Source organism: Niastella populi (assembly GCF_002078015.1).
In the GTDB taxonomy this organism is placed as follows: Bacteria; Bacteroidota; Bacteroidia; order Chitinophagales; family Chitinophagaceae; genus Niastella; species Niastella populi.
The window spans coordinates 1-57,671 of sequence record NZ_LWBP01000213.1; the positions used below are offsets into that span (position 1 = coordinate 1).

At 48.4% G+C, this 57,671-nt stretch carries 40 protein-coding genes and 1 tRNA gene (1 of these 41 running past the window's edge); 15 read left to right on the forward strand and 26 right to left on the reverse strand.

Annotated elements, in window-relative coordinates; genetic code table 11:
• The 3 genes from A4R26_RS27250 to A4R26_RS27260 form a co-directional block, all read right to left on the reverse strand.
• Nucleotides 1–824, reverse strand: an 824-nt coding sequence (locus A4R26_RS27250; RefSeq protein WP_081169703.1) for a PDDEXK nuclease domain-containing protein, incomplete at its 3' end; no start/stop codon positions are given.
• A gap of 156 nt (nt 825–980) precedes the next feature.
• Nucleotides 981–2,201: a site-specific integrase gene (locus A4R26_RS27255; RefSeq protein ID WP_081169704.1), complete on the reverse strand. Its 1,221-nt coding sequence runs from the start codon at nt 2,199–2,201 to the stop codon at nt 981–983.
• Between the two features lie 262 nt (nt 2,202–2,463).
• Nucleotides 2,464–2,548: transfer RNA gene (locus A4R26_RS27260), tRNA-Ser, on the reverse strand.
• A gap of 223 nt (nt 2,549–2,771) precedes the next feature.
• Here A4R26_RS27260 and A4R26_RS27265 point away from each other — a divergent pair.
• The 3 genes from A4R26_RS27265 (at nt 2,772) to A4R26_RS27275 (ending at nt 4,327) form a co-directional block, all read left to right on the forward strand.
• Entirely contained in the window at nt 2,772–3,149 is a 378-nt protein-coding gene (locus A4R26_RS27265; protein WP_081169705.1) for a hypothetical protein, read from the forward strand.
• 110 nt (nt 3,150–3,259) lie between these two features.
• On the forward strand, nt 3,260–3,781 hold the full coding sequence (locus tag A4R26_RS27270) for an AAA family ATPase (protein ID WP_081169706.1): 522 nt from the start codon (nt 3,260–3,262) through the stop codon (nt 3,779–3,781).
• A gap of 48 nt (nt 3,782–3,829) precedes the next feature.
• On the forward strand, nt 3,830–4,327 hold the full coding sequence (locus tag A4R26_RS27275; RefSeq protein ID WP_207625831.1) for an SRPBCC family protein: 498 nt from the start codon (nt 3,830–3,832) through the stop codon (nt 4,325–4,327).
• Nucleotides 4,328–4,372: 45 nt separating this feature from the next.
• On the opposite strand, the gene A4R26_RS27280 is transcribed toward A4R26_RS27275, so the two are convergent.
• Genes A4R26_RS27280 through A4R26_RS27300 form a run of 7 tightly spaced genes read right to left on the reverse strand, consistent with a single transcriptional unit; the run spans nt 4,373 to nt 9,998 of the window.
• Nucleotides 4,373–5,323 (reverse strand): nitrilase family protein, encoded by a 951-nt coding sequence (locus A4R26_RS27280; protein WP_081169707.1) that lies wholly within the window; start codon nt 5,321–5,323, stop codon nt 4,373–4,375.
• A 52-nt stretch (nt 5,324–5,375) separates the two neighbouring features.
• Nucleotides 5,376–6,173, reverse strand: coding sequence for a helix-turn-helix transcriptional regulator (locus A4R26_RS27285; protein ID WP_081169708.1), 798 nt, complete (start codon nt 6,171–6,173; stop codon nt 5,376–5,378).
• A 47-nt stretch (nt 6,174–6,220) separates the two neighbouring features.
• The gene (locus A4R26_RS27290; RefSeq protein ID WP_207625832.1) at nt 6,221–6,526 is read right to left on the reverse strand and encodes a glycoside hydrolase family protein; all 306 of its coding nucleotides are present in this window, start codon (nt 6,524–6,526) and stop codon (nt 6,221–6,223) included.
• Nucleotides 6,511–6,684: a hypothetical protein gene (locus A4R26_RS35185; RefSeq protein ID WP_165760428.1), complete on the reverse strand. Its 174-nt coding sequence runs from the start codon at nt 6,682–6,684 to the stop codon at nt 6,511–6,513. The genes A4R26_RS27290 and A4R26_RS35185 overlap by 16 nt, the downstream gene beginning before the upstream one ends.
• Complete coding sequence (locus A4R26_RS35190) at nt 6,675–6,836, reverse strand: hypothetical protein (protein WP_165760429.1); 162 nt, start codon at nt 6,834–6,836, stop codon at nt 6,675–6,677. Before A4R26_RS35190 ends, A4R26_RS35185 begins: the two co-directional genes overlap by 10 nt.
• A 23-nt stretch (nt 6,837–6,859) precedes the next feature.
• On the reverse strand, nt 6,860–9,784 hold the full coding sequence (locus A4R26_RS27295; protein WP_081169709.1) for a glycosyl hydrolase 115 family protein: 2,925 nt from the start codon (nt 9,782–9,784) through the stop codon (nt 6,860–6,862).
• A gap of 7 nt (nt 9,785–9,791) precedes the next feature.
• Entirely contained in the window at nt 9,792–9,998 is a 207-nt protein-coding gene (locus A4R26_RS27300) for a hypothetical protein (RefSeq protein ID WP_081169710.1), read from the reverse strand.
• Between A4R26_RS27300 and A4R26_RS27305 the strand changes: the two genes are divergently transcribed.
• Together A4R26_RS27305 and A4R26_RS27310 are read left to right on the forward strand one after the other, a co-directional pair.
• Nucleotides 9,997–10,467, forward strand: a complete 471-nt coding sequence (locus A4R26_RS27305) for a hypothetical protein (RefSeq protein ID WP_081169711.1) — start codon at nt 9,997–9,999, stop codon at nt 10,465–10,467. The genes A4R26_RS27300 and A4R26_RS27305 overlap by 2 nt on opposite strands.
• A gap of 92 nt (nt 10,468–10,559) precedes the next feature.
• On the forward strand, nt 10,560–11,039 hold the full coding sequence (locus A4R26_RS27310; protein WP_081169712.1) for a GNAT family N-acetyltransferase: 480 nt from the start codon (nt 10,560–10,562) through the stop codon (nt 11,037–11,039).
• A gap of 95 nt (nt 11,040–11,134) precedes the next feature.
• On the opposite strand, the gene A4R26_RS27315 is transcribed toward A4R26_RS27310, so the two are convergent.
• The 5 genes from A4R26_RS27315 to A4R26_RS27335 all read right to left on the reverse strand — a co-directional run bounded on the left by A4R26_RS27315 (nt 11,135) and on the right by A4R26_RS27335 (nt 20,662).
• A complete protein-coding gene (locus A4R26_RS27315) occupies nt 11,135–12,337 on the reverse strand; it encodes a DUF4998 domain-containing protein (RefSeq protein ID WP_165760430.1) in 1,203 nt (400 codons plus the stop codon).
• A gap of 22 nt (nt 12,338–12,359) precedes the next feature.
• Nucleotides 12,360–13,559, reverse strand: a complete 1,200-nt coding sequence (locus tag A4R26_RS27320) for a DUF5000 domain-containing lipoprotein (RefSeq protein ID WP_081169714.1) — start codon at nt 13,557–13,559, stop codon at nt 12,360–12,362.
• A 65-nt stretch (nt 13,560–13,624) separates the two neighbouring features.
• Nucleotides 13,625–15,568, reverse strand: coding sequence for a RagB/SusD family nutrient uptake outer membrane protein (locus tag A4R26_RS27325; RefSeq protein ID WP_081169715.1), 1,944 nt, complete (start codon nt 15,566–15,568; stop codon nt 13,625–13,627).
• 29 nt (nt 15,569–15,597) lie between these two features.
• Nucleotides 15,598–18,774: a SusC/RagA family TonB-linked outer membrane protein gene (locus A4R26_RS27330; RefSeq protein WP_081169716.1), complete on the reverse strand. Its 3,177-nt coding sequence runs from the start codon at nt 18,772–18,774 to the stop codon at nt 15,598–15,600.
• A 58-nt stretch (nt 18,775–18,832) separates the two neighbouring features.
• Nucleotides 18,833–20,662 (reverse strand): glycoside hydrolase family 35 protein, encoded by a 1,830-nt coding sequence (locus tag A4R26_RS27335; protein WP_081169740.1) that lies wholly within the window; start codon nt 20,660–20,662, stop codon nt 18,833–18,835.
• A 728-nt stretch (nt 20,663–21,390) separates the two neighbouring features.
• Between A4R26_RS27335 and A4R26_RS27340 the strand changes: the two genes are divergently transcribed.
• The 6 genes from A4R26_RS27340 to A4R26_RS27365 all read left to right on the forward strand — a co-directional run bounded on the left by A4R26_RS27340 (nt 21,391) and on the right by A4R26_RS27365 (nt 27,306).
• On the forward strand, nt 21,391–23,403 hold the full coding sequence (locus A4R26_RS27340; protein WP_107685916.1) for a S8 family peptidase: 2,013 nt from the start codon (nt 21,391–21,393) through the stop codon (nt 23,401–23,403).
• Nucleotides 23,404–23,466: 63 nt separating this feature from the next.
• Entirely contained in the window at nt 23,467–23,718 is a 252-nt protein-coding gene (locus tag A4R26_RS27345; RefSeq protein WP_081169717.1) for a hypothetical protein, read from the forward strand.
• 181 nt (nt 23,719–23,899) lie between these two features.
• Nucleotides 23,900–24,376, forward strand: a complete 477-nt coding sequence (locus A4R26_RS27350) for a carboxymuconolactone decarboxylase family protein (RefSeq protein ID WP_081169718.1) — start codon at nt 23,900–23,902, stop codon at nt 24,374–24,376.
• 210 nt (nt 24,377–24,586) lie between these two features.
• Nucleotides 24,587–24,925 carry a YciI family protein gene (locus A4R26_RS27355; protein WP_081169719.1) on the forward strand — a complete coding sequence of 113 codons (339 nt, stop codon included), beginning with the start codon at nt 24,587–24,589 and terminating at the stop codon, nt 24,923–24,925.
• 53 nt (nt 24,926–24,978) lie between these two features.
• Nucleotides 24,979–26,226, forward strand: coding sequence for an RNA polymerase sigma factor (locus tag A4R26_RS27360; RefSeq protein WP_081169720.1), 1,248 nt, complete (start codon nt 24,979–24,981; stop codon nt 26,224–26,226).
• Between the two features lie 174 nt (nt 26,227–26,400).
• Nucleotides 26,401–27,306 carry a hypothetical protein gene (locus A4R26_RS27365; RefSeq protein ID WP_081169721.1) on the forward strand — a complete coding sequence of 302 codons (906 nt, stop codon included), beginning with the start codon at nt 26,401–26,403 and terminating at the stop codon, nt 27,304–27,306.
• 143 nt (nt 27,307–27,449) lie between these two features.
• Here A4R26_RS27365 and A4R26_RS27370 read toward each other — a convergent pair whose 3' ends face one another.
• Nucleotides 27,450–28,454, reverse strand: coding sequence for a helix-turn-helix transcriptional regulator (locus A4R26_RS27370; protein WP_081169722.1), 1,005 nt, complete (start codon nt 28,452–28,454; stop codon nt 27,450–27,452).
• 109 nt (nt 28,455–28,563) lie between these two features.
• Here A4R26_RS27370 and A4R26_RS27375 point away from each other — a divergent pair, with 109 nt between their 5' ends.
• The 3 genes from A4R26_RS27375 to A4R26_RS27385 all read left to right on the forward strand — a co-directional run bounded on the left by A4R26_RS27375 (nt 28,564) and on the right by A4R26_RS27385 (nt 30,301).
• Nucleotides 28,564–29,040: a hypothetical protein gene (locus tag A4R26_RS27375; RefSeq protein WP_081169723.1), complete on the forward strand. Its 477-nt coding sequence runs from the start codon at nt 28,564–28,566 to the stop codon at nt 29,038–29,040.
• 238 nt (nt 29,041–29,278) lie between these two features.
• Complete coding sequence (locus A4R26_RS27380) at nt 29,279–29,575, forward strand: T9SS type A sorting domain-containing protein (protein ID WP_081169724.1); 297 nt, start codon at nt 29,279–29,281, stop codon at nt 29,573–29,575.
• A 282-nt stretch (nt 29,576–29,857) separates the two neighbouring features.
• Nucleotides 29,858–30,301, forward strand: coding sequence for a response regulator (locus A4R26_RS27385; protein WP_081169725.1), 444 nt, complete (start codon nt 29,858–29,860; stop codon nt 30,299–30,301).
• Between the two features lie 298 nt (nt 30,302–30,599).
• Here the strand turns inward: A4R26_RS27385 and A4R26_RS27390 are convergent, their stop codons facing one another.
• The 3 genes from A4R26_RS27390 to A4R26_RS27400 all read right to left on the reverse strand — a co-directional run bounded on the left by A4R26_RS27390 (nt 30,600) and on the right by A4R26_RS27400 (nt 33,990).
• Nucleotides 30,600–32,378, reverse strand: a complete 1,779-nt coding sequence (locus A4R26_RS27390) for a phage tail-like protein (RefSeq protein WP_081169726.1) — start codon at nt 32,376–32,378, stop codon at nt 30,600–30,602.
• Nucleotides 32,379–32,731: 353 nt separating this feature from the next.
• On the reverse strand, nt 32,732–33,412 hold the full coding sequence (locus A4R26_RS27395) for a hypothetical protein (RefSeq protein ID WP_081169727.1): 681 nt from the start codon (nt 33,410–33,412) through the stop codon (nt 32,732–32,734).
• Nucleotides 33,409–33,990: a hypothetical protein gene (locus A4R26_RS27400; RefSeq protein ID WP_242675033.1), complete on the reverse strand. Its 582-nt coding sequence runs from the start codon at nt 33,988–33,990 to the stop codon at nt 33,409–33,411. The genes A4R26_RS27395 and A4R26_RS27400 overlap by 4 nt, the downstream gene beginning before the upstream one ends.
• Before the next feature lie 203 nt (nt 33,991–34,193).
• On the opposite strand from A4R26_RS27400, the gene A4R26_RS35195 reads away from it, so the two are divergent.
• Entirely contained in the window at nt 34,194–34,331 is a 138-nt protein-coding gene (locus A4R26_RS35195) for a hypothetical protein (RefSeq protein ID WP_165760431.1), read from the forward strand.
• A 134-nt stretch (nt 34,332–34,465) separates the two neighbouring features.
• On the opposite strand, the gene A4R26_RS35500 is transcribed toward A4R26_RS35195, so the two are convergent.
• From A4R26_RS35500 to A4R26_RS27445, 7 genes are all read right to left on the reverse strand, one after another.
• Entirely contained in the window at nt 34,466–35,035 is a 570-nt protein-coding gene (locus A4R26_RS35500; RefSeq protein ID WP_081169730.1) for a collagen-like triple helix repeat-containing protein, read from the reverse strand.
• A 37-nt stretch (nt 35,036–35,072) separates the two neighbouring features.
• Nucleotides 35,073–36,881, reverse strand: a complete 1,809-nt coding sequence (locus tag A4R26_RS27415; protein WP_081169731.1) for a PKD domain-containing protein — start codon at nt 36,879–36,881, stop codon at nt 35,073–35,075.
• 33 nt (nt 36,882–36,914) lie between these two features.
• Nucleotides 36,915–37,934: a PorP/SprF family type IX secretion system membrane protein gene (locus A4R26_RS27420; protein ID WP_081169732.1), complete on the reverse strand. Its 1,020-nt coding sequence runs from the start codon at nt 37,932–37,934 to the stop codon at nt 36,915–36,917.
• 176 nt (nt 37,935–38,110) lie between these two features.
• Nucleotides 38,111–40,114, reverse strand: a complete 2,004-nt coding sequence (locus A4R26_RS27430; RefSeq protein WP_081169734.1) for an OmpA family protein — start codon at nt 40,112–40,114, stop codon at nt 38,111–38,113.
• A gap of 157 nt (nt 40,115–40,271) precedes the next feature.
• Entirely contained in the window at nt 40,272–41,270 is a 999-nt protein-coding gene (locus A4R26_RS27435; protein WP_081169735.1) for a PorP/SprF family type IX secretion system membrane protein, read from the reverse strand.
• A 300-nt stretch (nt 41,271–41,570) separates the two neighbouring features.
• Nucleotides 41,571–45,833 carry a PKD domain-containing protein gene (locus A4R26_RS27440; protein ID WP_242675034.1) on the reverse strand — a complete coding sequence of 1,421 codons (4,263 nt, stop codon included), beginning with the start codon at nt 45,831–45,833 and terminating at the stop codon, nt 41,571–41,573.
• Nucleotides 45,834–45,913: 80 nt separating this feature from the next.
• On the reverse strand, nt 45,914–57,671 hold the 3' portion of the coding sequence (locus A4R26_RS27445) for a DUF8696 domain-containing protein (RefSeq protein ID WP_165760432.1). Its footprint extends 506 nt past the window's final position; only the last 11,758 of its 12,264 coding nucleotides appear in the window; the start codon falls outside the window, past its right edge — the gene reads right to left on this strand; the stop codon is at nt 45,914–45,916.

Below are 57,671 nucleotides of genomic sequence, written 5' to 3' on the forward strand. Positions count from 1 at the left end.
TCAATTGAAAATTCATGACCGTCAACATCCAGGCGAAACTGATTACCAATAAAAGTAAAGCCTTTTCCCATCTTCAGAATAAACTCGGTTATATTGGAGACGATGCGATGCTCAATTTCACCTTCGTTATGATCATCACTTAACTGGAGGAAGTCCAATAGATACTTATCTTTAAAAAGTTCGGCAGCGGCAGTACTGCCTATCGTTTCAATTGTTGCATCAAAATTATGGTTCAGCTTGCCGATTTGCAGAAACAAGTTCTCTCTTATATGATGTTCGAGTACAGAAACTGACCAATACTCTTCAGCAGCCCTTTGTATATAAAACATTCGCTCTTCCAGGGCTTTACATTTATTAAGCAGAATTAAGTGGTGTGTAAAAGTAATAGAGAAAAAATTTGATAAAAGAGAATCCTCAATTTGTGTGGTCGCAGTATTCCAACTGTCAGCCTTAACACCTTGTAATTGGACCGTCAGCAACGGTCCAATTATATCACTTTGTTTATCAGCACTTTGCAATTGGACCGTCAGCAACGGTCCAATTGGATGGCTTTCATATGCCGTGTAGAATTGCCGCATTTTTTTGAGACTACTAGCAGAAAACCCTCGTAAATCGGGCATCTGATTTTTTAAATCACCAGCTATTTGTTCTAACACTTTATCACCCCAATTTTGCTCAGTGATTTTATCATAAAGTAGTTTGCCAATGTTAAAATATAACAACAGCTGCTCCCGATTAACAAGCCGAGCAGCAATGAATCGGCTTTGCGAAATGCGAACTTTAAGATCTTGTAATAACTGCGTATAATGTTGATTCGTTTGCATAGATTTTTGATTAATGGTTTTGTCTAATTAAAACAATTTTACCATCGGTTTGTACTAACCCCATTCCAATGCTTTTTCCACAGCTCCCAGTAAACGAAGTATTCAATTTTACAGGAGAATTTAATAGAGCGCTAAAGTGCAGCTAGTTTACCAGCATTAAATGAACTTACTTTTCAACCCCCTCATATCCTCCCCTATCTTCTTATCCAGGATCTTCGCATAGTGCTGCGTTGTGCGCAGGTTCCGGTGCCCAAGCATTTTTGATACCGTTTCAATTGGTACCCCGTTAGTGAGCGTTACGGTGGTTGCGAACGTATGCCGGGCAATGTGATAAGTAAGCGTTTTCTGCATTCTGCAGGCGTCGGCTATTTCTTTCAGGTAGGCATTCATTTTTTGATTGCTGAGTATCGGCAGCACCTGGTCTTTGTCCTGGCATTGTGGATGGTCTTTGTACTTACTTATAATTGTAAGGGCGGCGGGTAATAATGGAATGCGGGCGGAGATATCCGTTTTCTGCCGGCGGCTTACCAGCCATTGTTCACCATCAACGCCAATGATGATCTCGGAGCGTTTGAGCTTTTTTACATCGGCGTAGGCCAGACCGGTATAACAACTGAACAGGAAGATATCACGCACCACTCGCAGGCGGTCGGTAGGAAATTGTTGGGCCGCCAGAGCTTGCAGTTCTGTTTCAGTAAGGGCTATTCGTTCCACTTCGCGTAAGGTCATTTTAAAATTGGCAAACGGATCTTTTGCCAGCCAGCCATGCCGCACACACCGGTTGATCACCTTCCGGAAATTGGTCAGGTACTTTATGGTGGAGTTGTGGTTGCACTTCCGTACGCTCTTTATCCAGAATTCATACTCGCTTATAAACTCATAGTCCAGCTTACTGATATCAATATCGTCTACTTTGTACTTCCATTGCAAAAACGTCAGTGTATGCCGGTAAGCCGTTTGAAACCGTTCCAAAGTACCGGGTGCGTATTCCAGACCTACCAACTCCGCCATTTGATCATTGTGCTTTTTAAACACTTCCATCAGCATATACTTATGGGTCTTGATCTCCTGCCCATAGAAAACGGTTTTGACATTGTCGGCAGTTACCGGGTGGCCATGATGCAGCAATTGCTGCCGGGCCTCATACACCTTTCGTTGCAGCAGGTCGAGGTAAGAATTCAGCGACCGTACGTTCTCCGTTTTGCCGTCTGCCCTACCTGAATCCGAATTCCATTTGGCCGGATCCCACTTTCGCTTGGTGCTAATTTCACGGCTAACCTTGTCAACCGTAACACACAGGTAAATTGGCAATTCGCCTACACCCTTGTAATTCTTTGTCGTTTTGAGATGAAAGAACAAACCGAAACTCTTTTCCATAATGACGCTGCATTTAATGGTTTAAAATTACCCCAACGGGGCAGTTAAAAATTGAGTTCAGTTCTTATAAAGTGTTAATAAACAGCGCCTTGAGTAAAGATTCTGGAGTCTTTGTAAACTTAGGTATGACTCCACGGATGACGCCGGAAAACGTAGCCATAAAGTGCAGTAAAAACAGGTATGCCTAAAAAGCAAAAAACCTGCAAATCATTGATTTTGCAGGTTTTATTACTTTAAGTTTATCTCATTTAACTGAGCCGAGCGGAGAGAGAGGGATTCGAACCCCCGGACCTGTGACAGTCAACGGTTTTCAAGACCGCCGCATTCGACCGCTCTGCCATCTCTCCGGGGCAAAAATAGGTCGCGGAATTAAACTGACAAAAAAATATGAAAAATTAAGTTGGAATATTTTTTCAGCGTAACGATTACTATTTCAATATTTTGTAGTAATATCCGCGCGAAGATTTTCGCCATTTGACGGTTGTATCAAATCTAAAGACCCACGGAAATATCACCCGGTTTCTGGAATTTTAGCCTAAATATTAACCTGTTCCTATAACTACAACTCTTATGAGACAAAATCCCCATGTGTTTATCTGCTTGCTGGCCATCGGCCTGCTCCTGTTTTCGGCATGTAAAACAACCAAAACGTCACAAACCCTGGCAGCCAGCCAACCAGCTTCTTCCGGCAAGTGCGACCAGACGATCAAATACTATTCAGAAAAAGTCAAATCCACCACCGGACAGGAAAGCAGCTTCAATACCGAGATCACCATCAACCCGCAAAACCGCCTCATCAACATAGTGAGCGAACCGCCTAACCAGGAAAAAGTGGCCTTTACGGTAATAATAGAAAGAATTGATTGCGATTTTAACGCCGATCATTTGGTTGGACAAGCCCTCTACCCGGCTATATCAATCAGAAAGACGGCACAACGACCAAAATGATCCTTAAACTGGAAGCCAATGACGGCATCCTCACCTTCTCCCAGGCCAACCCCGAAAAAGAAGGGGAATTTATTGTGATCGTTTCCAGATGGGAAACCGTAAATGAGTAAATGAATTTGAACAATACCAATAACCTGTTTATTATTTCCGGCGGACCAGGCTCCGGAAAATCCCCGCTGATAAAAGCCCTCACCGACCGTGGACTTACCGCTATGCCGGAAGCCGGACGGGCCATTATCCAACATCAACTGTCCATCGGCGGTACCGCCCTGCCCTGGGCCGATCGCGCTCTTTTTGCAGAACTGATGCTTGGCTGGGATCTCCGTTCGTATCAGGAAGCGCTGCTGTTGCAAAAGCCGGTGCTGTTCGACCGGGGCATTCCCGACGTAATGGGTTACCTGCGGCTTTGCCATTTGCCCGTTCCGCCGCATATTGAAAATGCAGCCAATACCTATCGTTACAACCCGCGCATTTTTATAGCCCCACCCTGGCCGGAGATCTTTACCCAGGATAAAGAACGCAAACAATCTTTCGAAGAAGCCGTAGCAACTTATAAATTGGGTTACGAACTGCTGATCCTTCCAATGGGTCCTGTTAAGGACCGGGTGCAGTTTGTGCTGGATAATATGTGATCTTGCAAAACCCAACCTTATTCTTAATTGTAGTCACTTATTTATTTTATGCAAACGATCCTCGGCGCAAATGGTCAAATTGCCAATGTACTGGCGCGGGAAACACAAAACCCTTATAACCCTGGGGCTTATATGAAAGGCATAAAATTCTCCAAAAGCATTATCATCAATTGCAGTCAGGCCGAAGCATTCGATTATACACAGGATTATGCAAACCGGTTAAACTGGGATACCTTTCTTAAAAAAGCAGCATTAATTGAAGGCGCAACCGAAGCCTGCAAAGGAATAAAAGCATACTGCGTGGCAAAAGACGGCCTCGGTATGGTAACTGAATATGTTTCTTTCAACCGGCCCAAAGCAACCGCTATTAACCTGACCAAAGGCCCTTTTCTTTTTAAATCGTGGACGTTTAAAGAAAGTGGCGATTCAAAAACAGAGGGTCATTGTTTTGTATTCTTTCAACCTGCGTTTTCCCTTCAGCCTCGCTACTCCTTTTATCAAAAACTACCTCGAAGCAAATGTGCAGCAACGGTTGATCGATCTTAAAACCAACCTGGAAAGAAGAAACACTCAAAGCAGGCCATAACTCCCCTACTCTCCCTTCATCCATGCTACCTGCTGTACCGCGGTATGCGGCGCCGAGATGATAGCTCCATACAATTCCGGGCGCCGCGCATTTTTATACCTGAAAGCACCGGCCATATTTAGTTTCTCAGGAACGATCGTAGCAATCGCAATGTCATCGCCCAGGCGCCGGCATTCCGTTATCACATCTCCAAACGGGTCAATGATCATCGAGCATCCGTTCTTCAACTGATCGTCATCCATGCCGATGGGGTTGGAGAAAACGACATAAACGCCATTATCGTACGCACGTGCCGGCAGCCATTTCATCAGCCAGCTACGCCCTTTCAACCCATCAAACTCTGCGCGTAGTGTTGTAGGATCTTCTTCGCGTTTGTCCCACAGCGCCGGATCTACAAAACCCGCTCCCGGCCGGGGCGACGGCGTGCACATGGTGACATGTGGCATAAAAATAATATCCGCCCCCAGTAACGTAGTAGCCCTTACATTTTCAATGATGTTGTTATCGTAACAGATAAGGATCCCGCATTTCCAACCTAAAATCTCGAATACCACATAAGCATCACCCGGTGTAAGATGCGGGTTAATGAATGGATGCAGCTTGCGGTATTTGGCTACAAGCCCGTTCTTATCTACACATACATACGCTTTATACAGCGTTCCGTCGGCAGTTTTTTCGAACAGGCCGGCTAAAATAATTATATCCAGCTCCCGCGCAATCGCAATCAACTCCTGCACGCTTTCCCCTTCAGAGATCTGTTCCGCAACTGCTGTCAGTTCCTCCTTATTCAAATGCCGGGCAAAAGAATAACCGGTAACGGAACACTCATGAAATGCGATCACCTGCGCGCCCTGCATCTTTGCGGCTGCAGCAAGCTTTCGGATAATCCCGAGGTTGTACGCTTTGTCATTACTACGGTTCTCAAATTGCGCCGTAGCGATCTTTATTGGTTTCATAATGCAAAAGTAAAAACCGGCTGAAGCGGGGAATTGTAAAAAACCGACAAACTTATATCCGGAAGAAATTCAGTGCGAGCGGATGTACCTGTTCATGATACTGCTGCGGTGTTACCCCGGTGGTCTTTTTGAATTCTTTTGTAAAATGCGCCTGATCGAAGTAACCACTATCATAAGCAATGCCTGTCAACCGGCGCTTTTCTTTCATTTGTTGCAATCTTTTGGCGCTTATATTCAGTCGCACAATATCGATGAACCGTTTTGGAGAAATACCAATAGCCTGCCTGAATTTTCTTTCCAGCGTTCTTTCACTTACAAAAAGGGTTTGTAATAATAATTCCACAGAAACCAGGCCCTGGTATTGCACAATATAATTTACAGCCTGCACAATGATAGGATCAGGTGTTTTACATTTATTCATCTCCCGCAGCAGGAAATTATCGAGCCTTTGTACCCGTTCACTTAATTGCGCTGTCTTTATCAACGCCTGGCAAACATCCTGTACCCGGCTCCGCAGCACTTCTGCCGCCGGAAAAAAACAGTTCACCCATTCCGTTGCCGGAACACCCCATAAATGTGATGCGCCATAAGGCTGAAACACAACGACGATCCAGTTAATATTACCGGTGAGGGAAATATCATGAAATGTTTTTACCTGTCCGTATAACCAGCAGGAGTTTACGGCAAGGCCATTACCAACTGTGCTTAGAGCTGCATTACCGAGGTTGAAAACCATTCCGGTATTACCGTCTGCAAACAAACGATGTACTCCGCCAACCGGTTGCAACCCGTCCAGTACCAGGTAATGCCGAACGAGGTGCGCCAATGCCGGATGTGGTTTGATTTGCATAAAAGGGAGAATAATTGCAAATTAAACAACTTTATCCAATCAGGCTGTTATTCCACACCCCCCAAATGCTCATGAATATGCTTTTTCTCCAGTACACTACCGGTAGTGACATTCTTTAGCGAAACATGCGCTACCGGTGAATCTTTTTGCCCCAGTACCCGGGACACGAATTTTACCTCTCCGGCCGATACATTTTCGAGGAATACATTTTTTATCGGGGTTACTTTCTTTTCATAAGTAGGTACCAATGTGCGCCATTGGTACAACACATCGGTTTCAATGCCCAGCACGCCAAGGTCAATTTTGCCTGACTTAATATTGCTGACATAAATACCGTTCACGTAACCGCCCATGCGCTCAAATGAATTTTCCCGGTAAGCCATTCTCCTTCGGGAATAACCACTACCCCGCCACCGGCTTTATTTGCCCTGTCTATTGCGTTTGCAATTGCCTGGCCTGTTCTTACCTTGTCACCCTGTACCGCGCCGAGCTCAGCAATATTTATCCGCACACACACCTGCTGAAATTGGGCACTTTGATTTTCACCGTTCCATACGGCGCTTTTACTTTTATTTCACTTACAGTTATACAGGGTTTCTTTTCTTCAAATGAAAAAGACAAAACCGCAGCAGTAAATAACAGGGCTATTCCAACGTTCTTCATTATGGCAATTTTTCTATTAACGATTACTTTTTATTCGCTTTTGTTTCGGGCAAGGTGCTATACGCCTGTTTCAATCCACCCAAATCGATGCGGATCTCATCGAGCATTACCCCCGGATCAACGCAATAGATCCTTAATTTATGAAACCCTTTATCGAGATATGGCAATTGAACATTCTTTGCGGCACGGTTGCTTAGCACGTTCCGTTTCCATTCTTCGCTCCGGCCTTCGGTTTTAAGATCTACCAGGGTTAACGCACCGTCATCTGCCGACACCGCATACCGGTTACGGTATTTATTGTTTACCGGATGTGCAGGCACGGCAAATACGGTCATCCGGGGCGTTGCCGGCGTGAACGTATAAAAATCATAGTCCACATAATGAGCCGCTTTTTTAATTCTTTCGAGGTCAGTGCCCATTGGCTTTTCACCGCCAAGCGGCAGGGAGGCGCGTAATACGGAGCCGGTATATCCGAGATCATCATACCTGCTCCACTTAAATGGCCCTGGCCTGCTGCTGATCGCATTATAAGCTGCAGCCTTTATACAGATATAACCATTGTTTTCAATGGCTGTACCGGCGGGCATTGGCGGTTTGTTTAAACGGCAGGCCTGTACCATCAACTCCGCCTGTTTGCCATTGCCCTTAAAAATAATTTTACCCGACAGCTGTTTATCATCAGGCGCTTTGTTCCAGTCGATATAAACTTTTATCCGCTGCTGGTTCTTTCCCGGTTCCGCCAGTAACGATCCCGATGAGTGGGAAAGTCTTATCCAATCGGGGGCTGCGGCCGTCCAACTAACCGTTTTTTTATCACATAAAAAAATATCTACAAAATACTGTTGCCGGTAAATATTATCAAAAAGGGGTAATTGCAGTTTGACTGCATCACCCAATAAAGAAGAATCTTTTGTTACAAAACCTTCCGGTGCAATACCCCACCCGTCAGCTGCATCGATTGAAATTTCCGGCATAACCGGTTCTTTGAAAACCGGCAGATCGCGCGGCCGCATCGACATAATGTTTTTCCATTTACCACCTGCCAGGGAGTTATTGTAATATTCCGTTTCCTTAATAATGCTGTCATATGCCGCCTTTGACATAGCAGCGTAATCCATGGCACTTAACCGGTTTTGTTTCGCATAGTACATAGCTTTATCCCGGTACAGGAATTTCTTATTCATGTAAGAGGCGCATACTACAGGGTAATACACCAGCTGATAAAATGCCGCTTCGGCCGGCATGCCTGCCAGTTTACTCCGCCGCAATTTCACCGCTTTCTCCAATGCATCGTAGCTATCTATCCGCGCCTGCGCTTCATCGCCATAATAAAAATGATTGTATTGCGTAGGGGCTGTTTGCGTCGTTGGTTCCGTCCGGCTCCAGCCCATAAACTCGGGCTTTCGTTCATACATCAGTAGGTAGAACCTAAGCAGTATGTTTTCAATAGCTGCCGCCTCTTCCCGTTCTTTGCTGATGGTGCGTTTTACCCAATCACCGAGATGATGCCGATAATTACTGCCTGCTATTTTATTTGGGTCATACGCCAGGCGGAAAAAATAATCGGTGATGAACTCCAGCGGTTTTATATCACCCACATTCAGCACCCATAACCGGTTAGCCCCGGCTTGCAGGGCCTTCATCAGCTCTTCCTTCATTAAAGTGGGCGGCGTGGTGCCAAACCAGAGATAATCATGCGGGCGGCCCCAGTAGGAAGCATGATAATACACACCGGAACCACCGGCGCGCTTTTTTTCATTGTCGTTATTCAACCGGTGTATATACCCATAATTATCATCGGGCCATACCAGCGTAATATCGTCCGGCACCTTTAAGCCATTATCATAAATATCCAGCACCTCTTTGTAAGCTGTGAAAACCTGCGGAATGGAATCGGCCGGTTTGCCGCGGTATTTTGACAGCAGGTCGCGCTGGTCTTTAAAGATCTGTTCAAGCAGCGGAACAGCTTCGCTTTTATTCTTCACTCCTTCCATCCCACTGTCGTGCACGCCCCGCATACCCATACTATACAGTACGTCATTGGCTGTAGTTTCCTGCACGCGGCTTTCCCAGTAATCAAACACTTTTTCCTTATTGGTAACATAATTGAAATGCCCCATGGTCTTTTCATTCCATTCCCCTACGTTATTACGCAGCATGGGCTCAGCATGGGAAGAACCGATCACTATGCTATAATCTTCCGCCACCTTTTTATTGTCCGGGTAATAGAAGAACGCCTTTGTGCAGGGATGCATGGCGGGCCAGATGAGATTGGCTTTCAGCCGCAGTAGCAATTCAAACACTTTTGCATAGGTATTTGGACCAATATCGCCGGTTTCGGGTTCAAATGTTTTTGCCGCCCAGGGCTGCAATCCCCAATCTTCATCATTGATAAATATGCCGCGGAATTTTATGCGCGGTGTGGTAGAAATAAAAAGCGGTTGTTGAATGGTCAATGACCGTTGTTGCTTTACCGGCACATCGGCCCACCAGTACCAGGGCGATACCCCCAGTTTTTCCGATAAAGAGAACACACCATAGGCTGTACCGCGGGCATCGCTGCCGGCGACCACCAATGCTTTTGAGATCCTGCTACCCGGTGTATCGATCACCTGCAATGCAAAACATTCCCATTTGTTTTTTAACGCTGTAATCAGTGATGACTGCTTTCCGGTAAACTGCTGTATAAGCGGCGCGGAAATATTTCCGATAACGATAACATTCCCCTTTGCCTGTGCCCTGTCTGTGATCACCGCCGGCCGGCTGCCCGTTAACAGTTGCAGATCATTGGCGAGCAAATGCGCTGCAATAGAATCCAGCTTCGGCCCCGCCGTACTATATAAGATCTGTACCCCTTTCTCTTTATCGGTGAATGAGAAATCCTGTGCAACGGAAGCAACCGGTAATAAAAAAACCAACCCCCAAAAACAGCGAAACAACTGGTTCATACGGCAATTATTGACAAAATAACCTGTCAAATATAACCCGGCGGTTCAATTGGCCAGCCTGTACCATCCCGGACGGAATTCTCCCGGGAACCGCCTTTACTTCTCCTGAATGCGCCCAAAAAAACGTTAAATGCCGCCATTCATCCACACCGGTGTTTTGTACGGCTTGATTTTTAATGCTATTTTTAATGACTAAACCTGCAACGATATTCATGCGCTATCTATTTTTCATCCTGGCATTTGCGGTAACAGGCTGTTCGTCATCCGAAATAACGAACCGGAATTACCTTACCCACAGCAACGGCAACGGTAGCAGCACCAACCAGGTACAGAAAATTGAAATGCGCCTGAGCGCCTTTGGAGTTGAAGCGGACAAATACCCTTACATAGATGTGTTTATTGATTTCGATTCCGATTCAAGCTACTGCCGAAAACGGTACGACAATCCAAAATATAAAGACTCGGTTTACCGGCTCACAAAAGCCGAAATGCTCATCATTGCATCACTCATCGAAAAATCGGACCTGCACAAACTCAAAAAAGAATACACCGTCTCCAAAACAGATCAGCCTTCATCAAAAACCACCATCTATTTAAACAATAACACTTTTCAGTTTAAAGATTACGGCCTGGTGGCTGAATATCCTTTATCGGAATTGTATAAGATCGTTTATAAATACTAGCTGATCGTATGCTGATCTACTTCCTTTCCATTGATCTGCACCAGTTACCCAATTGTAATTCGTGGTATCTTTGCCGGTGAGTAAAGATGATCATGACTACAAGGCCAACGATAACATTCAAAAAAGCCACAACACCGGCAGATTTCGAAAACGGTAAACAACTGTTCCGGCAATATATTCAGTCGCTCGATTTTGAACTCAACTTTCAGGATGTGGACCGCGAACTGGCGGAAATTGCCATTGAATACAACGCACCAACCGGCGCCCTGCTGCTTGCCTGTGATGAGGATAAAACCATCGCCTGCGCCGGCGTTCGCAAGATCGATGGCACTACCGCCGAATTAAAAAGAATGTTTGTTGACCCCGCCTACCGGGGCCTCCAGCTCGGCCAACAATTGTTACAGCAGGCCCTCGGGGAAGCAAAGCGATCGGGTTATCGTTTTATCAGGCTCGATACCGTTCCCCGCATGAAAGCTGCCATCAAATTATATAAGAATGCCGGCTTTTATGAAATTGACGCGTACCGGTTCAACCCCATCACCGGCGCTATTTATATGGAAAAAGAATTATAAAAAAGACCGCCCCGAAAAAAATCCGGGGCGATCGTATCTGGATATAGGCTTCGGTGTTTGAGGGTATACCTGCTATTACGCGATACCCCCGAGGTTTAAGGCAATTTCATCAGCCGTACTTTAAACGCTTTCATATAGTTGTTCGTGCCCGTCATGTCGGCCTGCAGGCCTACCGATACCTGGGTACTGGCCCCGGTAACGGTAAATTCGAGCGTATTATCGGTGTTTTTTGCTATTGTACGGTATGCTATAGCCGAGGTGGGCACATCGCCGATATCGGGCAAACTGGCGCCGGGGGCAACCGTAATGTACTTGATGCCTCCGCTGGAGCAATCGCCTGCCGTTACGGTCAATATATACTTTCCGGCCGGCAGCGCGAATGTCTGGTAGATCTTGCCATTGGGAACAGGCGGCATTCCACTCCATGCTTCAATAGATAGCGCTTTTGACGGCAACCAGCTGCCATTGTCGAGCCCGCCTATATCATTGCCGCCATTTCGTACATCCGGGGTCGTGATCCAGTCGGCAGGCGTTTGCCACCGGCCCGTTCCGCCGTCTGAATTGGCAAAACCCGGTCCGGCATTTTTCAAATAAACACCCGTTACATCGGCTTTCACCGTCACATGCTGGTACTGGCTGTAAAAAGTATCTATGGCCAGGGTATCGGGCAGGTACAGGGTACGGTATTGAAATGTCGTTCCGAATTTATAATTCTTCAATACCGTTTTACTGTCTGTTCTGTTTACAAACGCCGTTTGCACGTTGTCGGAATTGTCGGTATACTTCAGCTCACTACCCAATGCGCCTGTACTGGCGTCGAGGATATTCCAGTCGAGGCTTACCGAGTCGCCAGCAAACAGTCCGTCTTTGAGGGTGCGGTTCAGCAGTAAGCTCTTATACACTTCGCCGAATATCCGCCCGGTGATGGTTACATTAACCGACCGGTTGCCGTATTTATCGATGGTAACGAGGGTGAACGTTTTCACGCCTTCTTCCATATTCTTCAGGATGGCCCTTACCGTATCCACGCCGGCTGTGCGGTTAACGGGCAGCACGAACGAATCGGTTCTGTTGTTCCAGTAAATGCGCATTTCCGTTATTTTAGGATCGGCTATGAGCAAACCGGAAAGCATGATACGGCCGTCGCCGGGATGCGCTTTTACCGAATCTATTTTCCCGGTGTAGGTTATGCTTCCGCCCGAAAGGTATTTGTCCTTGTAATCATCCATCTTTCTGCATGCGACCAGAACGACCGCAATGCTCAACAGTATGGTTACGTATGATTGGGTTGTTTTCATTTTTCTCAAATTAAGGTTGGTGTTATAATGGCTTGCCATAGATGGATATTTCACATCCGGTAAGCGTTTGCCGCAAACCGCTCCAGTTATACCTGTGCCTTACCCTGATATATCGCACAGGCGGCGCCGTAATGGGAATTTCCCAGCCGCTGCCTGCTTTTCCGGCTGCCACGTCATCTGAATTCTCGGTACCATAAGGCAAACCGGAGGGTTTTGTTTCGCGGCATTCCGCCAGTTTCGTCCAACCGGCCCAACCGCCACCGGGCGATGGGTTGTTGGTACCCCACAGTTCGTATACTTTCATACTGGCGTTCTCAAAATACCGCGGGTCGGGGTAATGCCACCAGGTGAACCGGCTCAACTGTGCGGTAACGCCCATATCGAACGTAAACCATACGCCATTGGTCGTATCAGTAATGGTTTCATAAGAACAAATGGCAGAGCCCCAGCCGCTGTACACGCCATCCCACAGGTGACGCATCTGGCGGCCATAGGCATTTACGGGCAGGTCGCCGGGCAGCAGGTATTCGGAAAAACCCGATTTCGGGATCAGCGTTTCGAACAGCGGCGCCAGTTCCGCAAAAAGCGTATCGCTCTGGTTCTGGAACTGGTCGCGGATATAAAAAGCGAAACTCTTTTTTGTGGTGTCCATACCCCGCAAACTTTGGTTGATCGCTTTCAGTGAACTGTATACCGCCCCATACTGCGCCCATTGCCCGAACTGGTCTTTCAACAGCACGATGATCGAAAGCGGTTTGGCGTCGGGGTTGACTGTCTGAATGTTGATGCCCCCGAAAGTAGCCGCCACTTTTAAACTGTCGAATGACGACAGGTAGGCCGGCATCAGCGGCTTAACAGTGACTTTATAAGGATCGGAAGCGACCTCGCTTCTGTTCACGGCATACAGCGATACCACTGTTTCACTGGTATCCTTAAAACCGTCGACCAGCAGGTTATTGGTATAGAACGAGGCTTTTGCTTCCCTTTTCACGCCCGGTCTTATTTCATAAACGGCTTTTACATACAGCAGGTCTTCATCACCGGGCAACGTATAGGTGATGCGGGCCTCCCCTTTCAGGTTTTCGACCTTTCCATTGCTAACCGGTGCAGGCGGTGTGGAGTTATTCTCCAATGGACCAATATCATCCATTTTTTTGCAGGCCCCAATGCCTGCCGCCAGCCCCAGGACCCATAACAGCGGTTTATATATTCCAGGTTTCATGTTTTATTCGTTTTGCAATTGTTAATTGGTTTTCATGCTCAGCGCTTATTATTTTCAATGACGGTTTACCAGCCTGTATTTTGTACCAGCATGGGGTTAACCGAAATTTCGTATTCCCTGATGGGCCAGAAATAATCGCGCGGCGCTATGAACTTTTGCGGATAAATATTTACCACACGGTAATAGCCCGCTGCTGCAGCCTGTGTGCGGTCCCAACCGGTGATCGGTTTGTTGAGCTCAATGGCCGCTTCCTTCCAACGGCGCAGGTCCCACAACCTGCTTCCTTCAAAGGCCATTTCTATCAGCCGCTCGCGGCGAATGATCTCCCGCAGGCCTTCTTTGGTCAACGGTTTGCCGGGACTGTTTGAATACTGGCTCCAGGAAGCCACCACGCCTTTCAACCCCGCTCTTTCGCGTACCCTGTCCAGATAAGTATATACATCTTCAGAAGGGCCTGCGGCCTCATTCTGGGCTTCTGCGTACAACAGGTACAGGTCGGCCAGCCGGAACATGGGCCAGGGATAGTTTTCAGAGGTAGCACTGTTAACGGTACCCGAAAATGCAAACTTCCAGTTCACCAGCTTTTTTATCCAGTAGCCTGTCATGTTTATATAATCGGTATTCACTTCGTTCATCCGCTGCCCCTGTTTGGCTTCTACTGTATAGGTGGCGCTGTCGCTGCCCGTTATACTGTTCTGCATATACCAAACGCTGCCATCGAAACCGAGGTCGGCATAGAACCTTGGTTCGCGGTCGAAGTTGAGCCGCGCCGTCTGGTAACCCGTTGCCAGGTTAAACCGTTCTGCCGGGGTAGCCGTTCTCAACTCTGTAAAGTTTGAAAAATTGTAGGTCTTGTCTTCATTGATGGGCACTCCATGATCGGTGTAGAACTGCTGCGCTATTTTCAATGGAGCGCATAACTGGTTATAGGCGGCCAGGTTGATAGGCGCCCGCGGGTCTATCTGGCCCATACAAATACTTTGAATGTAATCGGGCGACTGACTTGTGAGCGATACATTGCGGGTAGAACCCCAGATCAGTTCACTGTTCCATCGTTCGCATATGGCATTACGAATGCTCATTTGCACCCTGGTGGTATCGCTCAATTTATTCAGCCCCGTGAATTTGTATAATTCCAGCCCCGCCTGGTGCGCCACGTCAATGGCTTCTTTGGCAGCCGTGGCAGCCCGTTGCCATTTGGCGGCATCATAAGCAGCGGAAAAAAGCGACTCTCCGTCCTGGTTCTTCAATGCACTGAAATCGTTGTTGCCATTGAACAGCGGGCTGGCGGCCATTACAAGCACCCGGGCTTTTACGGCCAGCGCAATCGGTTTGGTGATGCGGCCGGCTTCGTTGGCAACATCTGTTATTTTCATTGGCAGTTTTTCTGCGGCATCATCGAGCAGGCTAACGATATAATTCACCACTGAATCAACCGGCGCTCGCTTCACCCGCACCTGGTCGGGCGTTGAAGAGATGGGCAGCGCTTTTTCTGCTATGGGTATGGGCCCATAATTCCTGAGCAGGTAAAAATGGTAGTAGGCTTTCAGGAATTCCACTTCGCCCAGCCACTGGCTGCGCAGGTCCGGCTCGAGGTCGTATACCTTGTTGGCATCGCTTATATTATCGAGAAAGATATTACAATGGCGTAAACCGGCGTACAGGCCGTTGGTGCCATCCCAATAGTTGGCAAAGGGATTTACCTTGTTCTGGTTGCCCTTGGCAATATCCCAAATGGTGTTATTGAAAAATACGCCCGATCTCGGCAGCCAGCACTCATCACCGGCCATAAAACCAATGGAGGTGATGGGTTGGTTTTCCGTTGGCAGAAATGAATAGCAGGTGAAGAGGTATTTTTCCGCTTCCCGCTTTAAGGTGAACGCATTGTCTATGGTTACCACGTTATCGGGCACCACATCGAGGTATTTGTTACACCCGAAAAGGGCAGCAACCGTAACCACTGCCGTGGTGAGTGCCGTATATTTATTTGCAAACAATCTCTTTTTCATATACTCTTTTTGCTGTGATCAAAAAATGGTTAAAGTGACAGGCGAAGTCCCAGGTTAAATGTTTTCTGAACCGGGTAACCTAACCCGTTACCGGCCATCTCGGGATCCCACATTTTAAAACGGCTTAAAACAAACAGGTTGGTGCCGTTGATATAAATACGCCCATTTCTTAAATGACCCATACGCAACAATTTTTTTGAAAAGTTGTAACCTACCTCTACATTCTTACAGCGCACAAATGTTCCATCGCGCATCCACCAGGTAGAGGTTTGGTTATTGTTATTGATAAACGTTTCGCTTAACCGGGGCCACAGTGCATACAGGTTGCGGTTGTCTTCGCTCCAGTGGTCGTCCGCGATCACTTTCAACAAACCGTTCTGGGCGCCGCCATTGAGTACAAATGGCGAAATATTTTCGGCATTGATGAAGAAGGAAGAGCGGGCCGAACCCTGGAAGAAAGCGCTTACATCGAATCCTTTGTATCCAAAGCTGAACCCGGCTCCATAAATGATCTCGGGCGAGGTGGGCAACCCGATGGGAACCCGGTCGTTGTTGGTAATTTGTCCATCGCGGTTCACATCGCGGTACCTGATATCGCCGCCCATATACGTGCCATAGTTCTGGTAAGGCGCATTGGCCACTTCTATATCATCAACGAACAACCGCTCGGCTACCAACCCCCATACCTGTGTTAACGGGTGGCCTATTCTTGAAAGATGCTGTTCGTGCGCGCCATAGGCAGGTTCTTCATATTTTGAAAACTTAGAGGTGGCATAGGTCATATTTCCCCGCAACTGCAACCACATATCGTTGCCGAAGCTCCTGTTATAGTCGAGCGAGAAATCTACGCCCTGCGCGGTGGCTTCGCCCACATTCGCTTTGATGGCCGACTGCAGGCCCATGGTTGAAGGAATATAAACGCGGTCCATCAATATATTGGCCTGCTTCCGCTTCCAGTATTCGGTTATTACATTGAACCCGTTGAAGAGATTGAACTCGAGCCCATAGTTCTGCGTATAGGCCTTCTCCCAGGTGATGTCGTAATTTTCGTACCGGCTGATGCCGATGCCCGGGCGGTAATAGCTGGTGTTATTGCCAAACCTGGCTCCGCGGCCATCGTTGTTCAGGTTGATCTCCGACAGGTAGTAGAACCGGTCGCTCGATGCGCCAATCTGGTCGTTGCCCACCAGGCCGTACGAAGCGCGTACGCGCAGGTTCGATACCACATCTTTCATTCCCTCAAAGAATTTTTCGTTTGAAATATTCCAGGCTATACCGGCGGAAGGGAACAAGCCATAACGGCTGTTCTCATAAAACCTCTCGGAACCGTTATAACCGAAATTTAATTCAAACATATAACGGCTGTCGTAGCCATAAGTGAACCGGCCCGACAAACCCTGGTTACGGTAAGGCAGCGAGAGCTGCAGGGTACCACCGGGATTGCCCTCGAGGTAGTTATTGAAGAGTGTGATGAGCATGCCGCCTACCGCATGTTTACCGCCAAAGGTGCGGGCATAATTGAGTGCCGTTTCTATGTAAGAACGCGAATTCTGCACTTTCAGGCCTTCTGCATAATTCAGGTATTCCGTTCCCTCCGAAATACGGGCAAGCGTAACTGATTTTCCGCCATCGATCGTATTGGCCTGGTAGTAGTAAGGGTTGTATTGCCGGGTAACATCGAAATACGAGTACCGGTTGGTATAGGCCATTACGCGCCCGTTAAGCCCGGGGGTAATAAAACCCAGGTCCTGCTTCAGCTCTACCTGGGCCAGCATGCGCGATGAATTGTATTGCTTATAACCCCGAACGGCATTCGCAAACGGGTTCAGGTACAACTGGCCCGCAGAATAATACCCGGTTACAGCATCGGCCGCCTGGCCGGGACGGGGTGCGTTACCAAACAGGGGGTGCGTTACCTGGGGAAGAAAGGTTTGCGGGTATACCGCCGGGAACAATACCGGGTTGCTCCACAACGCCTGGTTGAAGATAGACCCGCCCCCGTCAACCGGGCCGCGGTAATCATCGAACTGTCCGTATACGCGAACAATTGCCTCCGTTGTTTTGGTAAGCTGCAGGTTTACGTTCGAACGCAGGGTGTAATTCTTCAGTTTTACATTGCTGTTGAAGTTATTCAACTCGGCCACTTTCAACACGCCGTTGTCGACGTTATAGGTGCCCGACACATAGAACCGCGCGAATTTGGTGCCGCCCTGCACATCGAGGTTATACCGCTGGTTAAGGGTATAGTCTTTTATCATCATCCCTATCCAGTCGTTGCTGGGATATATGAGCGGGTTATCGCCTTTTATGGTACCGTCGATCTTCGTTTGGCTATACGGTATGGGCGCCAGCGGGTTCCGGGTGAGGGCCGCCTCATTGGCCAGCTTCATATAGGTAATATTGTCGGTGAATTTGAAGTTCTGGGTATTGCCTGAGAGCGAATTTTCAACCCTGAAATTAAACTGCGTTTTCCCTTCATTGCCGCTTTTGGTGGTCACCAGCACCACGCCGTTAGCGCCCCGGGCGCCGTATACCGACGTTGCCGTAGCGTCTTTCAGAATGGAAAAGGCGGCAATATCATCGGGCTGCAGCCGCGCCAGGTCGTTGGTAGTACTTTCCATACCGTCGATCAGAATGAGCGGATCGATCTTTCCGCCGGAACTGAACGAAGTAATACCCCTGATGAAGAAAGAGGCGTTATCGACCCCGGGTTCTCCCGTTCGTTGATACGAGATCATACCCGATAACCTTCCCGCCAGCATGGTGGTGAGGTTGCTCGTTGGGCCTTTCAGTTCTTTGGGGTTAATGGTGGTAATGGCGCTTACCATGCTCGATTTCTTCTGCCTTCCCCCGAAGCCGACAACGATCACATCGTCCATGGCAGAAGCCGAATGTTTAAGAATGATACGCAGTTTACTTTCTCCGCGGATGTCCTGTTCGTATTTGTCGTACCCGACAAAAGAAAAGATCAGCGTGCCATTGGCAGGAACGCTGATACTGAAACGCCCCGTTGCATCGGTTACAACCGATACTTTGGGGTCACTCTTCAATGTTACGGTCACATTGGCCATGGCTTCGGATGAGTCAGACACAACAGTACCCGTGACTGTTATGTTCTGCGCCATAGCCGGCAAACAAAGGCAGGTCATAAGCAGCAGGGCCATTACAGGTAACGGCCAGCGCTGTTTGCGCTTTTTACTTTTCATATGCGTGTTTTGGTTTTATACAATCGTTAGGGTATGGACCGGCGATGCAATTTATTTATCAATGCATGGTAAGGCTGTCGAGGATCGGTTTTTCCAATGCCGACAATTCCTGTTTTCCGGTTTCTATCATTTCAAGTACTATCAGTTCATTCTTTCCTTTTACCAGCCATTCGGCAGGTATGTACAGGGTTTGCTGCGGACCTACATTCCAGTAACGGCCGAGGTTATGGCCATTCACCCACACCACGCCTTTGCCCCAGGCACTCATATTGAGGTAAGTATCGCCGGTTTTCTCCAGCATGAAGGTTGCTTCCCTGATAACAGGAGCGTTTGCTGACTGAGCATTATGCTTTGCCGCCTTTATCACAGGGGCCTTCGTAAATGGCAAAGAATAGTTCTCCCATCGCTTCAGTTCTTTTCCGTTCAGCCAAACACCTTTGGTAATCCCTTTTTCATTTTCAAGCAGGAAGGGACCGAAGTTGATGCGGCCCAGGTTCTCAACCAGCAGATCGAGCACTACGTTTCCTTTGGGTAATGTGATCATTAAGCTGTCCTGCCCTTTACACCGGTCGAGCGTGCCCACTGTTTTCCCGTTGACCATCACCACCGCATAATCGCGCAGGTCTTTTATGACCAGCATGCCCGAAGCGGGGTTCTTCAACTTTGTACGGTACAATACATATCCATACGCCTGTTCCAGCTTTTCAAAACTTGCAGGAACATCGCTGCGCTTCGGCGCCGGAAGAACAGCAGTAAGCGGAATGCTCTTATTGAATTGGATGTGAGGAATGGCAATAGTTGGTTTTGCCGCCGCTACGTCTGGCAGCGTATTGCCTGCGGGCAGGTATTTCTTTATCACGTTCCGGAACTCAAAAAACTTATGCGTAGCATTGCCCGCTTCATCGAGCGGCGCGTCATAATCGTAACTGCTTATCTGCGGTTCATAAGGCGTGTTGCCTTTATAGTTGGCGCCGTTCATGAAATTGCGGGTAGTGCCGCCATGGAACATGTACATGTTTATGGAGATGCCTGCAGCCAGTACCGAATCAAGCGCTTTGGTATATTTATGGGCTGGAACGATATGGTGTTTTGTTCCCCACCAGTCGAACCAGGCGGGATACCATTCGGCTATAAAGTACGGGCCTTTTCCATTGTGATTTTCATTGATGAGTTTACGAATGGCGCTGGGTTTGTCTAACCCGTTTACCGCAGGCAGCAACCCGGGCAAATGCCCTTTTACCAGGTCAGGCGCCGGATCGCAGGTATACAGCAACCCATCAAAACCCGCTTCTACAAACAACTTTCGGTTCACCTCGAGGTATTCTTTATCGCTGCCGTAACTGCCATATTCATTTTCAACCTGTACCATCAGGATATTGCCGCCGTGGTTTATTTGCCAGGGCGCCAGCAGCCGGCCTACTTCATGAATATATTTCCGGTATGACGCAAGGTACTGCGGTTCCGTACTGCGCACTTTCAGGTCGGCGGTATTCTGCAGCCAGTAAGGATAACCGCCAAATTCCCATTCGGCGCATACATACGGGCTGGGACGAAGAATGACCCATAATCCTTCTTCCTGCGCTATCTTTACGAATTCAACGATATCATTCTGCCCGTTGAAATCAAAAACATCTTCGTGGGGCTGATGCAGGTTCCAGAAAATATAAGTGCCTATCGTATTTAATCCCATGCTTTTCGCCATTTTCACCCTGTGGCGCCAGGCTTCGCGGGGAATGCGGGGATAGTGCATTTCACCCGAAATGATCTGGAACGGTTTGCCATCCAACAGAAAAACGCTGTCTGACAATTCAAAGCTGTGTTTCGTTTTTTGTGCGAACACAGCCATTATACACATTGAAAATAATAATACAAGTCCTACATGTTTCATAATCATTTCCTTTTTTGATCTCCTATGTATTTAACTGTTTTACAGTTTTGCTAATTCCATTTAGAATGATGTGATCCGGTTTATTGAAATACCAGGTTACCTACCTCACCGCAGGGCCGGCACTGTGAATGAAATGTATAAATAGCTGGTAGAAAATAGTATGGCAACCCGGAACAGCCGGCGCGCCGTTTAAATAAATGTCTGTTTGACATAAACCGCATGACATAAAGTATTCCCGGGGAATACCGGGTTACGCATATCAGGGCAGTGCTTGCGGGAAGAGTGGGCATGGCAACCTCGTCGTTGGTTTTGGGTTTATCGTTATGGTTACACGTAGTAGCAGTAGAACTGATGGCGAATGACCATGTAAAATAGTGGGGATTATATTGCGGGAAGGGGGGTAAAATAATATAAAACGGGGGGCAAAATCATAATCTCTGCGCAACCGGGCAGTGAGGTGTATTTGTAATTAACAAGGCAGGCATTGTATGATATTTACGGATATATACACAAAACATGCTAAAACATCGTACCTTACTCATGATTTAGTTCACCCCCACGCACATCGATATTCCCTTCTTTCCAAAATACGTGAAAAACACGCCTTGTTATTTTTCCGGATCAACGTAATATTAGCAACTTGTTCATTACAATCCGCCCCGTCTGATATGTAGCGCATAATCTTCCTGCCTGCGGAAACGCCATTTGTAAACTCAAAACGTAATGACATGGCCAAAACTGTAAAAAACACCCCGGCAACGCCGGCTGCTGTACACAATGAAACAACGCTTTCTCCTGCCGCCCCTATGAGTAAAGGGTATTTACCGGTTACAAAAAGCCGTAGCGCCAGTGGTGAATCAAAGCTCACTCCGATGGACCCCAAACTGCAACAGGCTATTTTGTTGAACCGGAGCGGTATAAAAAAATCGCCAACCAGTTCAACCAGCGAGGATGAACTGGCCGTTATTGCCAGTGTTACCAGTGAAAGCGCCTGGAACGAGCTGACCGAAGTGCGCAACCCCACTTTAATAATTGCAGCAAGGGGCAGCGAGCCTGCAATAGTTACAGGCCGTATACCCATTAAACGAATTGAGTTCATTCGCAACCTGCCGTTTGTAAAAAGCCTGAAAGGCGCCCGCCGTTTAATACCGGCATTACATAATACGATCCCCGATATCGGCGCCAACAAGTATGCGCCGCTGCCAAAACAAACGGGCGGCAAAGGCGTACTGGTTGGCATCATCGATTTCGGTTGCGATTTCGCACACCAGAATTTCATTGATAAAAGCGGTAAAACCCGCCTTGTAAAATTCTGGGACCAAACGGCCACCAACAATGGCAACGAGGTTCCTTACGGCCGCTTACACGCCGCCAACGACATCAACAAAGCGCTTAAAAGCACCAAACCATACGATGCCCTTGGCATTTCCTTATTCACCGGGGCGCATGGCACCCATGTAATGGACATTGCTGCCGGCAATGGCCGCGGTTCAGGCGCACCCGGCGTTGCACCTGCCGCCGACCTTTTGTTCGTACAACTGAGCACCAGTAATATTCCATGGGATGGCCCCGATGTAGTGGGTAAGAACTTTGGCGACTCGGTGAACCTGATAGAGGCCATCCGTTATATTTTTGATCAGGCCGGCAAGAAGCCCTGCGTTATCAATATCAGCCTGGGCACCAATGGCGGACCGCACGACGGTTCTACCCTCGTTGAAAAAGCCATCGATGGCATGCTGCTGGAAAAACCGAACCGTGCAGTGGTGATCGCCGCTTCCAACTCGCATGATGATGGCATTCATGCGGCAGGTAATGTACCGGCGAATGGCACGCACGATCTTTCGTGGCTGGTTGATGGCAACGACTTTACCGAAAATGAAATGGAGATCTGGTATAAGGGAAGCGATCAACTGTCGGTTGAGCTCATAGACCCTTCAGGGCAAAGCCTCGGAACGGTTGAACCCAACGAAACCGGGCAGGTTAAAGACACCAATGGACATGTGCAGGTTGTGATCAGCAACCGGTTACACGACCCCAACAACAAGGACAATGTAATAGGCATCTGGCTGAAGGAACGCAACACGGGTAACTGGACGGTGCGCCTTATCAACCACACGTCAAAAGCGACACCTTTTCATGCATGGATAGAACGCGATGATTCAGGCCAGTCGGTTTTTGGCGGCGCCAGGGACAATTCGCATACGCTGGGTTCCATTTCATGCGGCCATAAATCAATTACCGTTGGCTCGTATGACGCCACAAAGAAGGCTTTTCCCATTTCGTGGTTCAGCAGTGAAGGCCCAACGCGCGACGGCCGGAAGAAACCGGAGATCTCCGCCCCCGGCAGCAATATTCTCGCCGCCAATTCAACAACCAAAAAAGAGCGTATAATGATGTCGGGTACCAGTATGGCAGCGCCGGCAGTTACCGGCAGTATTGCCCTGTTGTTTGCCGCTGCGGCAGCCAGAAACAAATCACTGACCATTGATCAACTGCGTGATATCATTACAAAAAAAGGCCGCACCGGCCCGCCGGATAAAGTATGGGAAGCACGTTTTGGGTTCGGCCGCATCTTTGTACCGGCCATTATAGGTTTATTACCCGCCGCGGTATCTGCCGCCAGTAAAGTAAGCAAGGCGTTTGAAGCCGAACCACCGGAGCTGATCAAAAAGCGACATAAAAAACCAATGCTTAAAAAAACAAGGAAAGCAACACAAAAGAAAAGGAAAGCGGCATTATAATACAACACACATTAAAATCCTGTACTGGTTGAAGCAGTACAGGATTTTTTCGTATATTACAATATGGAGAAGCGCAAACTAGGCAAGTCGAAAACAACAGGAAAGGCCGCATCGGCAAATAAGGCGAAGGCGGAACTTTCTGTGATCGTGTATGTGCGCTCAGCCAAATACGTGCCCGACTGGATCGCTGTACGTGAAAGGATCACCGACAATATTTTTACCGCAGATATCAGTGAGGCTGAACTTGCAAAACTCGAAGCCGATGAACAGATAACATCGATATCGATCAACCAGCGGCTCAATTCACTGGAATAATATTTCACTTACCCGTTAAATTCAAAAGGGTGGGTTCTCCTGGGGGGAATTCACCCTTTATCATTTAACGCCCGCCCCCGCCACAAAAAAAAATAAATTATTTTGTTTAGCCTGTCCAATTGGGTTTGTCCCGGTCATTATTGATGTATAGAACACATTCAATACTGATAAAATACAAAACATGAAACAAGGCATCAACGTTTTTGAAAAAGGACAACGCGCATTAAAAGCACTGAACACCCTCGGAGCTTATTGTCAAAGGTCGCCGGTTGAACAAACGCTGTTAAACCTGGTCTACTACCGGGTATCGCAACTCAATGGCTGCGCCTTCTGCCTCGATATGCATTCGAAGGACCTGCTGGCCAACGGCGAAAAAGTACAACGTTTGTTTGTGCTGAATGCCTGGCGGGAAGCACCGTTTTACAGTGACCGTGAGCGCGCTGCACTGGCCTGGGCCGAAGCGCTGACACAGTTGAACGGCAGGGTCGATGATGAAACATACAATGAAGCACTGCAACAGTTCACAGAAGAAGAGCTAATAGACCTCACCTTTGCCGTGATCGCTATCAATAGTTATAACCGGGTAAATATCGCATTCCCGAACCCGGCTGCGGTTGGATCTTATACGCCGGGACAGTATGAAGTTCATAATTCTTAGTTTCGAGGCGCACGATTATTATCTATGCCGCGCGAAATTCAGGTTACAGGTTGCATGGTTCGCAGCGTGTTCAATATTCGGGTTGTCAATTATTAATTTTGAACCCCGGAATTAAAGCCCTGGAACCTGCACCCTGGAACCCGTAACTGTTCACTATTTTCAATATGTTTCACACTATTAACAAATAATCACAAACAAAAAATAAGCTTTATGCAGGAATTCATGTTAATTTTCCGTCAGCCGAGTTATGATTACAGTAATGTATCGCCCAAAGAAATGCAGGCTATTGCGCAAAAATGGCAGGACTGGGTTGGCGGTTTAGTAGCCCAGGAAAAATTCGTTTCCAACGGCATTCGCCTCGCCAGCGAAGGAAAAGTATTGAGAAAAGGCGGTGTTGTTACCGACGGGCCCTTTGTTGAGATCAGGGAGCTTTTAGGCAGCTTCTGTATCATAAAAGCGGAAAATCTTGAAGAAGCTGTTACGCTTGCGCATGGTTGTCCGGCCCTCGATGCCGATGGCAGCGTGGAAGTAAGACCATTATATAAGTAAAAAAAGGTGAGCCGTCTGCCAGCCGGGGGCGGCTCACCTTACTATTAAGCTCTATGGAGAAAGCATTCGAATCGTTAAAACAATTGTTCCAGCAGGAATTCGCCAAAATGGTGGCGGTGATCAGTAAGCAATATGGCCTTGAACATATTGAAATAGCCGAGGACATTGTAAGCGATACATTTCTTACCGCCTCCGAAACCTGGGGCATGAAAGGCATGCCGCCCAACCCTGCCGCCTGGTTGTACAGTGTTGCCAAACAAAAAACGCTGTACCATTTCAGACGGCACAAGATCTACGAACAAAAAGTGATACCCGGTGTAAAAGCGCTGCAACCTGCCAACCAGGAACCCGATGCCATGAACTTCAGCCAGCAAAATATCCGCGACAGCCAGTTGCAAATGCTGTTTGCCATTTGTAACCCGGCCATTGCCAGCGAAGCGCAGATCGGCCTGGCCCTGCGCATCCTGTGCGGTTTTGGCATCGATGAAATTGCCGAAGCCTTTCTCACCAATAAAGAAACGATCAACAAAAGACTTTTCCGCGCAAAGGAAAAACTCCGCAACGAGAACGTACAACTGATGCCTATCGACAATACCCTGAGCGACCAGGCACTGGCCGAACGGCTCGATACCGTATTGCATATCATCTACCTGCTTTTCAGCGAAGGCTATTATTCACAAACGGAAAATACCATTCTGCGGAAAGACCTCTGTGCAGAGGCCATGCGGCTGGGTGTTCTGTTGATCGAATACGAGCGTACCAACCAACCGAAAACAAACGCCCTGATGGCGCTGATGAGTTTTCATTCATCGCGGTTCAATGCCCGCGTAAGCAATAACGATACGCTGGTATTGTACGAGCAACAGGATACTTCCCTATGGGATGCCGCGCTGATCAACCAGGGTATTCACTTCCTGAACAACGCTGCCAGTGGCAATGAAATAAGTTCTTATCACCTTGAAGCAGGTATTGCCTACTGGCATTGCATAAAAGAAGATTCGCCGGTTAAATGGGAAAGCATTTTACAGTTATACGACCGGTTGTTGCTGATCAACTATTCACCGGCTGTTGCGCTTAACCGCCTCTATGCCCTGTACAAAGTAAAGGGAAGCGCCACCGCCCTGCAGGAAGCAGCGCAACTGCAGGCCGTCGAAAACCATTTTTATCATTTACTGATGGGCGAACTGTACACCGGTACCCATGCGGAAAAGGCATTGTCACATTATCAAAAAGCATATACCCTGGCAAAGACCCAAACCGAAAAGCAGGGCATTCAGGAAAAAATAGCCATGATGAAGTAGGAAATTTCCATCTTAAATCCCTAAATCATCAATAGTCTTTTTCTTAATTTTACGCCCGCATTACATGAGCCCATAACCTGAACCGCATCATAAAGGCGCCTGTGCCGGCGTTTTAAGACTATTGACGGGCTGGTTATGCGATCAAATAACCGTACCATTAAATTCAATCACCTTATGAAATTCTCATTACTGATCGTTTACCCTATTGTAGTTGCCGTTTTTTCCGGCTCCCTGCACCTGGCGTTCAATACGCCGCCCAAACCGCCCGCCAACGATCCAAAACCCAAAGACTCAATAAGACGCTCCTCCCTGTTCGATATAGAAGACGTTGAACGAATGAAACAATTCTTCATTGCCAATGCATCGCTGAAAGAACAACCCAAAGATAGTAACTGGCGGCCGGGGTTCAGGCATAAATGCATCAATACGGTAAGGGCAGGGCTCGATCTGTTGCTCTTTGGCGAATCGTCTATCCCCGACAGCCTATACAGCCGCAAAGCAGTTTTCAATGGTTATTATTTCAACAACGACATCAATGCGCTGGCCAAACGCCTGCGCGATAGTCATTATATCCGCAGTTATGATACGGTGCGTTTTTTAGCAGTGCGCAAAGGGCAATGGGTGCCTATAACAAAGGCCGACCCGGTTTCGCGCGGGTTACCGCCGGAAGCAATGGAAAGAAGTTTGTGGAATACCTTACTGGCGCGGGTAGGCAAGGAACGCGGCTTCAGCGTGTTCCTGGTTTCCGTGTGCGATGGCTATCATGCAGCGCTGTTAACGCTCGACCACCGCAATACAGCCGACCTGAAGGTGTATTGGGCCGATCAAACGCATAAACATCCCTGGCGCTTTTTTGCCAATAAAAAATTAGAAGAAGTGCCTGGTAAGTTCGGCTGGGAAGTAATGCATGCCAATGGCCCTGTTAATATTACCAAAGGCAGTGTGCGGGGGCTCGACAACTACATGCTGTACGCCAATAAAAAATTCTGGTGCGATTGCGGCCGCGCCGGTCAAAAATCCGGCGATTGCTGTGCAGGAAATTGTTTTCCGTATATAGAGATCTGGAGATTGCAGCGATGAGTTGCCGGGTAGCAGATCCGGAGTGCCGGTTACCGGTTGCCGGTTCAGGTGATAATGTGATAATGAAATACAGCTTTTGCTGCAGATGTCTGAGAATTATCAGGCTCGCGGAAATGGCAGCATTATCAAACTAGCTAATTGGTTTACCCTTTCTTCATCTTACCGGGGGGAATGCCGAATTTCTTTCTGAATGCGCTGTTGAAATGTTGTACGGAAGAATAACCCAACTGGTCGGCTATGTCTTTGATGGGGATATTGCTGACGATAAGATCGCGCGCCTGGTTCAATTTATAATCGGTAAGGTAACCAAACACGGTATTGTTGAACAGCGATTTGAAACCCTGTTTCAACTTGAATTCATTGATGCCGGCAACCTTTGCCAATTCGGTCAGAGAAGGCGGTTGGGCGGCATGTTGCAACAGGTATTCTTTGGCAAAATAGATGCTATCGGTATCGTGCCCGGGCTTTACAATTAAGGATGGCGTATGATCAGTGGTATTGAGGGCGTCTTCATACATCTGCGCCTGCATGGCCAGCAATTCTATACATTTCGATTGCAGGTACAACATTTTCAGGCCACCGGTAAGTTTTACATTCATGATATCATGAATACACTGATGCATGGCAAATGAAATAGGCATATTATCGCGGCTAAGGTCATTCTCATTGCCTTTGGCAATCAATTCGGCAAAGCGCATGAGGGAAGGACAACTATCCTTTGCCAGCTCGAGGAAGAAACGGGTAGTAAAATGCACCTCCATGAACTTATAGCGCATATCGCCACCATATTTGCCGGTACCGGCCAGCACCGGCGTATAGTGCATGTTATGTTCGTTCGACCTGAAGTAATATTCTTTGCCAGAGTGCAGGTTCTTCATTACGCCATCGCCCTGTAAGGTAAAATGCATTTCAACAAGGTCGATATTGCCGGTTATTTCATAATTCAAACGCAGGGTTTCATACAGCCGCATATCGCCATACACAATGTAAATACCTGAAAAAGCCAGTTGTACCATTTCAGCATCACCGAATGGAAAGCTATATACGTCCCTGCGTTCAGTAACTATCGGCTGTTCAACTATAGCCTGGCTAAACACATCCCCTACCTCGTACATCCTGCCCTTTTCATCGATAACATTAACACCCATATAATCCGTTTAATGTAAATCTTTATCCGTATTATATAAAAATGCCCCGGAAGCCCCTTTCTATTTTTGTAAAGGTAAAATATCTGATCCGCAAATAAAACATATACCAATGTTTAACATATCTAAACGTTCAGGCCAGTTGCAAGCGGAAGAGCCGGATAACTTCTATTTAATGCCTTTGACAGACAGCGACCCTGAAATAATGGTACAGGCAAAACAGTTGTACAACTATCAAACCACGCATCACTTCTTTGCAGGCGATGAATCAACGGTAGAGATCTTCAATGCCTTAAAAGAGATCGCTTTGCACAATGGTCATGAATATTTCGGCGTACTTGAATTACACCCCGACTATGAAGCCGTACTGGCTATGTTGAAACTGCTCGTTGACAGTGTACCTGAGCTTCCGCAAAAACCGGCATACAACGCCATTGAATGGATGGATGATATGCATCCCAATTGCTGGATGGCCTGGAAGAATGCCACCTTCTATTTATCGGGCGGTGAAACATTGATCGATAACTTCCAGCAATACCTTTTGCAACGCAGGGTGCACAAACAACAGATACGCATAATAAAATTATAAATAGAACGCAATTAACACAGGGCATTCAGCAACAGCGGTCAGTAATTGGTACATCCCGTTTGGTAAATACCATGACGGGCCCGGCCAACTTATTAATTTTATTCTAACAGTGTTCTAATACGGCAGGTAAAAAAAGGCGTTTGAGGTAAAACTCGTAGGAATACTATTGTTATCCAGTTGGATAAGTGTTACTTTCATCCTGCTCAACAATATCATTATCCTTTTAGTCCCAAATCCTATGAACACCTTGCCGTTAAGCGATCAATCGAAAAAGCGCAGTCAGCGCATTACTGTATACCCTAACCTGGTATCCCAGGGAAAGTTCTGGTTGCAATTGTACAACATTGAAAAATGCGTTTTTACCGTACAATTATACTCACTGGCCGGACAACAGGTATTTAAACATTTCCTGTATCACGCCGAATTACACTCCAATCACACGGTACAACTTCCACGCCACCTTGCCCGGGGCATTTATAAGGTAGCCATTCGTTATGGCGACAATCATTATGTGCAGCCGATCGTAATAGATTAGGCAAAAGGCTGAAAGCGTAAGGCTGAAGGCCAGCCTCCGAAATAATTTCCACCCGGCTAATTGCAGACAGCTCGAAATTTTGGATCCAGCCTTTTGCCTTTAGCCTTAAGCCTTAAGCAATAACCCCTACCGGCGAACCAATACAAATATTAGTTTTGTATTTACCACTCAATAAGTTGCAATAGCAATTTGCCAATCCACGTTTTTGATAACACAGGTGCAACGCCATTGGGGCCGGCAACCTGTACAAAACCAATAATAATACCTATAAATACCATAATCATGGCCTTGTATCCCGATATGAAGATCTTTATTGTAGACGATGATATATTCTGCCTGTCACTGTACGAACAGTTTCTGCGGAATTTGGGCTATACCAATATAATATCTTTCAATGCTGCAGACGATTGCCTGTCAGAGATCAAAGAGCAACCCGCGCTTGTGTTTATGGATTATAACATGGAAGGCATGAACGGTATCGAAGCGTTGAGAAAGATAAAAGCCTTCGACCAGCGGATACTGGTTTATATCATTTCAGGACAGGAGAACAAACAGGTTGCCATGGAAGCCCGCCAGTACGGGGCCATGGATTATGTGATCAAATCTTCTTTAAGTCCCGATAAAATGGCAGCTATTATGCAACGGGTTGAACAGTCGTATGTCCCTTTGCAAAAAGCCGGCAAGAGATCGTTTTTCGAAAAAGTAAAATCAGGGTTGGGAATATAAAAATTCCTGCCGCCTTATAAACTCGTTAACTGAGCCAATACTATATGCTGAACAGGGGCGTCCCGGGTAACCGGGACGTTTTTTTTGTTGCAGTTTGAAACCGCACCATCACCTGACTGCCGTTTGTACATAAAAAAACCATCCGCCTGAAGACGGATGGCTGTACTTGTCCTTGATCCTATGTGATTGTCCTGTACCTGTTCTATTCCCTATTCACAATGCATTTTATAAAAATTTGACGCGCTTACTCAATCGTTACCCGGCGCGAAAATTATATGTAACAGACCCTGGTTAAAAACTATTGCGTGCTTACCAGCCACTGAATATCGTTGATGGTTATAATATCTCCTGAAGTGGCAGATGAAGCATAGAGTTCGAAATAATCGTTGGGGCCTATATCAGTTAATGAAACCACTGAAGAAAACTGGAAAGGCTGATTCTGAGTGGTGATCCTGAGGGCGGTTTCACCATACCGTACGCCCGATTCACCATTCTTCACAATACCAATGGATATGGTTTTATTAGGATTGCTTACCGACATATTTCCTGAAATAATGATCGTGCCATCTCTCCTGTTTTTGGGCAGATAAGTGATCTTGTTGCCTGAAACACTCCATTTACAGGCGGTGGTACCAACGGTTCCCGTAAAATCGCTCACTTTATACCATGCATTACCGGCTGTTAAAGTGGTTGAGGCTGTGCTGTTAATCGAATTGATGGTACAGTTAGGCCTTTTATCGCCCATACCTGCATTGCTTTCTACAATGGCGTTGGCATCTCTGCCATCGGTACGTGAAAAATCAAATCCTTCAATATACTTACCGGTATTGTTCCACGAATTTCCTGTTATGGAAACAGTTAAAAACGTAAATGCAGACGGATTATAAACAATAGCTGTATCGGTTCCGGCGTCATTATAATACCCGCCGGAAGCCAGCTGAATGATGGCATCTGTTCCCTTATTTAAATTCACGCCACGTTTGCAGCCGATAAAATCGGTTTCAGCTACTTTTACGACTACACCTGATGCGCCATGAACCAGTATACCATTATTGTGTGCATGGGATATATCGGTTTCGAACACCCACAGTTCGGCATCTGTAGAATCCAGGATGGTGTTGTAAAACCGGTCGAAAGTGCAATCCTTTACTTCGTTGTAGGTACCCGTGCCCACCAACCTGATCGCATCTTCCCCTTCGGCTGAACCATAGCCCGACAGCAAAGTGGCATCAAACTGTAACATTTTAAAATTACAATCCGATAAGCACCTGAACATTGGTTTTCCGGCAAGCCCCCCTGCAGCAGCTATCGTTGAATTGCCATACGACAATCCCTGAAAAGTAAGCGTATATGGCAGATCAATAACAATCGTAGCGGATAATCCGTATATTTCTTCACTCAGCCTTACCACGGTGGGGCCGGTCATATGCGCATTTAAAAATTCTATCGCCTCCTGCAGGCTGGTCCAACTGCTGTTGGCATTTACTTCGAGCGTATGCGCCGGCTGATTCTCTTTATTTTTTATAACCCAGTTACCGCCGCTGGCAACAAAAGTTTGAGCAGCATAGCGCGTTAAGTTTGAAATGGTATCATTGTCGATGGTAGCGCCGCTGTTGCCTTTGACTGTTACCAGGTGTACATGCGAGCCAACGTTCTTTATGGTAATGCTTAAGCCATTGTCTGAAGCGGTAATGGCAGGCAATGTGAGGGTAATATCGTTACTGGCGAGTACAAACGTTTCATTTTTCGTAAGCGTGGCGGAAGCTGATTTGGAAACGGTGTTCAGCTCGCTGGTTGCCACCAGCCGCCAGGAAGTTCCGTTCCAGTAATAATACCCGTCGGCCAGCGAACCTCCGGTGCTGTACACCAGCATACCGGCCGTAACGGCGCCGGTCAATGGCGCAACAGAAACGGTGCTGTTCAATGCTACGCGCGGCGGTAAAAAACCTTTATTGGTGCTTTCGAGCTCGAGGAGCGAATTGGGATCGATCGTGTTGGGATTATCGCCGATCTTTACCTGGGCATGGGTGCACACGGCAAGCAGCGAAGCAAATAGAAATGCGAAATGGTGTTTCATAAACAGGATTTTAAGACATCCAAAATATTGGACACGCTAAATAACGCAACCTTGTATTCGTAACATGATATCCATGTTGGTTTCCAAAACAATTTAAAGGTTAACCGAAACAGGCATAGGTGGTATTGCTTATCCTGGTTGACGAGTTGACTTGTTGACTAGTTGACGAGTTAACGAGTTGACGTGTTAACGAGTTAACTGGTTAAAAGGTTGACAAAGGGTTGACCCGATGAAACCGGAGATGGTAAGGGTGATGTCGTTGTTAGTGGTGATGCTGCTGCAAAAAAACAGGTTGACGGGTTGCGAGCAGGTTGTATTGCCGATTCACGTCTGCCGTTTCACGCTTATCGATCTTACTTCCCGAAAGGCGTAGTCCTTCCGGTTGTTTCGTCTTTAACCAAGGCCGGTTGTTTCCTCTTCTTATGCGTCCACTCCATCGTAACGCCTATGATAAAGTTCCTGCCGCTATTAAAGGGCTCGAAGGTATATAAAGGAATGGTGAAGCGGTTGAATGTAAACCCAACCATAAAACCCGGTTGCAGCTCACTGCCGGCAAACCGTTCGTGGGTATGCTGAAGGGATAAACCGGCATACAACCATTTCAGGCTTTGATAACCTACCTCAGACCAGTTATACACGAAATAATCGCCGTACAAACCGGTTGATCTTGAATATTGTGATTGCGAAGAAAAGAAGAAATCATTCAGGTCTACATCGATATTCAAACCCGTTGAAATGCCCTGCCATCGCCCCAGCGAACCGCCCAACATGGGCACAACAGAATAATTGAATGCGTTCTTTCCACCGTTGAAGGCCCGGCCGAGATACAGGGAGAAAGTTTCAACATCTTCGTAATTATACCGCGCTTCGGCATACCAGTTCTTTGAGTGCTGGTAATGCATCACAGGCATATATAAAGAAGGCTGGCCTGTATTTATGACATGGTATTGCTCAAACATTACCTCCGACTGGGCTAATGCCCGGTTACAGGTAAACACGAGGGCGATCATCAATATGGAAGCAAATGCTCTCATGCTGCATATTCCTGCTCCATCGGCGCCACTTCCTTTTTTTCACCCACAATTATTATGGGTGCATTTATCAGTTTATCGAAGATGGAGATCTCTTTAAGGAACGGGTTCCAGTAAAAGATCAGCTTTTCAATAGGTTTCCACAGAATTACCCAACTGAATACATCGAGCGCATTGCTGAATGCCGAATGAATGCGGTGCTCTACATTAAAGATCAGCGGCATTACACCCTGGAAGAACATTACGACGATCAAACTGAAGGTCAGCAGCACCCAGTTGCGTTTTTTGAACTTTTTGAATTCGGCTTCCCTGATCGATTTTTTTAAGGAGAAATGCCGGCGAATGGCATGTACCAGCGGATCTAAATATTCTTTATCAGATTCATTTACACAGTTCAGCTTGTAGGTAACGGTTGAATATCTTTTAATGCTGGGCGCATAGTTCATAATATATTCCTCGAACTCCTGGCTCAGCTGCCGTTTATAGATAGGCGCCGGGTCATTGGCATTGAAGTAACTATCGATGGTTTGCTCGTTGACTTTTAGAAATATATTGATCTTCTTAAACAGCGGATTGCTCATAAGCTGGTTTTTCATTATTCCGGGTCTGATGCCGGCTAGGGTACTAGCTTTAAATAACGTGCAGGATTACCGTATCAGGATGTTGGTTATACGGGTTATGGAAATAATAAATATAAGCACCTACAGGATGCGTGTAATTGTAATTAAAAAAAAGCAGCAGGCCAAAGAACGATATTTATATTCTTAACCCATGCGTTTAGTCAATGGCGCAACGACGTACCTGCGGTTTCGCCGATGGCAGGCATCAATTGACCGATGAAGCGCCTTCTTTTACAGGCGGCCGTAAAATTTTCAGGGGTCATAAAACAAAAACCCCGGCTAATCGCCGGGGCCAAACGTAACGCACGAGAAAAAGCACTGCCCATACCTATTTAAATGCATTTACGCGGTCACGTTTTTTGTAAGTTGATGAAGTCGCTTATAAAATAATTGCAGTTTCCAAGGTGTGCCACACGTTGAAAGTGTGGCACACCTGTCAATCCTTCAACCCGAGGTATGCTTTCACCTCTTCGTAATTGTTCCAGTTGATCTTTTTATCGGCACGCACATGCGCGCCGCCGGGGATCAGCACATAGCGGTACTGAAGAATTTTATCGCCGGTTGTTGGATCGGTAACGGTAGAAGCATTCACGTTTGCATCGAGCTCGATAACACCTTCCAGAAAGAATGGCGTGATCTGCGCATTTCCTGAACGGTATGGCAATACAGACACCACTTTCTCGGCAGGCGTTCCCAGGTTGATGTACACTTTCACTTCACCGGTACTCAAAAAATTATCGGTAAGTTTCGGTTCCTGGATCACGGTAAAATAAATGCCACTGGGTTGGTCAAGCTGAAAACCAAGATCGAGCCAATCGGAATACATTACATTAGCTGTACCGGGATCACCCTTCGTTCCCTGCGATCCCTTTTCACCGGTGTCGCCTTTGTCGCCTTTTTCGCCCTGCGGACCAGGGTCACCTTTTTTACAGGCCGTAAAGGCGAGCGAAACGGCCAGCAGGTAATAGAATAAATGGTGCAGGTGCCATTGTTTTGTGCGTTTCATGTTCTTGTTTTTATTTAGTGTTTGTGATAAATGATGCTTAGCGTAATACTTCAACCCAGCCCGTATACAATTCCTTATCGCGGCCTTTTTTGATGATATAATAATAGGTACCCGTTGCAACCGGTTTGCCATTGCGGTTTCCATCCCAGGGTTCGTTATAACCGCGGCTGCTGAAAACGGTTTGTCCATACCGGTTATAGATCGTCAACTGGCAGTCGGGGAAGGCCCTTAGCCCGGGTATCACCCAGCGGTCATGAACGCCGTCACCGTTCGGGCTAAAGGCATTGGGCACCAGCAACACCTTGTCTGCGATCACGACATATGCGCCACGACCGACGCTGTCGGTACAACCAATTTCATTACGTACATACAAGGTGACCTGGTAGTTCCCGGGCTGTTTATACCAATGCACAGGTTCACGATCTACAGCCGAATCCCCGTCTCCGAAGTACCACCTAAAGGAATGAGCATACTGTGAATTGTTTTTGAACTCAAATGTTGCCATACTTATTTCAATGGGAACATTTACATCAGGCGTATTGTCGAAAGCTGCTACGGGCGGCGGCAGCACTTCAATATTATTGGAACCGGTAATGATCGTTGTACACGCTGCCCCGGCCGATGCCGTCAGCGTTACCGGATACACTCCCGGCGATGTGTACAGGTGTACCGGCTGTTCTTCAATACTTTTTTCGTTATCGCCAAAATCCCACATGTAGAAATCGGCCTGTTTCGATTGATTGGTGAACTTCACTGCTACCGGCGCACAACCGGTTATTTTATCGGCAATGAATGCTGCTACCGGCAAGGGTGTTACCGCTACGGCCTGTGATGCCGAGGCAGCGGCGCAAATACCATCGCGTACGGTGCATACAATTAATCCGTTGTTGTTGTATTTTATTTTGAAAGGGCCGTCACCGGAACCACTCAGTACATTGCCCCCACCCCAGTTCCAGTCAGGCGCAGCTGTATTACTTTTACTGCCGGTGAACTGAACGGTCACTGTATCGCCCGCACAGATGGTTGTTTTATCAACCGAGATGGCGGCAACCGGCGCTGTTGTTACGGTTACAGGATGCCGTGCAATACCCGATATGCATCCGTTATCGGTGATCTGCAATTGTATGGTGTATGTTGCGGCTGTATTGAACAGGATATTGTATGGACCGGCCCCGCTCCCACTTTGTACGGCTGCACCGGCAAAACCATTCCAGTTAAATACCGCCGTTCCCGTGGCGCTGCCGGTAAATGTTACGGTTTGCGGTGTACCGAGGCATACAGTTGCCGGGGTAACCCTGAATGCTGCATTGGGTATGGGTTTCACCGTAACGGGCACGCTGGCGGTTACCTCACAACCAAAGGCATCCTGTCCGCTTATGGTGTAGGCGGTAGTTACCACAGGCGACACCGTTATATTGGTTCCGCCGATATTGCCGGGGTTCCAGGTGTAGGATGTCAACGTACCACCCTGCGCTATTACCGATAACGCCACCGTTTCACCGGCGCAAATGGTTGCCGGCCGGGCAGTGGGCCGTAACGATACGATCGACCGCCGCGTCACTTCATCCTGGAAAACGGTTAAACAACCGTTGGCGTCCCTTATAACGCAGTTATAGATCCCCGGCGGCAGGTTGGCAGCCGTTGCCGTCGTTTGCACCGGCGTAGTGTTCCAGTTGTAGGTAAATGGCGCTGTACCACCGGTTACCGTCAATGCAATACTGCCGTTGCCACCGCCGCATACCGCCGGTGTAATGACCGGGGTGATCGTTACCGGCATACAGGTTTGCCCCTGTGCTGAAAAGGATACGATCAACAATACAGTATGGAAATACTTAACCGGTTGCATTGAGCGTGAAAAAGGTAAAATGGTTAATCTGCCTTACCAAACATTCCTCGGGCATCCGTCATCGTACTTGTTTCCGAGCAGGAAGCCTACCAGGAATTCATGCGAACCCTTGCTCACTATATTCAACCCCGATGTAGTATAATCATAAGAATAACCAATATTTAACCGGTGACTGATATTCATACCTACCATGGCGGCAAAACCGTCTTCATAGCGGTAACCTGCTCCAAACCAGGCCACATCACGATACTGCAGTTTGGCATTGAAATCGATCTGCGTAGCCAGCGGTTGTACGTATTTCACCATCACCGATGGCGTAAGGTTAAAATCTTCGCTCAGCAAAAAGCGGTAACCTGCGGTAGCAAAAATGTGCGGCACCGTTTTGCCACTGCCGGCTTTTACTGAATTGTCTGAAAAGCTCACTTTTTGCGGAATGATCTGCTGCGCGGACACCCCTATAAAATAATCGGCTGAATACAGGTAGACGCCCGCCATAAAATCGGGTTTCATGGTATTGATCGTGCCGTTGTTGTATACCGCCGGATCAACCTGCAGGTTACCGAAATCGAGTTTATTGGTATTTAAACTGATACTGGTGAAACCGGCGCCAAAACCGGCGGCGAGACTGGTTCTTGCACTTATACCTAAATGATAGGCGTAGGTGCCGTAGGCAGAAAAATAATTTAACGGACCGGTGCGGTCGTTGATCACCTGCAGGCCAACCCCATGATGCGGTTCGGCAGCGGTGTATTCCTCCCAATACCGCTGACCGCGCGGGTTTTCACCCGGCACTTCAAAAGAAGTGGCGGTTGTGCGGTAATCTTTTTTGTTGATGGGCGTATGTAAGGTTACATACGAGGTAACCGGCGCATCCTGCACCCCCGCCCATTGATGGCGGTGGCTCACCTTTATATCGGTATAGTTCTCGATCCCCGTCAATGCGGGATTCAGGATGTACTGGTTCAGGATATACTGTGTATAGTGTGGTTTCTGCTGGGCCTGTATGTGAATACAGGTGGCCATCACCCACAAAAGTGTGATCAGATACTTCATGTGCGTACGTTTTTTTGGTGAATCAGCCGCAAGCGAATACAGCTGCAAGCTGCAAGCTATAAGCCGCAAGCTAAGCCGCAAGCGAATACAGCTTAAAGCAGTCCAGGGTGAACCACCCTTTATCAACTCTATCAACTTCATCAACTTGTTAACTCGTCAACCCGTCAACCAGCCAACTACTTTCCCAAAACTTTAAATTCAGTCCTACGATTCTTCTGCCTTCCCTCCGGATCATCGCTTCCATCTTCCTTCGTGTTCGGTGCTATCGGCTGGGTTGAACCATACCCTTTTGCTTGCAGGCGGTTTTTATCAATTCCTTTGCTGATCAGGTATTCCACGCAATTGCGGGCGCGGGCATCGGAGAGCCGCTGGTTATATTCTTCCGTTCCTTTGTTATCGGTATGTGCGCTCAGTTCTATGGAGATCTCCGGATGTGCATTCAGCAAGCCGGCCAGTTTATCAAGCGACGCATAGGATTCTTTCTGCAGGGTGGCTTTATCGAAATCATAATACACATTATCCATTACGATGGCCTCATCAACCGGCGGCACATCTTTTACCAGGCAAATAGCCGGGTTCACCAACAGTTCGGCCTCTTCATCTGAAGGCGCATGAAATGGTAAAGAACCATTGCTATACCCGTTGATGGTAGCAACCGCCTTCAACGGCTGAAACTCATCGAGCGTAAAGGAATAGTTTCCATCACCGGCGGTGGTTTGGGTATACACTATTTTATTCTGAACAGTATCGAGGATGTTGATGGTAACGCCCTGTAATGGCATACTATCTTCACAGGCTACTACCTGTCCGCTCACCTGTTTCCTGGGCATTATTTTTTTCAGGTAGAACAATTCAAGGCAACACACTGCTTCGCGGTCAGAGCTCATCCATACATCTTCCAGCACATTCCTTTCGCTGCCCCTGCTTACGAAATAGATATCGTCTTTTACCGAGTTTACGGGGTAACCAAAGTTGATTGGTGCGGCCCAGTTGTCGATCGTTCCCTTACTGTAGAAGAAATCATATCCACCCATGCCTATCCTGCCATTACCTGAGAATACCAGTGTTGAAGAAGCGGCGTGGTAGTATGGCGCCTGTTCGTCATTTACCGTATTGATAACGTTACCCATGTTCGCGGTGCGAATGGGTTTCCCGCTCTCATCGAGTTCGGCATACCAAAGGTCAAAACCGCCAAAACCGCCGGCTTTGTCGCTGCTGTACAATAAATATTTCCCGCCGGGCATTACAAAAGGCTGCTGGGTGCTGGCCCCGCCGGCATTGATAGTACTGTCGAGCAGAACAGGTTCGCTCCAGTCGTTACCGTTCTTCTTACTGCTGTAAATACCGGATATTTTTTTACCCCCGCTGATCATCCACCTGGTAAGGAAAAGGGTATTACCATCAGGTGTAAGGCTCACCACACCCTGGTGCTGGGTATTGGCCTGTGGTAAGGGCAGCGGCTTTATTTCACCCGTGAGGCCTTCGGTTACCGGCGTGGAATACACCCGGTTTACGTGCGACTGGTTCTTTGCGTTACTATCAACGCGGGTTGAAGTGAACAGCAGGGTATTTTCGTTGAGCCATACCGGTGCATAATTGGCGCCTTCCGTATTGATGGGTGTGCCGGCCTTATGCACGTTGTATAGTTTCAGGTCTTTCTTTTTTAACTGAACCTGAATAAAGCGCAGGCTCATCAGTTCCTTTTTAGCCGATTCGGAATAGGCATCATCTGTAGTATGTTCATCGAGAAAATGGTTGAATTCTTTTTCCGCTTCGTCATATCTGGCAAGCGCCCTTAGCGTGAGGGCATAATAATAGCGGGCCAACGGAAATTCGCCGGCATCGGCTTCCAGCGTTTTCTCGTAATAGGTGGCGGCCTTTGCATGGTCATGCAACAGGCGGTAACTTTCCGCTACGCGGTACAATGCCATCTGTTTACTGCTAACCGGCACATTTTTCTTTTTCTCTGCAGATGATGGCACTGTATACGGACTGTACTCATCCTTTTTCATTTTCTGGCTGGCCGTACCTAAATATTTTTCATAATACCGGGCGGCTGAATAGTAATCGGCTTTTTTATAATAGTTATCCGCCGCCCGCAGATAATCGTATGTGAACTGGGCGTTGGCTGCAAAAAGACAGCAGCTGAATATTATTCCAGTGACAATTATTTTCTTCATACTACGTTTTTAAAAAGATCAATGCAATAAGGCCATCCTCCTGTTTTTTCAATGGCAGCAATCGTTCTTCTTGGTATATATATCAGGGCAATTGTTTTAAAGAATAGCGGTTGGTAGAAACCAACCGCCGGTTTCCAGGACATTGGTGTACCTATGACTATAAGCGCGGACAGACAAAATCTACTTCCGGCGTCTTTATTGACCTTCTGCCAATAAACGACAATGAGATCTCAAAGCTGTTGGAGCCATTGGCCATCTTTCCCAGATCGGAAGTATTGACATCATAGCTCACTCCCAGCACCATATTTTTATGTGCAAACCCAACAAAGGGTGACAAAGCATCTTTAAAGCGGTAGTTCGCCCCCAGCATTACATCGGTGCCGGGTGCTGCAATCAGGCGGGCGTAGGCGCCGGCCATTTTCTCGCTGGCAGTTCCCTGTTTCAGGTATAAGATATTCGGCGTTAAACTTAGTACATCCGACAATGTTATACGCACCCCGCCATGCGCTGTATACCGCATAGGCAGGCGCGCATTGCCGCTTTCACTGAACTTGTCATCGGGACGGGTAAGATGCGCCACGGAGAAGCCTCCAAACAAATTCAGCTTTTTACCCGGCTGCGCATCGTAATAAAGGATACCGGCAGCCGCATCGAATGAAGTGGAGGAGGTTTTGCTGAATGCTTCGGCCGATGTAGCGCCCGGGTTATAACCGGTGATCGGGTTCCACTGATCGCCAAAGGTCAGCTTCGAGCGATTGAACCTCCTTTGTATAACCCCGATCTGCATGCCCATGGCGATGCGATGATTTTCATTGGGGCCAAGACGTACGCCGGTGTAGGAATAACTGGCATAGGCGGTGAGATAATTATAACCGCCATCACCGGCAGTCTGGTTCAATACACTGGCGCCGAAATTCGAATTCTTGTTGGTAGTAAAATCAACCGCCACCCCCGGTGTGGTGAACGGGCTGCTGATATTCCCCCACTGCGAGCGATAAATGCCCGAGATGCGGTAGTCGCCATCAAAGGCGCCCGTCAGTGCCGGGTTCAGCCAGGCCGGATATACATAGTATTGTGAGAAATGCGGATCTACCTGGGCATTCACCACCGTACAGCTCAGTCCCACAAATAGTAGCAGTATTAGTTTCTTTCTCATAACGTTTCGTTTTTATTATTGATGCATTTCGTTTTATCGTGAATCGTGAAAACCGCTGCAAGCTGTAAGCTGCAAGCCATAAGCTGCAAGCCATAAGCTGCAAGCTGCAAGCAAATACAAATACAGCTGACTTTCTACATCATCGGTTGCTGCCTTTCCTTTATCAACTTTATCAACTTTATCACCCCTATCAACTTTATCACCCCTTTCAACTAGTTAACTCGTCAACTAGTCAACTCGTCAACTTACCCCTTCCTGTATTTCTCATTTTTCATTCCCAGGGTAACCCACCCCAATAATCTACTTCACAATGGTTATCGAACCTGTCTTCGGTACAAATCCATTCTTTAAATGAATCACGTAGTAATAAGTTGCCATCGGCAACGGCTTACCGCTCACTGTGCCATCCCAGGGCGTAGCATACCCAACGGAATAAAATACGCGCTGTCCGTACCGGTTGAACACCGCCACCGTACAATCGGGATAATCACTCAGGTTGGTGATATTCCAGGTATCGTGTATACCGTCGCCATTAGGAGAGAAAGCATTCGGCACATTCACCGGTTTCAGGATCTTCACTTTCAGGAAATCCGAAGCGGTGCACTGCCCTTCACCGGTTGCCGTTAACGTATATGTTTCATCGTACATGGCCTGTATCATCGGGCGCAAGGCATTGGCATTGCTAAGGCCGGTGCCGGGCGTCCACGTAAATGCCAGCACGGTTGAATCGTTTGCTGTGGGGTTGAACTGCACTACCGTTCCCTCCGGTACAGTGAATGAAGGCCCGGCATCGATAACCGGCTGCAGGTATACCACCACCTGTTTTGAAACAGGCTGTGAAGCACAACCGGCGTTATTGGTAACTATTAATTGTACGGTGAAGTTGCCCGGTTGCTGGTAACGTTTTACCGGGTCCTGCTCATCGGAACTGGTGCCATCGCCAAAATTCCAGTTCCATTTTGTAATGGTGCCATTGCTGATAGTGCTTTCATCGCTGAACACATTATCGGCACCCTGGCACAATGTATCGGGCAATACGGTAAACGATGCTACCGGTCTGTCGAAGAATGAAGACAATGTTTTCGACACCGTACCGGCGCAGCCAAAGGCAGAAACCGCATCGAGTTTGATGGTATAAGCGCTCGATGCAGCATAGGTATGGCTGGCATCCTGTGCCGTAGATACCGGGCTGTTATCACCAAAGTCCCAGGTATAACTGAGGGTTGAATTGTCATCCACAGTAGTTGCGTTTGTAAATTCAGCCAACCCACCCGGCATACATACCGCTGCTGGCAAACTAAAATCAGTCACCGGCAGCGGATGTACTGTTACCGTCCGGGTTACTGTATCACTGGTGCACCCCTGATCGCTCACTGCCACCAGCTTTACAGAATACGTGTTGTATGCAGACCATGTGTGTGAAAATGCATTTCCATTATTTTGTGCAACCCATGCGGCATCGCCGAAATTCCAGCGCCATGAAGTAATTGCACCGGATGCAATCGTCGATGCATCGGTGATGGTTGCCAATTCGCCCAAACAAATATCTGCGGTTGCCGTAAAGTCGGCTGCCGGTTTCGGATATACCGTAATGGTACTTGTTATCGATTCCGTACACCCTGCCGTTGTGGTAAAGGTGTAGGTAATTGTATGGGTGCCTGCGCCGGCTGTTGCGGGGGTAAAGCTGCCTGCAGCAGTGGTGCCCGGCCCGCTATATACGCCTGTTCCCGGCACGCCATTGGTAACTGCAGCCGTAGCAACATTCAGCGGCGTATTCACGTTGACGCACACCGGCGTCAATGCCGGGTAATTCAACCGTGGCCGTAAACTGAATGTGGCGGGCACAGTAATATCTTTTGTACAACCGTTGGCGGTAGTTACACTGAATGTTATGGTGTAATTGCCAAAGGAGTAAGTATGTGTTGGATTTTGTGCCGTAGCAGTATTCGGGTTACCTGGTGTTGCATTGGGATCGCCGAAATTCCAGCTCCAGCTGCCCAGGGTTTGTCCGTCGGGCACTTTTGTTGTATCGGTGAATTGCACAAGTCCGTTATCGGGCAAACATCCTGCGGGATAACTAAAGCCCGGTATCGGTTTGGCATACACCGTAACCGGCGCCAGCGCAGTATCGCTCACACAAAGGTCGCTTACTTTAACCACGTGTTTGGCCGTATAAGTGCCGTATGTGGGGTAAGTAGCGGTTTGCGGATCGGCATTGACCGCATTCACTACTGTGCCATTGCCGAGGTCCCAGTAAAAACCATTTACCGGCGCCGGACCGCCATAGGAAGATGTTTCACTGAATGTAACGGTTCCGTCTTCACAAACAGCGGCGGGCGTGGCGCTGAGCGTTGTTATCGGTGGCGCATATACGGTAATGGGTTTGGTAACATCCGCCACACAACCGTCGGCGGTAACCACCGCCAGGTGTACATTTTGCGCCCCGGCAGCAGCCAGTACTTTTTTGGCATTCTGCACGCTGTCGATGCTGCCATCGCCAAACGTCCATTTCCATTGACCGATGGTATAACTACCAGTTGAAGCCGGACCCGTAAACTCCACCGTGTCTTTTACGCAGCCCGTAGGATGCGCAAAGGTAAAGTCGGCGGTTGGCCGTGGTTTTACCTCTACCGTTATCTTCAACTCTTCTGTATTGTTGCAATTGTCTAATGAAAGACTGGTTGATTTTATAGGAATCGTATAAGTTCCCGGCGCATTGAAATTATAAGTGCCGGGCAGGGTGTATTTATGATAAAGTATACCATTTACCGTTTCGGTGCCTTCATAGGCAGTGGAGGCCGGGTCTAACGTTACATCGGCATTCGGTGTAACAACTGCGCCCAGTGTGCTGATATTCCATACCAGTTTCAGCGGCTGGTAACGAATGAGGGCCGATAATTTAACCGGCGTGTTTACACAGGTGAACTGGTGGCTGTTCTTTCCGCCATTGGTAGTGTCGGGTTCGTTGTGTACGCTGCCAACCGCATTCAGGTTGTTCAGGTACGTACCTACGTTATAGGCATAACTTTCCACGCTGCCCAGGCCGTAGGTAATACCGGTAAAGGCGGAATCACAGGTTATCAGACACTGGCCCAGCGGGGCAGCGGGCGGCAACGGGCTGTCCCACCTTCTTATGGCCACCGAATAACCGGGCATGTTAGGATGCGGATAGGTATGGCTGAAAACGCTACTGCCGCAGAACTTCAGTGAAGTGAGCCCCGCCGTTGGCAAAATCACCGTTACATAGTTCACCGCTATCGATTCTTTATTGTTCCGGAAGAAGCCAACTCTTTTTATCGCCTGCTCAACCGGGCTTAACACCACCATTTCAGGATCGCCCAAACCACCTGCACCCAAACAACCGCCGCCGGTCATGAACTGCATCACTTCAATGGGTTTATCGGCTTCAATTACATCGGCGGTGCTGCTTTCATAGATATAAAAGTTGCCGTTGATAAGCGCCGACGGTATGGGTGCGCCGTTTACGGTTACCACCGTTGCCGGATCGCGCACTGCCACTTTATACGTACTTCGGGCAAATGAGCCCGGCGTGGTTGACCCGGAGAACGGCGCCGTTAAATATTTTTTACCCCAGGCATGTTGCGGAAACAACTGCTGGTTATCATTATCGCCGCCGCCGCTGCCGCAACTGGCAGGATTGGCGGTACGGCTGCTTCCTGCAAATACCGCAATGGGATAACAATCATTGGCCCCATTGGCCATGGAGCGTACAATGGTTCCCGACAGGTCTCTGCCGGTTCCCGAAGTACCGCCATTCCCATTGGCATCGGCGCCGTCATTGGCGCCTATCACCTGATAGATCTGGCCTTTCATGAGGGTAATGGTAGAAGTACCGCCCTGCGAAAGCCCCGTTATATTCTGCGCCCTCGTCATCACCGACGGCGTTACCTGTATCACGGTATTATCACGGCTGGCAATTATATACATCCAGTTATAACAATTGCTTGCATAACTTTGCCGGCTGTTCAACGATACATAGGAATAACCCCAGGCCGTAACCGGCAACAACATGGTAGCACCCGAAGAGGTGGAGCCATAAATATGCGCATAGGCTACAATAGGCGCAGTACTGGTTATATGAATACCCTTTTTTCTGAACAAACCTGCACCTCCCGTGCCCGCAGGCGGCGGATCGGTGAAGAGGCGGGCATCATAGTTTGGATCACTGAGCGGATCGCCGGGCGCCGCAGGCCCATTCACCACACCTTTTGGAATGATATCGGATGAGATCACCGTATATGCGGGTATCGTATAGGTGCGTCGCCACCAGGTAGCCGGCACCAGGCCGCTGCTGTCGATAGTTACGGTAACTGTAGCCGGCTGGTCTTCAGCGCTCAGGTACAATACCATGTTCATATCGTTCGAGCCCTGCTCCATGAACTGGTGGTGGCCATAACCTACCCAGAAATCAGTTCCACGGTTCGATACGTTTTGCGCCCGGGAGCACAGGCTGGTTAGTACGAGTACCCAAACCAGCGCTATGCTTCTCCGCCCCGGACACATTCCAAGACTACCTGTAATATATTCTTCAAAGCTCTTCATAAAGTCAGTGTTTTGTTATTACCAGGTGTGCCGCATTTGCTTTCGACGCTGCCCGAAAATGTGGCACACCTGTCATCAACCTATCGTATCAAATTGATGGCTCCTTTTTTATCCAGTACCGTTCCATCGGTAAGCACCATCCTGCACACATACATGTATACGCCGCTTGGTTGTGCTTTACCCCTGAAGGTTCCATCCCAACCTCTTGCCTGGTCGCCCGATTCGAACAACTTCTCACCCCACTGGTTAAATACCATCAGCTTCAGTTCTTTTATCTTATATCCATACACTTTCAACATATCGTTCAACCCGTCGCCATTCGGCGTAAAGCTGTTCGGAATGAATACGCCATCGGGTAATACCTGTTGCGATACCGGAACCGACAGGGCATCGGTACATGCGCCCTTCGCTTTCACTATTATGGTCACTGTTTGCATTGGCTGTAAACCGGCCACTGTATGCATAAGGCCTGTTGCGCCTGATGTTGGCACGGTCCAGTTGTTACCGCCATCTATCGACACTTCATAACCAACCGCGCCCGGTACTGCATTCCATTTGAACCGCACCAGGTTCGAGCCCACTGAGTCAACCGCTACTACCGGTGTGATGATGGCTGTTTGCACCGCTACCGATACGCGTTTTCTTTCCGAGCTGCAACCCGTTGCCGAGCTTTCCTGTACATAGTAGTCGACACCGGCTGTTACATTGGTTATTGTAAGCGTTGGCCCCGTGCCTACCACCGTGCCGCCGGTTGCTGCATCGTACCAGGTGTAGGTAGCGCCCGCAACCGGGTTCTCTACTTTCAGCGTGGTATCGCGGCCGGTACATACGATCACTGAATTGGCGGTCACCACCGGTATCGGGTTCACTATGATGTCTTTTGTTGAATCACCCACACAACCATCGGCGGTTATTGCCTGCAGGGTTTCTTTATAAGTTCCGGGTGCATTGTATGTGTATGTCACTTTTTGGCCGTTGGCATTGTTGCCATCATGGAATGTCCACTTCCACTGGTTTACCGTTATCCCGTTCTGCGCGGTGGTTTCGCCCACGAACTCGGCCACATCATTCACACAACCCGAGAAGTTCACGAGGAAGTCGGCTTTTGGCGCCGGCACCACCTGTACGAAGATGAGGTCGCGGCCCGTGTGGTCACAGCTTTCGATATCAGGGTGATCGTACACGATCTCTACGCTGTATACACCCGGTGCGGCAAACGTATAATCCTGGGCCAGCGGGAACACGTAGTTCATTATACCGTTTATCAGCAGGCTGTCTGTTGGCACCGGGTTGTTAACGGTCACATCTGCATTGGGCGATAATCCCGGTACACGGCTGAACTTCCACGTGAGTGAAACCGGTTTGAACGGCAGGTAACCGGTGAAGCGGAATGGTGTGCCCGCGCAGGTATAATCTGCCGTGTTGCTGCCATTGTTGGTATTGCTGATGGTTCCGAGCCCCTGCAGCGTTTTCACCATGGTGCCCACGTTGTAACCATAACTTTCAACACTGCCCAATCCGTACACCAGGCCGAGATAGGCAGAATCGCTTTCTACCGAGCTTTGTCCGGCCCCGGCCGTCCATCTCTTAATGGCTACGGTATATCCGGGCTGCGAGTGTGCATAACTGTGCTTCTGCGCTGCGGGGATCGCGTTCCAGTCGACCCCGTCGATCTTCAGCGAGTTCATTCCGTTATCGGGAATAATGAGCGTTAAATAGTTTGTTGTTATAGACGACAGGTTATTCCGGTAGAAGCCGGAGAAACCATCTACGGCCTGTTCTGCAGGGCTAAGTATATAGCTGCTTGGGTCGCCGTCTCCCCCTGTATTGGGGCATGCACCTGAAGACGACATATACTGCACTACGGTCACCGGTTTATCGGCGGTAATGATATCGGCCGTATTACTTTCATACTGGTAGTACCTGTTATTGATCAATGTAGCAAGCGGCAACTGTATATTGTTCCTTTTCACTACCGTTGCAGGGTCTTTCACCAGTATGCGGTAAATATTCGTCATCATCGTGCTTATATTTCCGCTCGTAGAGGTAGGCGCGGTAAAATAGGTTTTGCCCCAGGCCGAATACGGGAAGGTTTGCTGCAACAGCAGGTCGCCCGATCCGCCAACGGTAGTTCCGCATCCCAAACCGGTACGCGAACTGCCGGTGAACACCCCTATTGCATGGCATTCGTTACTGGCATTCGGTATTGATTTTATTATTGAACCGGTAAGATCGTACCCTTCACTGCCGCTTTGCATGGCGCCCAGCACCTGGTATACTTCCCCGGCGTTCAATGTAACCTGGAAGGGCACATTGGCCGGCCGGCCGCCAAGCGTTGGCACCGATGGCGTTATCTCCACTACCGTATTGTTCTTATCGGCCACAACCATTATTGTTGTGTATGCATCAGTGGCCGTATAATTCTGCCTGTTGTTCAGTGAATAATATTCATAACCCCATACGCCAACCGGGAATAACATCGTAGCGCCTGAGTTGGTGCTGGCGAAAATATGCGCGTAGGCGGTAATGGGTACATCGCTCACAATACTGATACCACGGTCGTACAACCCTTCATTTGTAAGGCGGGCGTCATCGAGACCTGCTTTGGGTAAATAGTCGCTCGCTTTTGTGGTATATGGCGGTATCACAAAGTTTCGTACCCAACTGGTGCCGTTCACGCGCACCTGTACATTCGCCGGCTGATCGGTGGTGCTCATATACAATACCATTTCCTGTGAATTGCCGCTGGTAAAGTCCCAGCTGCGCTGGTATCCTACCCAGAAGCGCTTACCGCGGTTCGAGCTGTCTTTCTCCGGCAGCACCGGCGGTGCATATGGGTTTATCAGGCCGGTGAAGCGATCGATATAGTTCACGTTGTTTTGCGTTATCTTTTTCTTCAGCACATCTACCCTGCTGCTGAAGCCTACTATCCAGGCGTTGGAGACGGTTGTTTTACCAAGCCCCAGCTGGTTCTGATCGGGTATTGAGCCCTGCCATGGATCGAGATAGAACAATTCCATATTGTAATCGTAGTTGCCTCCCCCCGGGATATCCACTTTTGTATAGAAGAACATCGAGTCGGGCCTTGGCTGCAAGCCCGATGGCACCACACCTGAGTAACGTCTTGCTTCCAGCGACGTTGGCGCTGTTGGCCCCCACGTGATCTTCATCACCGTATCGGTACCATACATAAAGGTTTGCAACTGGTTGGCAGCCGGGGTAGCCGGTGTTGCCGTCAATAAGGTTGGCAATGCCGTTGGGAAGAATTCATAGGCGCCGAGGTCGGGAACACCCGCTGTAAGCGTAACCGGACGGATGCTGTCGTTTATGTCGCGGTCGTTGCCGGCGATCTGTACACCACGGCCATGCATGGCCCATACATCGGGTTGATTGATGTCGGGGTGCAGGTCGTCATCACTCACAAAAGCAGGCGCATACCCGATCGAATACCTGTCCCAATAAGAAGCCGATCGCCAGTCGGTCAGCGTGGCAAAGCTGCCCGCCGGGTTGGCGCGTTGCACCAGCGCAGTGCCGGTTGTATGCAACATATTGTAATCACTGGTGAGCGACTGGCTGCTGTTGTTTACAAACAGCGCGGTACCGCCACCTTTATTTGAGAAAATGTTATTGCGCATTTGAACGCTGGTGGCCGATGTATTCAACAGGTACATTGCATGGTTATTGGTAGCTGCTGTTGAAGTACTGTGTACGGTATTATTGAAGTAATCGGCCACACTGAAGTTGTTATGGTAAATACCATATGAACCGGCGCCGCTTGTATTGAGGGCTACCGTATTGTTCTGCACCAGTACACCCGGTGAGGTGCTGAGGTACAGCCCATACAGGGTGCCCACGTTGTTGTTTACAGCGGTAACCATATTGTTGGCGAGTTTGCCGCGTACGGTTGCCGATGTATCGCTGTTGATAAGCGCTATACCGTAAACGATAGTGGTGGCATCGTTTATCGTAACATCATTACCGGTTACCAGGTACGATGAGTCGGCATCGGTTGCATTGATACCATAGGCCGTTGCGTTTACCGGGCCATTCAGCGTTACTTTATTTTTTGTAAGCTGCAGGCGTTTGTGATTAACCGCGTAAATACCATATTGATAAGAACCGGTAACGGTATTGCTGTCGATCACATGATCGGCCGTTAACCCTGCCCCGGTGCCGGTTCCGGTAAAATAAATACCGCTGGCGCCGTTGTTGATGGTATTGCCTTTGATTACGTTACGGGTTCCTTTTAACTGGTAAGCGTAAATACCGGCGATGGTATTGGAGGCCGTTGTAACCGCCGGTGCCGAAATAATACAATTCACAATGCTGTCATGCGAAGCGCTGTTGGCCAGTTCCACTACCCTGCCCGCTGTTGCATTCGTGCCTGAGATGGTTATGTTTTTGAAAATGAAGTGACGCGCACTGTCAAGTTTCAGCGTGTAGTTAGCCGTACTGTTTGCATTGAAAGTAAGGTCAACCGAGCTGGCCACGCCGTTCTCACTGCGGAAGGTCACTGTATTTATTGCTGATGTATTTGGAATATAGGGGATCCTGATCTGTTCGTTGTAGGTACCAGGCGCCACATCGAAATAAATAGCGCCGGTGATACCGCACAACAGGGCGTCTACCGCAGCCTGGAATGATACGAAGTTGGGCAGGCCGGGACCTTTCGACGGATCGATGGTATAATTACCGGCCAGTAAGATATTGTTCAATGTTACCTGTATCGGTGCGGTATATACGGTATTGCCCGAACAGGTTACCGCTGCGCGGTAAAACGTGGCCACTGCCGCTTTGGTGGTGAATTTCGGGAAGTATTGTACCGGGCTGATATCGGTCCAGTTTACCCCGTCGGCCGAATTCTGCCACTGGAAGGTAATGGCGCCCAAAGGTGAATGCCCGGTAATATCCAACTCAATCGGCATTTCAAGACACAAACCTGTTGATGGCGTGGCAGAAGCCGTACCAGCCACCGGCGGCGTTACGCATGGTAATGGCGCAAATTCATAAGCGCCGATATCGGGTGTGGCAGCCGAACGCGCCACGTTCAGGAGATCTGTTGTAATGCCAACCGGGTTACCCTTGTTATCCAATGCGCCCAGCATAGGCATCAGGTTGCCGGTATTCACATCGGTATACAGCGGGTTATGGTTAAGCGAATTCGCATCTTTGTTGGCGGCTGTTGTCCAGTCGGCCAGCGTAGTGCGGTTGGCTGTATAGAAGCCTGTATGGGCATTGGTGGCGGCTACATAGAAGTTGTTGTAATCAGATATTACCTCGCTGGCTGTTGTGTTGAGATAAATGGCGTGTTTGGCGCCATTGCCGCCACGGGTAATGGTTACAATATTATCTATGAACTGAATACCGGTTGCGGTAGAGGTCTGATAAAAGCCCACACTGGCGCCGGTAGCCGTACTGGTTGTATTATCGATTGAAACCGTATTGTGATAATACCATACGTTACCTGAACCGGTATTGTACAACGCATAAACCGGCCCATTGCCATCGAGATCGTAGAACCGGTTATTGCTCACGGTATCTTCACCGGTAGCGGTTACGCTGTTATGGTATATACCATAGAAGGTAGCCGTATTGGCCGACATACCGCCGAACATTTTCGTGAAGGTGTTTTTCGAAATATGAAGGCGGTTGCTCGATGCGGCGGTTAAATAAATACCGTACACACTGGTGGCTGTATTGGTGCGCGCCGCCCGGGTGAAGGTATTACCGGCTACCGAAGTAAAGCTGGTACCGGCTATATACAATCCATAATTATAGAAATCTTTTATGGTGTTATTGGTAAAGCTGTTGTTGTTAAGGAAGTTGGCCGTAGTTGTGCTGCCCACTAAAGTAGCGCCATAATAACCACCGGTAATAATATTGCTGTCGAACACGTTCCCGTCGCACAGGGTGTTACCGGTTGTGGTAGCGCCTGTTTCAGATGAATTGATGACGATACCGGCATAACCAGTACTGTTCGACGTTACCGAGGTATTGATGATACACTTGCGGAAAGTATTTGAGTCGGCATTATTCACAAGCTGCACGCCATAACCATATGTTCCACCGCCGGCTTCTATCACCAGGCTGTCGAAAGTGATATGATCGGCACCGTTCAGTTTAACTACCGCGCGCTGACTGTTTGCGCTTGCATTGAACGTGATGGTATTGCCATTGCCATTGAATGTAATGGTATTGATGGCTGAAGTGCCGCCGATGCTGTCGAGGATCAGTTGTTCGTTATACGGACCAGAACCTGCTATCACATTGAACACAATCGGTCCGCCGATACCGCAACCCATAGCCGCTTTGGCATCGTTAAAGGAAAGGAAGTTACCACCGGGTTGTCCAGGCACATAAGTGCTTTGTCCGCCCTTATTGATGGTGTACGTACCATTCGGAAGCGCCGGGTTCACTACCAGCTGCACCGTATCGGTATACACGGTATTCGTACCGCAGGTGATCAGCACCCTGAAATAAACGGTGGTATCTGCATTAATGGTCGTATCGGGCGTAAGCATGGGGTCGCCGAGGTTGGTAAATGGTCCGGCCAGCGTTTTCGCCTGTTGCCACTGGAAGGTTTGACCTGAACCGAATGCACCGATGTTCAAATGCAGGTACACGGGTTTGTACTGGCAAATGGTATCGGGCGATACATCAACCTTTCCATTCACCAATGGTACCGCACACGGTAATGGCGCAAATTCATAGGCGCCCATATCGGGTGTAGTGGCGCTGCGTGGCTGATCGTCGATGTCATCGGTAATACCGATAGCCACACCCTTGTTATCGATACCTGCATTGCCCGGTGTGAAGTTGCCGGCGGCAGGGTCAACAAAGGCTGGTGTAATGGCCAGCGAGTTTGCGTCGAGACCGGTGGCTGTTCGCCAGTCGTTCAGGTTTGTTCGGGCCGAATTAAAGAAGCCCAGGTTATTGTTGCCTGCTGCCGCATTGAGATAATAGTTGTTGTTATCTGCACCGGCAGGCGCGTTGGTAGCGAGATAGATACAATATTTTGTACCGGTTCCGCCCCGTGTAATTGAAATTATGTTGTTATAGAAGAAGATGCCGGCAGCGGCAGTAGTTTGATAGAACCCTCTGGTTGCCGTTGTTGCCGTTGACGTAATATTATCTATTGAAATGGTATTGTGCAAATACCAGGCATAGCTTGAAGCGGTATTGGCAAGCGCATATACCTGGCCATTACCATTGATATCGTAAATAAGGTTGTTGCTTACGATATTTTCATTGAAGGTACCGCCGGTTGAACCGCTTGAGTTATTGAAATTGATACCGTTGAATGCGGCCGTGCTGGTGGGCGCGCCGCCAAACGGATTGAAGATGCGGTTCTTCGTAACAAAGCAACCGGCATTTTTTTCGGTAGCGAAAAGAATACCGTTGAAATCGGTGACGCTGCTGCGTGTTGGCCGGCTGATGCTGTTCTTATCGATTATGGTTCCATAGCTGCCGGCTACATAAATACCGGTGGCATAGAAATCTTTAATGATGTTGTTTACGATCTTATTATTCCCGTTGGCGCCATTGTTAAAGGTGGCGGCAAGGGTAATGCCGTAATAACCGCCGGTGATGGTATTGCCCGAGAACTCGTTAAAGTCGCTCAATACTGTACCGGTTGCTATGGGCCCTGCATCGGAACCATTCAATACGATACCGGCAAAGTTTTGCGCGGTTGAAGTGGTTGACAGGTTGATGGTACAGTTCTTCACTATATTCGAATCGGTATTGTTCATCAACTGCACGCCATAACCATATGTACCATTGCTGGCGTTGATGATCAAACTATCGATGATAACATAGCGGGTGCCTTTCAGCTTTATCACCGCCCGTTCATTGGTATTGGTGGCGGCAAAACCAAGCACCGCACTGCCCACGCCTTTAAAGGTTACGGTATTTACAGCCGATGCGCCCGGGATGGCGGTCATGATCAGCTGCTCGTTATACGTACCGGTACCCGTTTCAACGTCGAACCGTACCCAGCCGTCGATACCGCACTTGATATGATTATAGGCATCGTTAAAGTTGATGAAATTGGGCAGCACATTGGGTTTTTGATTATTGATGGTGAACACGCCATGTACCGGTGTTGGCGATATTACTTTCACCGGTGTTGAATTGGCAGAAGTGCTGCTTAAGGTACAGGTGGTAACCAAACGGTACCAGTGTGTGCCTACCTGTGAAGTGGTAAGTGAAAGACCGGTGGCGCCGGTAATATTGGTCCACGTAAGGCTATCGGTAGAATGCTGCCATTGGTAGGTAATGCCGTTACCGGTGCTGATACCTGTTGCGCTTAATGTAAATGGTTCTACGCAAACGGTGCTTGTTGTGGAAACAGCCGTACCGGTATTGGGTGTGCCTGAACAATCGGGCCATTCACCAACGAAAATATCATCGATACCGATATCGGTAACCCCGAAGTCGGATGTAGCCCTGAAGCGGATAATTGTAGTGGCTGATGTTGAATTGAAGAATAGCTCTTTCTGACTCCACGTGCCACGGGTGCCCACACTATCGAGCCTTGTAAAGCTGGTGCCGCCGTTCGTTGAAACATACACCACGAGGCTGTCGTCACCGCTTGTATTGATATAACTGAATGTTAAACGTTTGTTGGGCGCACCGGTGCTGGCATTTACATGCAGATCGAAAGTACCCTGGGTACCATCGCTTACATCCCAGCTATGGAAGCGGGCGCTGTAAGAGCCCTGTGCCGCTACCGGTGTATAGGCGCCATTGTTATTGGCCCAGCCGGCCGATGCACCATCATCCTGCCTGCGCCACGATTCATCGCCGGTGGCCGGACTGTTCACCCAGAAATTATTGGGGATATCGCGGTTATCGCAACCATTTATCCAGGTATTCTCAAAACTTTCCTGATATGGCAATGCTGCGTACTGTGGTGTGCGCATTGGCACAAACACCGGCGCCGAGGCGGCTGACTGGTTGCCATTGGCACAGGTGATCATCATCCGGTACCAGGTAGCTACAGTTTGTGATGCATTGTGCGTTTCGCCGGTGGCGGTTGAAATGTTTGTGTAGGTAACGTTATCGGGCGATGACTGCCACTGGTAGGTCAATCCATCCTGTAATGGCAGCCCATTTACGCTGAGCGAGAATGGCGAGCCGGGGCACACCATGGCGTTGCTCGATACGGTTGTTCCGGGCACCGGTGTTCCCGAACAATTTTCGAGGTTGTACATCGACAGGTTATCGATACCAATATCCGTTACACCGAAATCAGATGTTGCTTTAAACCGGATAACGGTTGTAGCCGAATTCGATGTAAAGGTGAGCACCTTTCTGTCCCAGCTGGCATTTACATTATATACATTCAACCTGGTGAAGGTTAATCCGCCATCGGTTGAGACCGATACCTGTAATGAATCGCTGCCCGACGTATTTATATAATCGAAACGTAAACGTTTGTTTGGTACGCCCGTATTGCAGTTCACATAAAAATCAAGGGCGCCGCTTGTTCCGCTGGAAGCAAAGAAGGTGTGGAAACGAGCCGAGTACAGACCATGTGTTGCAGGCGGATTGTATGCGCCGCTGTTGGGTGAGGTCCATGCAGCCGATGCGCCATCATCGAACCGGCGCCAGGAATTGTTATCTGTAGTGGGCTGACTGCGCCAGAAATTATTGGGTATATCCCTGGTATCGCAGCCATTCAGCCAGTCGGCTTCAAAGCTTTCGGTGAATGGCAGCGTTGCGTAAGTTACCGCCGTTGTATTTACTTGTATAGGGGCCGACAATACAGTTGTTCCGCCGCAGGTAACCGCCACACGGTACCAGGTTGTGCTGGTTTGTGAAGTGGCATACACTGCGCTTACGGCCCCTGTTATATTGGTGTAGGTTACATTGTCGGGTGAAGACTGCCATTGGTAGGTTTGTCCCGACCCGGCCGTACCGCCCGAAAGACTTAACGAGAATGACAATCCTGCGCAGATGGGGTTGGCCGTGCTGCCGATGGTACCAGGCACCGGTGGTGTGGTACAGGCGGCCGACGTAAATTCATATACACCGATATCGGGTGTGGTAGCGCTGCGTGCGGTGCCTGCCAGGTCACTGGTAACACCAACCGCTGCCCCCATATTATCGAGGAAGGTATTGGTGGGCCTGAAATTGCCGGCGCCGATATTTACAAACTGCGGATCGAGCGATACGCTGCTTACATCGTTACCGGTGCCCTGCCAGCCGGCCATGGTTGCCCAGGCTACATTGTAGAAACCGATATTACTGGTGCCGCCCGGCGCATTTATAAAAAGGTTGTTATTGGCAGAAGATGTTACGCCCGTGTTGGCGAAGTAAACGCAATATTTGGTACCCGAGCCTGCGCGGGTTATATAAATAAGGTTATTTTTCAGCAATACATCCGTTCCATACACATAACAGCCATACGTATTACCGGCGGTTGCCGCCGCATCATCGAGCACAAAGGTGTTATGATAGATGTTCCAGTTATTGAAACCGGGACTGTAAATACCATACACCGCCCCTGCACCATTATTCATATTATATACCAGGTTATTTTCAACGCGGTTGGGTTGTGCGGCCGAAGCGCCGTTGCCGCTGATATATACACCGTATGCCGTTGAGGTACTGCTGGTAGCTCCATCGAACAGGTTATGGATGCGGTTTTTTTCGATCAATGTATTGGTGGTTGTACTCACATACACCCCGTAAGCAGTTGACACGGTTGACCGCGACGGCCGCGAAACGTCATTACCGGTTATCAGTAAATTGGTATTGCCGTATGCATAAACAAAATACATATACGCATCGCGCACATTGTTCTTTTCAACGATGTTGCCGGTGTTGTAAGGCGATGTGCTGCCATACAGGTAAATACCGTAATAACCGCCATTGATGGTATTGCCCTTAATAAGGTTACCGTTACCGTTATTACCCGAAACAGCGGTTGAAGTAGCTGAACCGTTTATTACGATACCGGCATAGTTGGCAGATGTTGAGGATGTGCTTGTAGTAATAGTGTTTCGCCTGATTATATTGCTATCGGCTTTATTCATGAGCACGATACCCCAGCCATAACTGCCGCCCGATACATCTATATTCAAACTATCAATGGTTATATGTTTGGCCCCGTTGAGGATAATGGCCGAACGGTTGCTGGCATCGGAGGTATTATAGGCAAGCGTTGCCCCGTTACAATTGAAGGTAATGGTGTTTACCGTTGATGCACCGCCGATACCGGGAATGGTAACGGTTTCGGAATACGGACCGCTGCCCGCCACTACATTGAAAGTGACTGCACTGTTGATACCGCATTTGATATGGTTAACCGCATCGTTGAACGTCTGGAAATTCGTTCCGCCGGTGGGTTGCGCGCTGTTGATGGTAAACACCCCGCCTACCAGTGGGGGCGAGGTTACCTGCACCACGGTCGACGTATCGGTTTGCCCGCCGTTGGTACAGGTTACTATTGCCCGGTACCAGTGCGATACGCTTTGCGTGCCCGTATAGAACGGCGTTGTGGCGCTGGGTATATCGGTCCACGTACTATTATTTACCGATGACTGCCACCTGTAAGTAATGCCGGAAGCGATGGTTTGTCCGCTCAGGCTTAAATTAAAGTTTTGCGCCAGGCACACACTGGCGAGTGTGGAGGAAGCAGTGCCGGCATTCGGTTTGCCGGTACAGGCATTGGCGGGCGTCCAGGAGAAAACGATATCGGGCCGCGTTGTTTGCGCACCGGAGTTCGCCGTGCTGGTAGTACCGCAAAGATGCCCCTGGTTATCGGCATTATAGGTATGCGAGCCGTTGAAAGATAAACCGGTTGTCCAGGCGATGGTAGGGTTTTCAATA

Bases quoted from the DNA above. Each gene is read 5' to 3' on its own strand.
- A4R26_RS27340 (WP_107685916.1), top strand. From the start codon at position 21,391: ATGGCCAAAACTGTAAAAAACACCCCGGCAACGCCGGCTGCTGTACAC.
- A4R26_RS27305 (WP_081169711.1), top strand. From the start codon at position 9,997: ATGCGCTATCTATTTTTCATCCTGGCATTTGCGGTAACAGGCTGTTCG.
- A4R26_RS27375 (WP_081169723.1), top strand. From the start codon at position 28,564: ATGTTTAACATATCTAAACGTTCAGGCCAGTTGCAAGCGGAAGAGCCG.
- A4R26_RS27390 (WP_081169726.1), bottom strand. From the start codon at position 32,378: ATGAAACACCATTTCGCATTTCTATTTGCTTCGCTGCTTGCCGTGTGC.
- A4R26_RS27275 (WP_207625831.1), top strand. From the start codon at position 3,830: ATGCAAACGATCCTCGGCGCAAATGGTCAAATTGCCAATGTACTGGCG.
- A4R26_RS27355 (WP_081169719.1), top strand. From the start codon at position 24,587: ATGCAGGAATTCATGTTAATTTTCCGTCAGCCGAGTTATGATTACAGT.
- A4R26_RS35500 (WP_081169730.1), bottom strand. From the start codon at position 35,035: ATGAAACGCACAAAACAATGGCACCTGCACCATTTATTCTATTACCTG.
- A4R26_RS27265 (WP_081169705.1), top strand. From the start codon at position 2,772: ATGAGACAAAATCCCCATGTGTTTATCTGCTTGCTGGCCATCGGCCTG.
- A4R26_RS27415 (WP_081169731.1), bottom strand. From the start codon at position 36,881: ATGCAACCGGTTAAGTATTTCCATACTGTATTGTTGATCGTATCCTTT.
- A4R26_RS27270 (WP_081169706.1), top strand. From the start codon at position 3,260: ATGAATTTGAACAATACCAATAACCTGTTTATTATTTCCGGCGGACCA.
- A4R26_RS27300 (WP_081169710.1), bottom strand. From the start codon at position 9,998: ATGAATATCGTTGCAGGTTTAGTCATTAAAAATAGCATTAAAAATCAA.
- A4R26_RS27285 (WP_081169708.1), bottom strand. From the start codon at position 6,173: ATGCAAATCAAACCACATCCGGCATTGGCGCACCTCGTTCGGCATTAC.
- A4R26_RS27315 (WP_165760430.1), bottom strand. From the start codon at position 12,337: ATGAAAACAACCCAATCATACGTAACCATACTGTTGAGCATTGCGGTC.
- A4R26_RS27335 (WP_081169740.1), bottom strand. From the start codon at position 20,662: ATGAAACATGTAGGACTTGTATTATTATTTTCAATGTGTATAATGGCT.
- A4R26_RS27420 (WP_081169732.1), bottom strand. From the start codon at position 37,934: ATGAAGTATCTGATCACACTTTTGTGGGTGATGGCCACCTGTATTCAC.
- A4R26_RS27385 (WP_081169725.1), top strand. From the start codon at position 29,858: ATGGCCTTGTATCCCGATATGAAGATCTTTATTGTAGACGATGATATA.
- A4R26_RS27290 (WP_207625832.1), bottom strand. From the start codon at position 6,526: ATGGGCGGTTACGTGAACGGTATTTATGTCAGCAATATTAAGTCAGGC.
- A4R26_RS27255 (WP_081169704.1), bottom strand. From the start codon at position 2,201: ATGGAAAAGAGTTTCGGTTTGTTCTTTCATCTCAAAACGACAAAGAAT.
- A4R26_RS27310 (WP_081169712.1), top strand. From the start codon at position 10,560: ATGACTACAAGGCCAACGATAACATTCAAAAAAGCCACAACACCGGCA.
- A4R26_RS27295 (WP_081169709.1), bottom strand. From the start codon at position 9,784: ATGAACCAGTTGTTTCGCTGTTTTTGGGGGTTGGTTTTTTTATTACCG.
- A4R26_RS27380 (WP_081169724.1), top strand. From the start codon at position 29,279: ATGAACACCTTGCCGTTAAGCGATCAATCGAAAAAGCGCAGTCAGCGC.
- A4R26_RS35195 (WP_165760431.1), top strand. From the start codon at position 34,194: ATGGCGCAACGACGTACCTGCGGTTTCGCCGATGGCAGGCATCAATTG.
- A4R26_RS35190 (WP_165760429.1), bottom strand. From the start codon at position 6,836: ATGAAGAACGTTGGAATAGCCCTGTTATTTACTGCTGCGGTTTTGTCT.
- A4R26_RS27435 (WP_081169735.1), bottom strand. From the start codon at position 41,270: ATGAGAAAGAAACTAATACTGCTACTATTTGTGGGACTGAGCTGTACG.
- A4R26_RS27395 (WP_081169727.1), bottom strand. From the start codon at position 33,412: ATGAGAGCATTTGCTTCCATATTGATGATCGCCCTCGTGTTTACCTGT.
- A4R26_RS27360 (WP_081169720.1), top strand. From the start codon at position 24,979: ATGGAGAAAGCATTCGAATCGTTAAAACAATTGTTCCAGCAGGAATTC.
- A4R26_RS27430 (WP_081169734.1), bottom strand. From the start codon at position 40,114: ATGAAGAAAATAATTGTCACTGGAATAATATTCAGCTGCTGTCTTTTT.
- A4R26_RS27330 (WP_081169716.1), bottom strand. From the start codon at position 18,774: ATGAAAAGTAAAAAGCGCAAACAGCGCTGGCCGTTACCTGTAATGGCC.
- A4R26_RS27440 (WP_242675034.1), bottom strand. From the start codon at position 45,833: ATGAAGAGCTTTGAAGAATATATTACAGGTAGTCTTGGAATGTGTCCG.
- A4R26_RS27365 (WP_081169721.1), top strand. From the start codon at position 26,401: ATGAAATTCTCATTACTGATCGTTTACCCTATTGTAGTTGCCGTTTTT.
- A4R26_RS27345 (WP_081169717.1), top strand. From the start codon at position 23,467: ATGGAGAAGCGCAAACTAGGCAAGTCGAAAACAACAGGAAAGGCCGCA.
- A4R26_RS27280 (WP_081169707.1), bottom strand. From the start codon at position 5,323: ATGAAACCAATAAAGATCGCTACGGCGCAATTTGAGAACCGTAGTAAT.
- A4R26_RS27370 (WP_081169722.1), bottom strand. From the start codon at position 28,454: ATGGGTGTTAATGTTATCGATGAAAAGGGCAGGATGTACGAGGTAGGG.
- A4R26_RS27320 (WP_081169714.1), bottom strand. From the start codon at position 13,559: ATGAAACCTGGAATATATAAACCGCTGTTATGGGTCCTGGGGCTGGCG.
- A4R26_RS27325 (WP_081169715.1), bottom strand. From the start codon at position 15,568: ATGAAAAAGAGATTGTTTGCAAATAAATATACGGCACTCACCACGGCA.
- A4R26_RS27350 (WP_081169718.1), top strand. From the start codon at position 23,900: ATGAAACAAGGCATCAACGTTTTTGAAAAAGGACAACGCGCATTAAAA.
- A4R26_RS27400 (WP_242675033.1), bottom strand. From the start codon at position 33,990: ATGAGCAATCCGCTGTTTAAGAAGATCAATATATTTCTAAAAGTCAAC.